The sequence below is a fragment of the Mycolicibacterium novocastrense genome, from assembly GCF_001499835.1.
Lineage (GTDB): Bacteria > Actinomycetota > Actinomycetes > Mycobacteriales > Mycobacteriaceae > Mycobacterium > Mycobacterium novocastrense.
This window is the reverse complement of record NZ_LQIH01000011.1, coordinates 1-57,671: the sequence shown is the minus strand read 5'-3', so window position 1 is coordinate 57,671 and position 57,671 is coordinate 1. Positions and strand designations below refer to the sequence as shown.

Sequence of the window (57,671 nt, the reverse complement as noted above, 5' to 3'; positions counted from 1 at the left end):
GGATCTCGGCGGGGTAATTCGGTTGCGTGGCAAGGTCGTTGCCGAACAAGGCGGCTTCGGAGGTGAACCGGTCACCGGTGAGCTGCATACCGTCGCCGGAGTCACCGGCGAAGCGAATGACGACCTTCTCGAGCTTCTGTCGAGGACTCGCACTCCCCGGACTGACCGCGTTGTCGTTCGCTGCCACGAGGCCTGCCTTCCACGCTGCGTGGGGATGTCCTCCGAGTCACAGTCGAGTCGACGCGCCGTCGGTGGACGTCCACCAAGATTTTTGATGTCACTACCAGTACCGATTATTGCACTTTTCTTAGGCGGCCCTTCACCGGACTCGCCTGCGGCGTGCCGCATCCGAAGGGTCGAACGCACAGCTCAGCCAATGTGCGAGTGCCTGCCGTGAGACATAACTGTGTTGTTCGTCACGTCTACGAGACAAAAATTCTAAGGAAATGGTTACCGTCCAGTAGCCGGTAGCAAGCACCGTCGTCGGTGCTGGTCGTCCCGTTGTCAGTGCCGGGTGGAGGCAGATTCGCCGCGCCGTTCGTGCCAGCGCAGGCGCAGTAACAGCAGGTGGCGGTGCGCGCGGAAGCCAGCCGACAGCGGATCACGCCAGACCGGCATGCGGCGGTTCGGTTCGAGTTCGTTGTGCACGCATCCATTGTGCCGTCCGCATGGTGATGACGCCGCCTCGCGCGCTGGCCCCGACATGAACAGCACCCAAACGTTATCGACGTCGATTCGCCCTAGGGTGGAGTCATGGGTCGGGTCACAGCCAGGCGGCGGGCACAGCATGTGACCATGGACTCCGCGGTGGCGCGGCCGGAGACCCTGGTCGTCGAGGAGCCGATGGAGATTCGCGTCAACGGCGCGCCCATCACGGTGACGATGCGCACTCCGGGCTCCGATGTCGAACTCGCGCAGGGTTTTCTACTGACCGAGGGCGTCATCGCCGGACGCGACGACGTGCTCACGGCGCGATACTGCAAGGGCACGGGCGTCGATGACGCGGGCTTCTCCCAGAACACCTACAACGTTCTCGACGTGACGCTGGCCCCGCACGTCGCGCCGCCCGATGTCGATGTCACGCGCAACTTCTACACGACATCGTCGTGCGGGGTCTGCGGTAAGGCATCGCTGGAGGCCGTGCAGTTGAGCAGCCGCCACGGCCCCGGGGACGATCCGACCGCCATCACCGCCCAGACCCTCTCGCAGTTGCCGGCGCGGCTGCGCAAAGCCCAGAAGGTGTTCGCCAGCACCGGCGGCCTGCACGGGGCCGCGCTGTTCGACTCCGACGGCACGACGCTCGCCGTGCGCGAAGACGTCGGCAGACACAACGCCGTGGACAAGGTCATCGGCTGGGCGGTCGAGCAGGACCGCATTCCGCTGACGGGGGCCGTCCTGCTGGTCAGCGGACGCGCTTCGTTCGAGCTGGCGCAGAAGGCCGTGATGGCGGGGATCCCGGTGCTCGCGGCGGTGTCGGCGCCGTCGTCGCTGGCCGTCGACCTGGCCAGCCAGTCCGGGTTGACGCTGGTGGCCTTCCTACGCGGGCGGTCGATGAACGTCTACACCCGTCCCGATCGCGTCGTGCACTGACGCGGCGATCGCCGCTTGATCGTCGTCAGGCGGGAACTGATTGCCCGACTCCTCAACGCGGCTCGTACCTCGCCGCTTGATCGTCGTCAGGCAGACTTGTCGCGACGCTCGGGACGCGACGGCTTGCGCGGCACGATGGTCGGCAGCACGTTGTCCTGCACCGTCTCCTTGGTGACGACCACCTTGGCGACGTCGTCGCGGCTGGGGATGTCGTACATCACCGGCAGCAGCACTTCTTCCATGATGGCGCGCAGACCGCGGGCTCCGGTGCCGCGATGGATGGCCTGATCGGCGATCGCCTCCAGCGCCTCGTCGGTGAATTCGAGTTCGACGCCGTCCATTTCGAACAGGCGCGTGTACTGCTTCACCAACGCGTTCTTGGGCTTGGACAGAATCTGCACAAGAGAGTCCTTGTCCAGGTTCGTCACCGACGCCACGACCGGCAGCCGGCCGATGAACTCCGGAATCAGCCCGAACTTGATCAGATCCTCGGGCATGACCTCGGCGAAGTGATCGGCGGTGTCGATGTCGGCCTTCGAGTGCACCTCGGCGCCGAAGCCCAGGCCGCGCTTGCCGACGCGGTCGGAGACGATCTTCTCCAGACCCGCGAACGCACCCGCCACGATGAACAACACGTTGGTGGTGTCGATCTGGATGAACTCCTGGTGGGGATGCTTGCGGCCGCCCTGCGGAGGCACCGACGCCTGCGTTCCCTCCAGGATCTTCAGCAGCGCCTGCTGGACGCCTTCGCCGGAGACATCGCGGGTGATCGACGGGTTCTCGCTCTTGCGGGCGATCTTGTCGACCTCGTCGATGTAGATGATGCCGGTCTCGGCGCGCTTGACGTCGTAGTCGGCGGCCTGGATCAGCTTGAGCAGAATGTTCTCGACGTCCTCGCCCACGTATCCGGCTTCGGTCAGCGCGGTGGCGTCGGCGATCGCGAACGGCACGTTGAGCATCTTGGCCAACGTCTGCGCCAGGTAGGTCTTACCGCAGCCGGTCGGGCCGAGCATCAAGATGTTGGACTTGGCCAGTTCGACGGGCTCGGAACGCGAATCGCGGGTCTTCTCCCCCGCCTGGATGCGCTTGTAGTGGTTGTAGACGGCGACCGCGAGCGTGCGCTTGGCGGTGTCCTGTCCGATGACGTAACCCTCGAGGAAGTCGCGGATCTCCGCGGGCTTGGGCAACTCGTCGAGCTTCACGTCGTCGGCGTCGGCGAGCTCCTCTTCGATGATCTCGTTGCAGAGATCGATGCACTCGTCGCAGATATAGACGCCCGGACCCGCAATGAGCTTCTTAACCTGCTTTTGACTCTTGCCGCAGAACGAGCACTTCAGCAGGTCACCGCCGTCTCCAATGCGCGCCATGGTGGTGGGGTCCTACTTTCCTCGCAGCCGATGAAGCTTCTTTTCTGTGGTTGCCTCGGGTGGTGAACCCGACGCTACCCGTTTGTTCCCGCGCGAGGCGACCGATAAAGCCGAATCGCGCCAGTGGTATTCATCTGTGTTCGCGCCAACATATCGTCTGATCACCCCCGGACCCCAGCGAACGCGCCGCCGTGTCTTTGGCGTGTCGTCGCCGTGACCGGACCGAGAGAGCGTCGGCACCCAAACTACCCGTTAATCGCCGCGGTGCACCCCGCCGCCGATCCGTGTGACGCTATCGGCGCCCAGGGCCGGCGGGACCCGGTCCGACCGGACCCGGCCCTAACGGGCCGGGACCAACGGGGCCCACCACTCCTCCGACACCGACGGGGCCCGCGGGCCCGACGACCGGAGCGGGGTTGAGATAGACGTTCACGTCATTGGGGACGCACTGATCGGTGTACATGTCCCAATACGTCCCGGCAGGACAGACCGGTTCCTGAGCCTGGCTCACCGCCGGTGACGCGATCTGGGTCAGCCCGCACACCACGGCCGCCGCCAATGCGGTCATCGCGAAACCCGCTCGCTTCCCAACCGTCATCGCAATCCTCCCCTGGCCGTCCGGCGGTGCAGACGAACAGCGTGCCACGCGAACCGCCCACGAGAACCGGGTTTCGCGCAGTTGGGAAGCGGATCAGGCGGTCTGAGCAGACAGCTTGCGGTACTCCAGGACGGTGTCGATGACGCCGTATTCCTTGGCCTCTTCGGCGGTCAGAATCTTGTCGCGGTCGGTGTCCTTGCGGATCTGCTCGGGGGTCTTGCCGGTGTGGTTGGCCAGCGTCACCTCCATCAGCGTGCGCATCCGCTCGATCTCCTTGGCCTGGATCTCGAGATCGGAGAACTGGCCCTGGATGACCCCGGCCAGCGCGGGCTGGTGAATCAGCACGCGCGCGTTCGGCAGCGCCATCCGCTTACCGGGGGTGCCGGCGGCCAGCAACACCGCGGCGGCCGAGGCGGCCTGGCCCAGACACACCGTCTGAATGTCGGCGCGCACGTACTGCATGGTGTCGTAGATCGCCATCAGCGAGGTGAACGAGCCGCCCGGCGAATTGATGTACATCGTGATGTCGCGGTCCGGGTCGAGCGACTCCAGCACCAGCAACTGGGCCATGATGTCGTTCGCCGACGCGTCGTCGACCTGCACACCGAGGAAGATGATGCGTTCCTCGAACAGCTTGTTGTACGGATTGGACTCCTTGACGCCGAAGCTGGAGTGCTCGATGAACGACGGCAGGATGTAGCGGGCCTGAGGTTGCAGACGGGCGTCGGTGTGATCGGTCATTTGTCTAGTCCTGCTCCTGGTCCTGAGCCGTTGACGCTCGCGCTGGTGATGATGTGGTCGACGAAGCCGTACTCCAGGGCCTCCTGCGCGGTGAACCAGCGGTCGCGGTCGGAGTCCGCTTCGATCCGCTCGATCGGCTGGCCGGTGAACTCGGCGTTCAACCGGAACATTTCCTTCTTGATCACCGCGAACTGCTCGGCCTGGATGGCGATGTCGGCCGCGCCGCCGGTGATACCGCCGAGCGGCTGGTGCATCAGGATCCGGGCGTGGGGCAGGGCGTAGCGCTTACCCTTCGTGCCCGCCGCGAGCAGGAACTCGCCCATCGAGGCGGCCATACCCATGGCGTAGGTGGCGACGTCGCACGGCGCCAGCACCATGGTGTCGTAGACCGCCATGCCGGCGCTGATGGAGCCGCCGGGCGAGTTGATGTAGAGGTGGATGTCTTTGGTGGGATCCTCGGCGGACAGCAGCAGAATCTGCGCGCAGAGCTTGTTGGCGATGTCGTCATCGACCTGTGAGCCCAGGAAGATGATCCGCTCCGCCAGCAAGCGCTCGTAGACCGAGTCGACAAGGTTGAGGCCGTGCGAGGCGCCACGCATGTGGGTCACGACTGGATACCTGCTTTCTTCAAGAGCTTGATACTCACCGACACTAACCAACCCGCGCGAGCGTGCAGTCCCTAGACGGGCTGCGTTCGCTCACAGCGTCACTTCGTGTCGGCCGACTCCTCGTCCGCTTCGGGTTCGGCGCCTTCCGACGCCTCGTCGGCAGCTTCCTCGGTCTGCGCGTCGGAGCGGCCGAAGAACTCGGTGGTGTCGATCACGTTGCCGTCGGAGTCGGTCACGGTGGCGGCCTCGACGACCGCGGCCAACGCCAGGCCGCGACGCACGTCGGCGAACAGGGCCGGCAGCTGGTTGTTCTGCTGCAGCGACTGGATCAGCTGCTGGGGCTGCAGGCCGTACTGCTGAGACATCAGCATCAGGCGCTCGCTGATGTCGTTCTGGCCGACCTGGACGTCGAGCTTGTCGGCGATCGCATCCACGAGCAGCTGTGTCTTGACCGCCTTCTCCGCGTTCGTGCGGTTGTCGGCGTCGAACTGCTCGCGGCTGCTGCCCTGGGCTTCGAGCGCCTCGGCCAGACGTGCCTCGTCGTGGTCCAGCCCGTGGATGGCGTTGTGCAACGCGTCGTCGACCTGGGCCTGCACCACCTTCTCGGGCAATGGAACCTCGACCTGCTCGAGCAACGTCTCGAGAACCTTGTCGCGGATCTTCTCGGCCTGCTGCACCCGCTTGACCCGGCGCACCTGCTCGACGAGCGACTCCTTGAGCTCGTCGATGGTGTCGAATTCACTTGCCAGCTGGGCGAATTCGTCGTCAGGCTCAGGCAGCTCGCGCTCCTTGACCGACTTGACGGTGACGGTCACCTGCGCCTCCTTGCCGGCGTGCTCACCGGCGGCCAGCGTCGTGGTGAAGACGCGGGTCTCCCCCTCCTTGAGGCCGACGATCGCCTCGTCGAGACCGTCGATCAGCTGACCCGAACCGACCTCGTGCGACAGCCCCTCGGTGGCGGCCTCGGGCAGCTCCTGGCCATCCACGGTGGCCGACAGGTCGATGGAGACGAAGTCGCCGTTCTCGGCGGCACGCTCCACACCGGAGAGCGTGCCGAAGCGGGCGCGCAGCGACTGCAGCTCGGCGTCGACCTCTTCGTCGGTCACCTCGATCGCGTCGACGGTCAGCGTAAGCTCCGACAGCTCGGGAAGCTCGATCTCCGGGCGGATGTCGACCTCGGCCGTGAACGTGAGGTCCTGGCCGTACTCCTTGTTGGTGATCTCGATCTCGGGCTGGCCCAGCGGCTGCACCTCGGAGGTGGTGACCGCCTCGCTGTAGCGGTTGGGAAGAGCCTCGCTGACGACCTGGTCGAGCATCGCTTCGCGGCCGACGCGGGCCTCGAGAAGCTTGCGCGGCGCCTTGCCGGGACGGAAACCGGGGAGCCGGACCTGTTTGGCCAACTGCGCGAACGCGCGGTCGAAGTCGGGTTCGAGCTCGGTGAAGGGCACCTCCACGTTGATGCGCACCCGGGTGGGGCTCAACTTCTCGACGGTGCTCTTCACGATCTTGCTCCTCATTGTTTCTGGTGTCGTCGGTGTCGCAGTCGGGGTGACAGGATTTGAACCTGCGGCCTTCCGCTCCCAAAGCGGATGCGCTACCAAGCTGCGCTACACCCCGTGCTCTGCTCGTCGCGCCGACGCTTGAGCGCTGCGCCCGCGCGGGCCGTCCGCAAAACACGGAACGACCACGCGAGATACTACGGGCTGGACACGCGACGCCTTCAATTGGATTTGATTTGGCTGCCGCCGGTACGATCTGGTCTTGCTGTACATGCGGGCGTAGCTCAATGGTAGAGCCCTAGTCTTCCAAACTAGCTACGCGGGTTCGATTCCCGTCGCCCGCTCCGCAGGTCAGAGGGTTGTTTTTGAGCTCTAGACCGAACCCTAACCGAAGGGCCGTGACCCCCAGCGTGACCTTCGTGAACGGGAGATACGTGTGCGGTGACGCACACAGACGCGCGCTTAAGCTGTCGCTATGCGCGACCGCAAGACCATCGACGCCGAACTCCGTCTCCTCGCCGCCGTCCGGTGGTCGATCCGCGAACACGGCGGCCGGCCGGGAAGGCGGCGGGCGGACGAACTGCTCGACGAGTGAAAGAGGTTGAGAAGTCAGCCGCCTAGGCTGTCGAAACATCCCGCAGCAGACAACGAAGTCCCATTAGACAACGTTCTGTGGCCCTTGACTCAGGTTAGTCGAAATCCGAATTCCGCGAGCCAGCCGAAAGCCTGGCCACATGCAGCCTGTAACTACCTGCGGCACCATTTACGTGCAGAGTCCTCGCTGATGAGCTGTACTCGCGCCCCTTCTGGTATCAGAAGTTAGGCCGGCGGAGTGTTCGGACGCATTACCGATCTCGGACGAACCGTGCGAGCCCCGACGTCTATTGCGCGATTTCAGGCACCCCGACAGAGTCGTTAAGTGCCATTATTTCGTCCATAGCTTCGAGCAATTTACGGGGGTCTTCTTGAAGGCCGGGGTGTTTCTCTAAGACCGCCGCTTCCGCCGGTGATATGGGACGCATAATTTGAAGTTGATTGCCATCGGGCTTAGTGAATCTCACCGCGAGGAAGCCGTGAAACCAGAAAACGAAGTCGCGGTCACCAGCAGCATGCGCGGCCGCGGCCAACGCGTTTGCTATAGTAAGATCAGCTTCGGCAGTAGCTTTGTTGACGTAAGTCTTTCCGTATTGTTCGATATTTTGGGTGACTTCCAATAATTTCGCATTCACCGCATCTTTATGCCCTGGATCTTTGAACCAAGCAGTAATGCGAGCGAACAGGGAGCCGCGTTCCACTCGCGCTATTTCATGATCGACTCCCAGCGCGTTCAAGACGCGCTCAACCTGTTGGTAGAACCGTAGGACTTGAAGGGCGTCGTCCGAATCTATATACATAATAGTAGGTGTCGATAAATTCGGATCTCTGGCCGCCTCAACGCTATCCCTCGGCGCGCCCGCACGGAACACTTCTTCTACCCGTCGTGAAATATTTGCAGGATCATAATGGCGCTCTATTACTGGAGGCTCTATTGGCGGCCTGGAGGCGCCGGATTCTTTCTTCTTGGAAGCATATTTTCGGGGCCTCCGACCGACGGCTATTTTTTCGATTGACTCAGCGAACGATCCATTTTTACTTTCCCACGCTTCGATATTTCGCCTTCGGGTCTCGTCCGAGTCTGTTGTGGATAGACGCCCAGGTTCCCCATCGATGAACGCGACAACTTGGCCCGTCACACGGCCGGTAACCGGGTCGATTACGTCTCCCGACCTAGTGTCGAAATAGTGTTGGCTGTTTTCCGTAGTCATCATGTTGCCGAACCGAGTCAACCATAAATAGCCCAATTTTGTGCGAAGCCATCCGGGAGGAGCAGTGTTGACCTTTTTTGGCCTCTTCGGTTTTGTCGATCGATCGCGCAACTTGTTACTGAACGAATTCTTGTCCATTGAAACCCTCCCCCGGTTGACACTGCATCTAGTTCAGCCCCAGAACCGTTGCTTAAACTAGCATCGCATCGTTGGCTAAGAGCACGATTCAGGTCGACTGCTTAGAGGGTCTCGTAGATTGGGATTTCCGTCAGGGCCCGGACGTCAGCGCATCATGCGAACAATTTTGAATCGGCAGCGCACCGTATGCGTCTTAATCTGGGCGCCCATCGCCGTGCACGATCTTTAAGCCGCCGTCGCGCGTGACCTTGAAGCCATTGACGCCGGCCTGTACTGGTCGCCGCGCGCGGTGGTCATTACGCAAGTAGGGCGGGCAGCCTGGGCGTCGACAAGTGGATTGCGACTCGGACCGAGATGCGTAGCCCGGTACGTACCAGCCACCGCGGCAGGCGAACGAGGCCAACGACGAGCGGCGCGCATGAATTACACCCTTGTAGGGAAGCGTAGAATCACGCCCAGAGCACGGCGGTGAGGTGCATGATGGCAAGCAGGCGCAGCGGCAGGGTGCACAGGGGTGCAGGCACGGGGCAATTCGTAAGCGGTCGACCGCGCGTCGAAATCCGCGAAGGACGACGAGCGAGAGAGTGGGTCGTGGCACGTCGGACAAGCGGACGGTCTACCGCTCGGCGGGGACGGGCAAGTTCGTTACGAAGGCCACCGCCAAGCGAAACCCTGGTGGCATCATCGCGCAAACGGGTGTGACCCTGTAATGAGGCCGACTTCGCATAGCAACAGTTGAGGGACTCATCGAAGGAGTAAGCATGACCAGATACGACGGCCACGACGCCCCCTATTGTCGCTTCTGCCAGAACAGTCTCAGTCAGAGACAGTGCGATGAAAGCCTGTTTGCAATCAATACCTTCGAGAACGACGGCAGCCCGCGGTCAAACTGGGGCGTTCTGTACCGCCCTGGTCTATAGGGCCGCCCAATCCCCGCGGATTGATCCGCGACGACGCAACCTGGTGCAGGTTCCGCTGCGCGGTGCAGCACGCCTAACCGATTAATCCGCCAAGTTCCGTTGCGACACGAGGCTCTGGCGGTAAATTCCGTCTGGTGGGGAAATGGAAAAAGGCGGGTGCGATACTGCTGGCGGTTGGCGGGGGTTTTGCGATGGCAGTAGGCATTCTCGATGGGACGCCAAACGTTGTCGAGAGGGGTAAGAGGTGGTTGGAGTCGAGAGAGCCGATTACCATTACCAGCCCCGCCGGTGACGTACACCGTTGCGCGATATTTGAGGGTACTGCGCCCCAAAGAGACAGTCTAACACTTTGGTTCGCGCATCGAGACGCCTGGGACCCAGAACACTATTTCTTCGACAAGCCGAAGCTGTTGATGGAAAACGGGTGGAGAACGCGCCCGCTCCATCTGGGGCGTCCGGACGAAGTCGAATCTGATTTCTGGATATACGCCTTCTATGTGCCTAATGAAACGAGCCGATTCCTAGATGGAATGGACTTGCGTCCCAAGGACGGCTATTGGATGACCCGAGAGCTACCGCCTGGCTATACAGGCAAAGTTGAGCTAAAAGTCACCAGGATGGCAGATCCGCACGATTGCCCAAAGCCAAACTGAACTCCTCGGCCTGCCACCACGCCACAGCCGAGTAATCGACTTAGGGTCTGGGTGATCCAAGCTGTACGAGCTCGTCTACGTGGAGCTGGGTGTTTGCCCGAAAGAATTGGAATCGCTGGAAATCAATTATGCGTTCGCGAAGTAGTTCGGCGTCAACGCCGGCACGAAGCAGCAGTAGGCACCGCAACAACCACCGCGTGACCGCCGAGGCGACGATCCACCGAAGCACGCGCACCTGTAGCGGATCTCGATCCGGCTTAGGTAACAAGTGGTGCGCCAGTTCGTTGCGAACGTCATTCAAGAACCGCGGAAGGTCGGCCACCGACTCCGTGACTTCAGGGATAACGGCACACACCTCCGCAACGATGTTGGCAGCTCGCGTACGGAAGCTCACGTCGTGCAGAAACATCACAGCATCCATCGCGGAATGACGATCCAGGTTCTCGGCCTCTGCTTGTGAACCCGCGCTTTCCCGCGCAGCCTTACCGATTCTTCTAAGCGACTGCTTGGCCGCCTCGGGAAACCGCTGCTGCTGGTACGGGAGTCGGCGATGCAATCCCTCAATTAGCGATGACGCCACTAAGGCTTCAATCTGGAGTGGCTCTTCACTTTTGTGTGCGACCGCTGCTGCCAGGCCGTCCAGTCGGTCGTTGAGCGGTACCCATCTTGCAAAAAGCTCCACCGTCAACACCTCCGGGGGCAAGAGCGTTCGTGGATGGATGCGATGAGTAGCAGCGGCAAATGATTCGCCATGTAAGGAGTACCAGGCGTCGTCTCCGACGACTCGAAGTTGTACCTCGCTCGCTGCCACCTCCCGGTGCAACGCCAGTTCCACGAGTACGACGCAGCTATGAACCACCCTGATGTCCAACTGTCTCAGCGTGGCTGGCGTCGCTGACGCGTAGCTGAGCCAGGTGCCGTCCTCATCAGCAACGACACTCAAGGTCGATCCATCGTCGTCAACTGTCGCCGCCTGTCCATCACTCAGGTGGCTTAGCCAGTAGGGGTGCCCTATGCGGAATCGAACGGCACTAAAGAGTTGGTCTTCTCCCGCAACGTGGGTGCCGATTAGAGCGGCGTGTGCCTCGTAGCGTGGCGGTGCGAAGGGCCAGTGGCCTCCGTGGTTGCGCGCGTCGAGAAGCGTGACCACCTGACCGTCGTCGAGTTGTCCGTGAATCACCACCGGCAGAAATGCCTTCACGGAGTCCTCGACGGAGGACGATAAGGCGGCGCCACCGTCGAACAACTTGACTCGAGGATCTTCAACCAATCCAGCGTCTAGAGCGACTTCTGCATCCTTCCCCGCTTCGGCCACGAATCTCCCACGGACCACCTTCGCGGGATTCTCCGGCACCCAGAAACCGCCGGATATGCCAACCGTTTGGTTCACAGAACGTCACCTGTTCGACCGTCGGAAGATAGTTCCTTTAGAGTCATTGTGGTCTACGAAGGCCGCGGAACGCTGTCATTTGCGTTCACCCTTAGTTACATCGCCCCCCACAACCGCCGGTACCCCGCGATGCTGGCAAGCACGTCGGGGTCCAGCTCCTGGCCGGTAGCTGAAGCGTCCCAGCCGTATTCGACATCATCGACGCGCTGCTTGGCGAGCGTCCCGCCGACGTTGTGGCGGCGGTCGTAGAACCGTGCCGCTTGCACGAGGCAGGCGTAGTGGATGGCGCTGGGGACGTTCGTCCACCCCCACCGGGCTGACACCCGTACCCCGTGGTGCAGCCCGTTGGGTTTCACCTGAGACGACGGCAGCACCTCGATGCGAGTCCACGGCCGGCCGTTGGCGGCGGCATTGACGGGAGTCAGTCGGTAGTCGGTGATCTCGGCTTCGGGAGTGCCGTCCTGATCGTTGTCGACCTCCACCAGAAGAGAGGCGTTCGTCATCAGGTCATCGATGGGGATGATCCATCTGTCCCGAAACCATCCTGATGTGTACCAGCGGAATTCGGAACTCGACAGCAGACCGAACTGGCGACCCGTGGCCTGATCTATTGCGCGTGAGGCAGCCTCGGTGGCCAAGGCCAGCTCGGGATCTTCATCGACCCCGAGCCAGCCCGCCAGTTCAGCCGCCGAAGCATAGGACGGCTGCCACGGCATTAGGCGTCTTCCGCGTTCTTCAACACCGTATAGGCGTAGGCGTCGTTCACGGTGCCGTCAGCACGGGCATCCGTCCAATAAGCCACCTGTCCGGTGCCCATGTTGGTGTAGGGGTTCACCAGCACCTGCACGTCCTGAACGCGCCGGATGACGTAGCCAGAGCGCACATCGCCGAACACGCCCCACTTGTTGGTGGTGTCGTCGGCATAGGCGCTGAACGCCTGGTCGATGACCACTCTATGGCCGAAAAGCGTTCCACCGATGGCGGTTTCGAGACCGGACTGAGCCTGCGGCAGCCACAGGGGGCGTCCCTGAGAATCTTCCAACTTCCGAATCGCTTCCAGCGTCGAATCCGAAAAACCCACACAGCATTCACCGTATTCGGGGTCCACGTCGTGCATCGCGGCGATCAGGTCGTCCTTATCGATGGCGGCCGTCGTGAATGTCGTTGTGGTGGTGGTGTTGGTGGTGATGCCGTCAGGTTGGCCTGATCCGGTGCCGTTGACCCAATGCACAGCCTGTGCCCGCGCGATGCGGGTGGCCAGCTTGTCGATCACGAACGATTGAATATCGAAAGCTGAATCGGCAAGCAGCTCTTTTGAGATAAGTAGAGGATTGTTCGATGCCCCTGGCGCTACGTAGCGATACGCCCCGAGGCTTTTGGTGCCGAAAACGATATCGGCACCGCCTGAGCCGGAGGCCGTACCTTCGGCCGCGATTACCGCCGAGTTCTGAGTGTCGTCGACCGAGGGCCACTCCAACGGGGCGCCCGACTCTGTCGTGATGGTCTCCGCTTCTGCAGCGATCCCGCCAAATACCTTCATGCGTTCGGTGATCCGGTTCAGCATCGTCTGCGGCACCGAGTAGCCACCAGCGGAATCGGTGCCAACCGACTGTGCCCTCAGCTCGGCGATATCCTGATTCGGCACGCCGGAACGCAAGTAGGTCATAAGCCCGCGTGAGGGTGTCATCTTCGGCCTTGGGCGCGACGTTGACCGCGGCCTGCAGGCTGGCGTGGGGGGCCTCGTAGGCGCTCTGCCGGGAACGGATCTCAGCAGTCTTCTGAGCGGCTTTCAGTTCAGTCTCCAAGGTTTCGTACTGGCTGACCTCTTCGTCAGTCAGAGAGCGGCTTTCAGCCTCAGCGGCATCGATGATGGCGCGCTGTTCGACGAGGATCTCCTCGATGCTCTTCTTAATGATTGGTCCTTTCGGGAAGGGACACCCGAGCACGCGCCCGAGCGAGTTGGGATTGGCACGTCTCGGAGACGGCCGGGGGTTTACTGCGAAGGGCGACCTCGGTCGCCTTGTATGCCGGATGGGGCACCACCGACACGTCGGCGAGACGCGCAATGCTGGTGTGGACCCGAAGGTCTCGGCCCTCGTGGATGTCCCAGCGTTGTTCGTCGGCGATGAAAGCGAAGCTGCACCCGGTGATCAGTCCCGCCTCGATGTAGGCGCGCACGTCGCGGGACACCGCCGTGTCGATGAGTGACATCTCGAACTCGAGTCCGTGCGAATCGCTGGACAGTCGCAGACTGTCCGGTGTGCGCGACAGCAGCAGGTTGGGGTCATGGTTGAACAGACCACCACGTCCAAATCGGGTGAGGCGAGAGCCGAGCTAAAAGCCTTGGGTTCGAGCATTTCCCAGTACGGGCCGATGTCGCTGGGGGTGTTGTAGACCGCGGCGTATCCGCTCAGTCGGTTCTTGGTGAGGTTGGTTTCGACTCCGGTGAACCGGCGTTCGATGTTGGTCATGCAGCGGGCTCCTGTTCAGGCGTATCGCCCTTCTGCTGTGCATCTTTCGGATGTGGCGGCAGATTTATCAGTCGTCGACCCTCGTCCACGGTCAAGAGACCACCGGCAATTTCGGCGAGGATGAGCGTTATTTCTGTTTCCGGGTCTGGCGATACCAGCGACCGGAAATCAAACTCAGCTCGCTTACCTGGCGGAAGCAGGCGGGTCAACCGGACTTCAATACGGCGGGTCCACGGTTCCAGGGTGTACTTGGCGTAGCCGCGGTTCTGCTCACTGAGACCCGCGCCGAAGGATGTTTGTTTCTCGGTCTGCCCCAGAAGGTGGGGCGGGATACCGAACCACCGGGAGACCTCGTCAACAGCGAAGGCGCGGCTTTCGAGGAACTGGGCGGACTGGGGGTCGATGCTCCAAGGGGAAATTTTGAGTCGGCGATTGACAACACTGATTCTGACTTCTCCTTGCGTGGAGCCTTCGGCAGTTCCTCCCTCGCGAGCCGCCGCCATGAGTCGTACTTATCCCACGCGTGGGACACTTGACCATCTGTCTTGAACTTGTCGGCGAGCTGCATTCGGCGATGAATCTCGCTACGACTGATGCCGTCCTTCTCGGTGTCGGCCGACAACAAACTCACGACCGGCTCTGTTCTGCGCCGGTGGCTGGACCCGGCAACAGAGCAAAACGAGTGGGGCCATATGTGTTACGGCTTGTGGAACGGCGACGGCATGACGCCGCCGCCTTATCTGGGGACGAAATTCGATGGGACACACAAGCATTACCTGATCACCGGTTCAACAGTTCTCGATGCACTCGATGTCGAGAACATGATCAAGCACGTCACCGAGCACGGCTACGGATTGCTGGCCAGCTCGCAGCTCGTGTTGATCGTCAACCCCATCGATTTTTGAAGCATCGAGCATTGCGGCGTGGAAGGCAGGCGTGGATTACGGCGGCGCAACGGTGCCCAAGTACGACTTCATCCCGAGTGCCCTTATGCCCGCGTGGATCTCAATCGAAGATATCTACGGCCCAATCCCCAACGCCGAGTACAACGGTCTCCAGGTGTGGGGCTCCTACAACAACGCCCTCGTCATCAAGTCCAACTACATGCCTCGCTACTACGCCGCGTTGGTCGCTACGGGCGGCCCGAATAGCGACAGCAACCCGGTCGGCTTCCGCGAACACATCAACCCGGCTTACCAGGGCCTGCGGCATATACCGGGGCGCGGACCGTACCCGATCCAGGAGAGCTTCTTTGCGTGCGGGTTCGGTACCGGCACCCGGCACCGAGGCGCAGCGGTCGTCGTGCAGATCACGACCAATGTCGACTACGCGCCGCCGACGATTAAGACATAACCGTGGGCCGTTACGTACGCAACCCAGAGCCCTATCGTGATCCGCCGCCGCACGAGCCAAAGCGGTACGGGGCGCAGAACCCGCTTCGGCTGCACTGCGAACAAGCCGGTGACCAAAGCACCGAGTTCTCCTGGGGGTCAGGACCAGTCGCGCCACACCTCAACAGCCGGCCACCGTCCGAAGGCGGCAAGTATTTCGCTCGCAGCCCCAGAGTTGATCCGTCCCGCAACGAATACGGCGTAGGCCAACCACGCCAACACCGCAGGCCACGCGACGAAGCCAAGGGCTACCCCGGTGAACAGGTTGCCCCGTGAGACGTGGCCAGGGAGGGGGTTACCAGCACCCGGCTCCCCCGTCATGGCCGCCCGGCACACCGCCAGCACCGCCAGGCGTCCGCGCGGCGGGCACACGGCTACGGATGCGCTAGACCGCGCTACGTCAGTCGCTAGCGCGGTCGCCGGGGCGGGTTGAGCGGTTTGTCGGCCAGCTCCCCGCCTCGGCTTCCTCACCGAGTTGAGAGGGCAACACCAAGGTTGGCCGCCGTGTGAGGAGCACTAGTGCGCCCAAGGCCAAGAGAAACGCGGCTAGCGCTACCTGTGTTTAATTTGACGACGCCTTCTTAGCCGGGGCCTTCTTGGCCGGGGCCTTCTTCACGGGAGGATGCTCTGCAGCCACTTCCTCATTTTCCTTCTTTGCAACAACTTTCAACGCTGCGAGCTTCTCTACACCTATGGGCGTCAGACGTAGATACCTGTTGGTATCGCTGGGTACCCGTTTCTTGATGCCAGACTCGATAATGCCTAGCGACCGAAAGTGCACCAGTACAGTTTCAAAGTCGTCGTCATCGACACCAGCGGCTCTGTTGTTGATCGCGTTCACCGCAGCACGGTCGTCTTCGGACATTTTGCCGTAGTAAAGGCAAACCTCAAGCTTCTCCTCAACTTCGGCCTCAGTTGCCTCGTCGATCATCACGGGGCCTATCGCGGCCAGAATGTCATTCCAACTGACGGTGGCGTCGACCACGACGCTCGAATTGTCGTAGTAGTCCTTGGACCAGACACGAAGAGGCATGGAGATGTCGTCATCGCCCTGCGCGAGGGTAGAGCGGTCAATCGACTGAGTGTGTTCAAGAATCAGCGTTTGCGACTTCTCACGCGCCTCAGCCAATTCCGCTCTGAGCCTGAGAATTTCACGCTCAGTCTCCTCGGTCATTGCCTTGTCGCCACGAACCCAACCCACGCGTGGGTTGTCTTTGATTGCACGAATCAGCGCTGTGGTTACGTGGCCTCCGAGTTCAGCGGGGCTAGTGAACTGCTTCACCACTCGCGACATGACCTTTTCTCGGAACGTCGCGAGCTTCTTGCGCGCCGTTTCGGTCGGTTCCAGTTTCCCGCCTTCGATCTTGTCTGGGTCGCCGTGAACAAACCCGAGGATTGGTACACCAATCTCAACCGCGTAGTCGTACTCGCGCTCGGTGTAGCTGATGCCCTCGGCGCTAACGCTTCCGTACCGCCCAGCGACCACCACGACGTAATAATCGCTCTCATCAATCACTCGCTGAATAAGCGTCCACTGATCGTCGTTCGCGGCGGGGAACAACTCCATGCCAGCGGGAAAGTGATCCAGTCCCAAAATCGCCTGAATTACAGCAGCGCGCTCCTCGGCAAGGTCCTGGTACGTCGAACTCACGAAGACTTGGTACCGCTTGTCCACGCGACCGACCCTATGGGGCTCGTCCCACAGTTCTCGGCGTGTCGTCCGGCGTGTCTTGGCAACTCCTGGCCTGTACCTACTCCGTACCTACGGCTGCACCCGTACCGTGCCTGTCCGCAGTCGTACCGCAGTCGCCTCGCGGCGGCCGTACCGTAATCGCAGGTAGACCTGTAAATCTCGGCCATCGTAGCGGCCAACGACCAGCCATTACCGACTGCGCGGACGGTCGCAGAAATATCCTTCCAAACAAGCTCCGGAGATTCGATTCCCGTCGCCCGCTCCACTAGCCACCAGCAGCAGCCGGTAGCGCGTGTTCGACCCCTCCGGCGGTCCCTTGAATGCGACACCCGCGCAACTGGCCGCGGTACCGACATCATCATCGCTATGCTCTCGGCGATGCTCTCCGCGCCGGTATGCCACACCGCCGAACCGCAGGTCAGCGGAAGTAGGCGATGATGCGGGTGCTGGCGATGTTCCGCGTCCACAACGGCGAGGACGTGCTGCCGCGGGTGCTCGATGCCCTGGCCGGCTGGTGCGACGACGTCTACGCGGTCGACGACCGCAGCACCGACGCAACCGCACAGATCCTGCACGACCATCCCGCGGTCACCAACGTCGTGCACGCCCGCGCCGACCTTCCGCAGACCCCGTGGCTGATCCCCGAACCGCCGGGCCTCGAATTGCTCTACCGCATGGCCGACTTCTGCCGCCCCGACTGGATCTTCATGATCGACTCCGATCAGGTGGTCCAAACCGACATCGACATCCCGGCGATGCTCGCCGGCGTCCCCGACGATGTCGCGGCGCTGATGTGTCCGATGATCCCCAGCTGGGACGATCCCGACTACCCGGACATGATCCCGCTGATGGGCACGGCCGAATCGATGCGCGGACCGTTCTGGCGCTGGCGTCCGGGATTGCGCGCCGGAACGCGCGCGATCCACAACCCGCACTGGCCGGCCAACATCACCGAACACGGCGGCATCGGGGTCGCCAACGACGTACGCCTGCTGCACACCGGGTGGTCGACGCTGGCCGAGCGGATCGCCAAGGTCGAGCACTACCAAAAGCTCGATCCCCACTCCGAGTTGAACTACGGCGTGCCCTACGACCGCGCCCTCCTGTTCGGGTACGCCTACGACGAGCTCGACCTGCTGCGCTCCGATTACCGGCGGCGGGCACGAGGTGACTTCGACCCCGCCGAACCCGGCGCCCGCGTGCCCATCGATCGCGACCGGCTGGCAATCGCGTCGGGCTACGGCCGCCGCGCCACCGGCTTCCACCCCGGCGTCGACTTCGCGGCGGCACCGGGAACCCCGGTCCATGCCGCGACGTCGGGCATCGTCAGCCGCGTCGTGGACCTCGATGACGAAGGGCTGCAATCGGTGACGATCTCGGGAGCCGACAGTCAGGCCTGCTACGTCTTCCGGCCGGGTGACGATCGCCGGATCGAAGTGGGTTCCCGGGTCGACGCGGGTGCGCAAATAGGCGTCCTGCAGGCGCAGGCCGAATCTGCCGACGGTTTCCTGCATTTCGAGGTCCGCGTCGACGGCGAGCACGTCAACCCCGTGCGTCATCTGGGGAACATGGGGCTCAAGCCGTGGACGCCGTCGGGGCGTCCGCGTCCGGTGTCGGGCACGTTCCCGCCGTCGTCGCCCTGCAAGATCATCGTCTGAGTTGATCCTCCAGAGCCCGCGCCGACCGGATCGTCGAACGCACCTCCTGGAGCAGCTTGGCCGGATGCTGCTGGTCCATCGCGCTGAGCCGGTTGTACTCGTGCACGCCGAAACCGGCTGACTGCAAACGGATGTCGTATCGCAGTGCCAACGTCCGCAAGGCTTCGAAGTGCAGATAGGGCACCAACGGCTGACCCGTCACCATCAGGCACGACGAGCCGTGCATGCCGGCCGTCTGTGCGGCGAACGTGTACGTGTCAGCCGAATTCGCTCGACGGCGTTCGGGATCGGGCGACGGCGTCTCGAGCAGCATGACGGGAACCCCGAATTCGTTGCTGTCGGGCGGAAAGCGCCACACCGTCTCGTTGGACTGCACGCGGTCGACACGACGCTGGACGTGCGCGTAGACCTCGTCGACGTCGAGGCCGAACACGTTGCGTGCGGCGGCGACCATCAACTCGAACTCGGTCCGTGCGCCCGGCGCGCAGGCGGCGACGGCGTCGGCCTCGGAGTCCAACAGGCGTCGCGACGCCGCGGCGAGGACGACATTGCCGACGCGGCGGCTCGCAACCATCTCACCGGCGTAGCGGGTTCGAAGCAGGTTCGTGTACCGCCCACCGCCGATGACGACGACGTGATCGAACTCGGTTCCGCTGGGCTGTAACTCGGCGATGAGTCCCAGTTGATCCGCCAAGCTCTCGATCCGCTCGAGCTGATCACCAGGCAGGTCGAGACGAGGGATCAGCCACCGGACCGCCCCGCCGGCATCCTGGTTGTGGAACCGGGCCGCGCTCTGCTGGCGCGCTTTGGCCCGGTAGTCCCACACCCCGCTGAACTCGTCGAGGAACGCGAGCCGTGCGCTCAGCGTGAGGCCCGGTGGGATGCACCCGCCGAACATGTCGACCAGTTCGCTCAGGGCAGGGTGGGTGCACCACGCCTCGATCTGTCCCCGGTGTTCCGCGGCGACGTCGCACATTCGATGCATCCTTTTCGCATACCGCCAGCGGCGCCGGGTGGTAATCATAATGCGGCATATGTCGTGAGACGGGAGCACTTTACGGTGAGGATCCTCGTTACCGGCGGCGCCGGCTTCCAAGGGAGTCACCTCAGCGAAGCCCTCCTCGCAGCCGGGCACCGCGTGACCGTTCTCAACACTTTTTCCGTGACCGGCAAGCAAAATCTGGGCGCGATCGCGAACAATGACCGAGCCGACATCGTGTTCGGCTCGGTCACCGACTGGGAGCTGGTCAGCAAGACGGCGCGCGATCACCAGGTGATCTTTCACCTGGCGGCCAACGTCAACGTCGACAAGTCGCTCAGCGATCCGAGGAGCTTCGTCGACACCAATGTGGCGGGGACGCAGAACGTTTTGGAGGCCGCCCGCCAATACGGGGCACGGCTCATACTCGCGTCGACGTGCGAGGTGTACGGCGACGGACATCGCCTGAGCCCGGGCAGCTTGCTGGACGAAACCGCCGAACTGAAGCCGAACAGCCCGTATGCGGCCTCGAAGGCCGCCGCCGATCGTCTCGCGTACTCCTACTACCGGTCCTACGGCATGGACATCACCATCGTCCGGCCGTTCAACATCTTCGGCGAACGCCAGAAGAGCGGCGCGTACGGGGCACTCATCCCCATCCTCGTGCGCAAGGCGTTGACGGGCGAAGACCTCGTGATCTTCGGAGACGGAAGTGCCACCAGGGATTATCTCCACGTCAGCGATGTGGTGAACGCATACCGGCTGGTGTTGAACACGCACGACTTGGCGGGCCGTGCCATCAATGTCGCGAGCGGTGTGAACACGCGTGTACGCGACATCGCCGACTACATCGCCGAAAGGTTCGGAACAAAGGTGGTCAACGGGCCCCCACGCCCCGGGGAGGTGACCCGCTTCCCGGCATCCATCGAATTCGCGCGGCGGATCGGTTTCGCTCCCGAGGTGAAGATCTGGGAAGGGATCGATCGCTACATCGAGTGGGCGAAACAGCAGCCTCTCCCGGCCCGCTGAATCGTCGGAGCCTACAACGGCTTTCGGGCCTCAACGAGCACCCGGGTGGGATGGGTGACGAACCGGCCGTGCGCCTCGATGTGTTCGTGCACCGCGCGCAGGCGCGTGAGGTACGGCTCCGCCGTGAAGTCCGGCACCGTCCAGACGAGCTTGCGCAGGAAGTAGACGACCGCGCCGATGTCGTAGTACTCGGCGGTGAGCTTTTCGAGGCGCATGTCGACGACCTGCAGACCGACCGCCTGCGCATGCGCGGCCTGCACGGAGGGCTCCATGTGCGCGCCCAACTCCGGCATCGGCCCCATCACGGCTTCGATGAGTTCGAGCGCGGTCGCCGGCCCCGGGTGCTGGGCCAGATAGGTTCCGCCGGGCCGCAGGACACGGGCGATCTCGCCCCACCAGACGGCGATGGGGTGGCGACTGCTCACCAGGTCGAACGCCTCGTCGGCGAACGGCAAGGGCGGTTCGCCACGGGTCTGCACCACCACGACGCCGCGGGGGTGCAGCATCCGGGTTGCCTTGGCCGCGTTGGGTGGCCACGATTCGGTGGCCGCCATCGTCGGCGGGAACTTCTCCACCCCGGCGAGCACCTCTCCCCCGCCGGTGTAGAGGTCCAGTGCCGCCGACACCTCACCCAGCCGTCGGCTGAGCAGGCGCTGAAAGCCCCACGACGGCCGCTCTTCGGTGGCGCGGCCGTCGAGCCAGGAGAAGTCCCAGCCGTCGATGGGCTCGGCGGCCGCCTCGGTGACGAGTTCTGTGAACGACCGCCCCATCGAGCTCACCCGGCCACCGCGGTGCGGTCCGGTGCGCGGCTCGCCAGAGCCAGGGCGATCGCACAGAGCAGCAAGACGACGAACACCGGCCAGATTGCGACGGTCTGAGCCAGCAGGCCAAAGGCCACGCCGAGGATCCCGGTAACCACAGCGGCGAGCGTAGCGGCGAAGCTGATCAGCACGGGGCGTTGTTCTTCGGGCGCGAACGCGCTGATCCACGACACCGTCGCCGCCGCGATCGCGGCGTTCGACAGGACGACGAGAAAGAAGACCACACCGTACGCCCACAGCTGCGGCTCGGCGAAGACCAGTTCGTTGGCAAGGCAGATCACCGTCGCTACGCAGCTGATGAACGCGCTCGACACGAGCATCCCGCGCACTCCGGACCTGCCGAACACGTTGCGCCACAAGAACGAACCGGCGACCAACCCTGCCGCCGAACCGATCACGATCATGTGCAGGCTGCCGGCCGTATCGACATGGGCCAGCGACGTACGCAGCGCAAAGAACGTCTCGTTCACCACGAGGGGGACGAACACGATCTGCGTCATCAGGAACACCCGGTACCAACCGGTGGTACGGAGCACGGCGAGCCCTTCGCGAAAATCGTCGACCATACGGCGGGGTGGAGCCACCGTCCCCGGCCTCGACGGCCCGACGATGATCGCGGCCACGACGGCGACCCCCATCGCCGCGGCGCCCAACCAGAGCACATCGAGATGTCCGTCAGCGGTATCGCGGTTGGGCAGAAGCGGAATGAGCAGCAGCGTGGCCGCGACGGTGAGGATCGCCCCGAGCGCCTGCTGGTTGAGCACCAGGTCGTTGCGCCGCGCCCCGGTGATCATGCGCGAAATGATCTCGGCGTACGCGTTGTTGGCCACTCCCATCGCGCCACCGATGAGCGCCGATGACGAGAGGAACGTGAAGACCACCAGGGTGTTGTGCAACGCGGCCGTGGCGACGAGCGCGGTCAGGACGGCGATGGCGCCCGCAGCGGCGGCGATCACGCCATTCGTCCGGTGCCCAGACCGTTTGAGCACCTGCGATGACATGGCATTCCCGAGCACGAAACCGATGCTGAAACTCGGCACGACGAAACCCGCCGCGACGTTCATGTCCTCGGACACCAGAAGGAACGGCAGGACGGCGAGAACGCTGCCCAATTGCGCGCCCATGAAATAGAAGGCGCCGAACCCCAGCAGTACCCGATAACGGCTCTGCGCCACGGCCACCGCGGACCCACCTCTCCTGCCGGCGCCTACCGGCTTGTCGATGGTGTCAGCCCGTTCAGGGTTGCGCTGAGGAAAGCGTTGGATCGGTCCTGATCTCGCGACTCGTCGGGAATCGCTCTCCTCGCCGAAGTATCCGCGCCGAACCCCACATCTTCGCTGATATTGACGCCTCGGGAACAAAAGCGGCACCGCCGGCTGGAGCGCACCGCGCTCTAGCACTCGTTTCCTCGGCAAGCAACCTATCTGGAGATGCTTGGTTCATCGGGCTTGGCAATTTGCTGTTTTTGCGAGTTAACGACACGTATCGACCCCCTAAAGGCAGCCCATTGACACCGGATGCCATATTTCAGCCATATCTCGGTAACACGGAAAACCATCCTTTTTTTGTCAATAACTTGACTCATGATCGGCAGTGTCATACCTATTAGGAAGGAACAATTAAAAGGGGTTTGAATGGGCCCGAACGAGATCTCGTGCGAGGCAGTAGCCGATCGTTGGCTGTGCCCCGACTCGGGCGGGAGTGCGCGTGGCGCAGGTCGACGCGCCACCGTCGCAGGTCAGGACCTTCAATCCGTTCCCCTTGGTGCCGTCCGCCAGCCCTTCGCAAGAGGGACCATAGAGGAACCTCCGCGAGTTTGTTTCAATAAATGGACTTATGGGTACGAGATAACTACTCTTACTTCTAGTATAAGCGTGCTTACGGGGGGGACAGGTTGCACGTATTGACGGGCTGCGAGCCTGCCCATGTCGGTTTGATCCCAGACGGTATGCGCCGATGGGCGAAAAGCCGTGGCATCTCCTTGGCTGAGGCGTATCTACAGGGCGCGGAAAAGGTAGCCGACGTTCTTCAGGTGCTACGCCGACACAACGTACGGACGGTGTCGGTGTACAACCTGAGCCGGGCCAATCTCGCCCGCAGTCAGGCCGAGCTCGAGCCCGTGTTCAACGCGTCGATCCACTTCCTGACCCACCTGATCCCCGCCCGCTTCGCGCCGGACGCCTGCAGTGTGCGGTTGTACGGTGACCGCACGCTGCTACCGGAGGATTACGTCGCGGCGGCCGAGCACGCCGAATCCGTCATGCGCGGAGAGGAATTCCGCATCAACATCCTCGCCGCCTACGACGCGAATCACGAGTTACGAGCAGCCGTTGCGCAAGCGCAGCAACAGGGCGGCGAAATCAACGGCGCATTCGACATCGAGGACGTCGACCTGGTCATCCGCACCTCCCCCGAGCCTCTTTTGAGCGGATTCCTTCCGCTGCAGACCCAGTACGCTCAACTGCGGTTCTTGACGACGCCGCTCAACGAACTCGAAGAGCGGCACATCGACGAGTTCATCGACGACTACCGGCGCACACCGCAGCTTCGGGGACGGTAGGCACCGATGCACTCCGACCGGCGTCCCGTGATCATCGGCGCAGGCCCTGCCGGCCTCACCGCCGCACTCGAACTGGCGAAGAACGGCGTCGCGGCCCAGGTGTTCGAGGCATCGTCGAACGTTGGCGGTCTGGCGCGCACTCCGGGCGAATACGGTTTCCGGGTCGACCCGGGCGGTCATCGCTTCTTCACCAAGAACGAGCACATCCTTCAACTCTGGAAATCCCTCCTGCCGGCCGGTGAGTGGCACGCGGTGTCGAGGCGCTCCGCCATGCTCGTCGACGGCCACTACGTGCCTTATCCGCTGCTCGGTCGAAACCTGCTGACGCAGTTGGGTTATGGGCGCGGAGCGCGTGGCCTGGGCAGTCTCCTGTGGTCCAGGATGCGCCGTGGGATGCGCTCACTCGACGACTCTGCGACTTTCCTCGAGTGGGGCCGGTACCAGTTCGGCGACTACTGGTATCGCATGTTCTTCGATGGGTACGTCCGCAAGACGTGGCTCGCCGAGCCCGCTCAACTCACCAGCGACTGGGCCGAGCAGCGCATCAAGCCGATCGTGTGGGGCGGTCGAGATGCCATGGCCGCCGACGCCTTTCTCTATCCCCGCCGCGGGCCCGGTCAACTCTGGGACGCCGCGGCATCGGAGCTGGCGCGGTTCGGTGTCGAACCGTCGCTGGACTCACCGGTGGTCAAGCTCAGCTTCGACGGCAGAAGGTGGACGATCGAACTGCGCAACGGGGACAGCGTCATGGGAGATGCCGTCTTCTCCAGCATGCCCCTGCAGATGTTGGTCAATGCCCTGGAACCCGCCCCGCCACAGCAGGTTTGGGAGGCCGCCGCCCAGCTCAAGCACCGAGGGCTGATCACGGTCGCGGTCGCCCTCGGCGAGCGCCGAGAGCTGCCCTTCAACTGGGTGTACACACCGGGCATGGACCTGCGGGTGGGCCGTATCCAGAACTACCGCCAGTGGTCGGATGACCTCACACCACCGGGCTGGGATGGGACGTACCTGGGGTTCGAGTACTTCATCGGTGCAGGTTCAGCGCTGTGGACCGCCGACGACGCTCACATGCGACGGATGGTCGAAAGCGACCTCCGCACATTGGGTTTCGATCCGTCCACTATCGAGCGCGTCATGGTGGTCCGCTCGCAATTCGCCTACCCGATCTGCAATCCGGCGATGGAGTCAAGCGTCGCCCAGATTCGGGATTACCTCCGCAGGCAGTACCCGTCTCTGCATCCGATCGGACGCAACGGCATGCACCGCTACGACAACCAGGACCACGCGATGCTCAGTGCCATGCACAGCGTCAAGCGGTATTTCGGTGAAAGCGTCGACCCTTGGCAGGTCAACAAGGAGCGCCGCTACCACGAGTCCGGGCTGCTGAAGGTCTAGTACTTCGCCCGCCGGCGTTTGCGGCCTCGCCGGCTGGAGTTGTCCCTACTCTGCGGGTTTCAGCACCGCAAGGACTGTCAGCACCATGATCTTGAAGTCGAGGAGAAGCGACCAGTTCTCGATGTAGTAGTTGTCGAACTCCGCCCGGTCGGCGATCGAGGTCTGACCCCGAAGCCCGTGCACCTGTGCCCAACCGGTGATGCCCGCCTTCACCCGGTGGCGGTCGCCGTAGCGGCGGACCTGCATCTCGAAGAGCTCGACGAACTCCGGTCGCTCAGGCCGCGGCCCGACCAGTGTCATGTCCCCGCGCAGCACGTTGACCAGTTGCGGTAGTTCATCGAGCGATGCCTTGCGCATGAACTTGCCGATGGGAGTGCGTCGGTCGTCGCCTTCCACACCGCCGGGGGCCGAACCTTCCTTCAGCGCGAACGCATTCGTGGCCGGGCCAACGGGGCGCATGCTGCGGAACTTCAGGCAGTCGAAAACCTTGCCGTCGCGCCCGACGCGTTCCTGACGGAAATAGACGGGGCCCGGGGAGCTCAGCTTCACCAGGATCGCGAGCGTGAGATACAGGGGCGAGATGAGGACCAGCAGGATCGCCGCGATCGTGCGGCCCATGGCGTGCTTGACGGCGAACTGCCAGCCCTTCGGATTGGTATGGCTGAGCACCAGCAGCGGGATGCCACCGAGGTGGTCGACGTACGTTCCGCCGCCGATGACGTCCATCAAGCGGGGCACTACCCGCACGCGCAGTCCGAGGTGGTGTGCCAGCTGAGCCGCGAGGGCCAGCTCATCGTCGGGAGTGGACGACGGCGCCACGATGAGCTCCTTGGCGCCGGTGGCCGCAGCGACGACCTCCAGATTGGCCGTGGATCCGAAGTACGGTACGTCGTCCAACTCCGCGGCCGCAGGACGAACGTCGTCAAGCACCCCGACGGGGTGTAGTCCGTAGTCGGGGAGCTGACGCATCCGGGTGATGAGCTGACGGGCGAACGGACCGGAACCGACAATCAGCGCCGAGGATCCGAAGCCGTGCCGCCGCCTCAGGTAGCGCTGAATCAACGATCGGATGAGGCGGTTCGCTGGCAGCAGGATGGCGGCACAGACCCAGATCCGGATGACCACCTCGCTTGGGCGAACGTAGTCCCCCACCACCGAACCGGTCGGCAATTCAGGCACGAACACTATGAAGGCGGTGAGCGTCGCCAGCGCCGACACCGCCACAGACGTTTCGACGGGTTCGAAGTCGTCGAGGAAGGTGTGACCGAGCCTGCGCTTGTACAACGACCGCGTGTGCATGATCACCACGACGATGGGGACGAAGAGCCACGAGAGTGCTGCGATATTTCGCTCCGCGACGGGACCCGGCGTCAACCACAGCGCTATTGCGACTGCCCACGCCGCGGACCAGATGTCCAAACCGACGGTGAGCGCCACGTAGCCGGACTCGGCGCGAAAGGTCTCGACCCAGCCGGACTTCCCACCGCGAGAAGTGGCCGGCGGCATGGCCATGAGCTGCGGCACCGTGGACCTGAGCCGAGGCTGCGAATCACGGGTGGACGCATCCGCATCAGCCTGCATGTTCCCCCCGATGGAACCCAGCCCTCTAGAAGTACCTGCGATCGAAAACGTTGCCAGTCTAGGCTATGCCGCCGAAAATCCCGGCGATTCGGGTGCCGGCAGCAGCTTGCCTCATTGCTACGAGCCAGTGCGCCCGTGAAACATGCGTTCTGCGGCGAGCGCGGCGAGATCACTGAGGACCTGAAGATGACCCGTACTCCACAGGCGTGGCTTCGTGTCGTACACACACAGTGTCCCAACGGCATTGCCGGCCTCGTCCATCAGCGGTATGCCGAGATACGCCACTACCGTCCCGTCCCGTACCGCTGGATGCCGCTTGAACGTCGGATCGGCCCGCGCGTCTTCCAGGATCAACGGCGCGCCATTGGCCACCGCGTACTGGCAGACCGAACGCTCGAGCGGTGTCTGCCGATCCTCGGGGGACGCGGTCTCTTGACCGACCGAGCTCTTGAAGAACTGTCGGTCGACGTCGACGAGGGACACCAGGGCAAAGGGGGCGTCGAGCGCTTCGGCCGCGGCCCGGGTGATCCGGTCGTAGATCGCCTCCGGCGGAGAGTCGAGTAAGCCGGTCCGATGGAGGGCGGCAAGTCGGTCCGGGTCGGTGATGACCTCCGACACGTCCGGCATCGCGGTCTCGTCGAACACGCCTGACGCCACCAGATGAGTTTGCAGATCGTCGATGGCCGGATCGTCGGCGCGCCTCAAATCGATCGCCATCTGTCTCGCGACCGCACGGGCGACGTAGGTGTCGACGCTCTCCCCCGCCTCGCGCGCATGCTCTTCGAGCAGGCGGTTGAGGAAGCCGTCGAATCTGCGTACCCACTCCCTCACTCTGTTCACGGTACGCAAATTGACGCGCGAACAGAAATCGGGCGGCCATCGATCGGGTTTGCCCGAGCCTTCCCTGAACCCGCCCACAGCACGGCGCACCGTTCGACGCCCACCCAGCCGTTCGTCATCGGGTCCGGGCCGTGGACCTAGGTACGCTGGTCCGCATGAACGGTGTTCTGCTCGTTCTCGTCGTCCTGGTCATCGTCGCACTCGGCGTCGTTGCCTACGCCGCGACGAGGGCCTCCGACCGGCGCAAGGTCGCCTCCCTGGACGACGCCAAGGCCGACGCGCGCCGCGTCATCGAACGTCTCGGCGGACAAGTGATCAGCCTGACCGGAACCGACGAGGCGTCGAAGCAGGCGCTGGCCGACGCATCCGAGCGCTACACCGCGGCCGGGTCGCAGATCGACCAGGCCAACACCGCCAAGCAGGCATTGCTGGCCAAGGAGAGCGCGCTCGAAGGCCTCTACTACGTGCGCGCCGCTCGCGTGGCGATGGGCATGGATCCCGGCCCCGAACTCGAAACGCTCGCCGGCCAGCGGTCGGCAGGCACGGTGACCGAGGATCGCAAGGTCGACTTCGAGGGCCGCCAGATCGAGGCCTCGCCGACGCCGTCGGAGCGTACCCCGAACTATTACCCCGGCGGCCGGGTCGCGGGCCGGCCGGTGCCCGCGGGTTGGTATTCCGAACCATGGTGGAAACCCGCGCTCGTCGCCGGGGCCTGGGGCCTGGGCTCGGTGCTGCTGTTCGACGCGTTGTTCTCCGGCATGCACGGCAGCGGCTACGAGCAGGGCTTCGCCCAGGGCTACGACCAAGGGTTCGACCAGGGTCAGGATCCCGGCGGCGACTGGGGTGGTGACAGTGGCGGTGATTGGGGCGGCGGCGACTGGGGTGGTGGCGGCGACATCGGCGGCGGTTTCGGCGATTTCGGCGGCTTCTGACGCGGCGCGGTCCTTACAGCCGGCTCTCCAGACGCGCCGACACCCCGGCCTCCTGTAGGTCGAGCCGCTCGAGCATCGCGCGGACCGCCTCGTCTTCGATGCGGCCCTCGTCGCGTTCGGCGATCAGAGCCGCCCGCTGGTGCGCGAGCACGTCGCGGTACAGCGCGGCGAACACCTCCGAACGCTTCGTGTGCGCGTCCGGGTCGGGCATCTCGTCGGCGTCCTGCGAGTGCCGGGCGATGGTCGCCTCGATCTCGGCGGCCACGCGGGGACTCAGGCCCGCAGGCGGATTGGCCCGGAAGTCGGCCAGCACCCGATCCGCGGCGTCGTGCACGACGCGTTCGGCTTTGAGTTCTTCCTCGCGGTCGACCGCGTGATCATCCGAGAACCGCGAGATGTGCAGCCGCCGGATCAGGATCGGCAGCGTCGACCCTTGAAGCAACAGCGTGCCGACGCTGACCACGAAGGCGATGGCCTGGATGGTGGCCCGCTCGGGGAACGGCTCGCCGGTGACCGTCGTCGCCGGAATGGCCGCAGCCGCAGCCAAAGTCACCACCCCGCGCATACCGGTCCACGACACGACCACGTTCTCCCGCCAGGACAGTGACCGCCGGTCGATGCGTGAACGCCACCTACCCGGCGGGTTGCTGCGCCGCCGGGTTCCCAGCGCGCCGCGGCCTCCGCTCGCGGGCACGGGAACACTCAACCGCGTCTCGACGTGCTGGGACAGTTTGTTGCGCCCGAAGATGGCGAACACCGACAGCGGTCGGATCACCAAGACGATGACCAGGACGACCAGCGACGCCACGGCGACCTCGGCGAGCGACTCGTGTGCCTCCTGCAGGTCCTCGAGCACGAAGCGCAGGTGCAAGCCGATGTAGGCGAACACGAACGCCTCGAGCAACACGTCGACCGAGTTCCACACATAGCGTTCCTGCAGCCGGGTCTGGTAGCCGGCCGATAGCGTGCCGTTGGCCACCACGAAGCCGGCGACGACGACCGCCAACACCCCCGAAGCGTGCAGCTCCTCGGCGACGATGAACGCCGCGAACGGCACCACGAGGCCCTGCACCGTCTCCAGCCCCGGATTGGCCAGCCGCCTGCGGATCCACAACGTCACGAAACCGAGCAGCGCGCCGACGATCGGTCCGACGACCGCGCTGTAACCGAACAGCAGGAACGGGTTGTGGATGAAGATGTGTCCGCCGGTGACCTGAACCACCGCAATCGAGAACAGCGTCAGCGCTGCGGCGTCGTTGATCAGACTCTCCCCCGTCAAGATCGCCATCACCCGTTTCGGCAGGCCCAGCTTGCGTCCCACCGCGACCGCCGTCACCGCGTCCGGCGGTGCGACGATTGCGCCCAGCACGAGCGCGGTGGCGAATGTCAGGGGCACGACCACCAGCCACGCCGAGGCCGCCACCGCGAATGCGGTCACGACGACCAGCCCGACGCCGAGGCCCAGAATGGGCCGTATGTTGCGCAGGAACGTCGGGAACGAGAAGTTCAGCGCCGCCGAGTACAGCAGCGGCGGCAGCACCACGGTCAGCAGGATGTGCGAATCGAGTTCGGGCGGCTCGAAATCGGGCAGGAACGACACCGCGGCGCCGAGGACGACGATGACCAGGGCCGGTTCCAGGCCGCGCCGGTGTGCGACAGCGGTGACGACGATGGCTCCGACGACGACGAGAATCAACTCCACGCGCCGATTGTCGCTGAGGTGCGGTCGTCACGGTGACTCAGCCGCGGTGGCTACGTCTGGTCGGTCGGACACCAGAACAGGTTGCGGCCCTCCATCACCTCGGTGCGGATCTCGGTGCCACACAGCCGACACGGCTCGCCGGCCCGCCGATAGACGTAGGTGCGGGGGCGACCGGGCCCATACGACGGCAGCCCGTGGTCGTCTTCCGGGCGGATGGTGTGGATCTTGCCGCGCCGCAACCCGATCCGCATCAGCTCGACGAGGTCGGTCCACATCGCGTCGAACTCGTCCTCGTCGATGCGTATGCCCGGCCGGTGCGGGTCGATGCCGTGCCGGAAGAGCAACTCGTTGCGGTACACGTTGCCCACGCCGGCGATCACCGTCTGGTCCATCAGCAGAGCCCCGATCGGCCTGCGCGACTTACGGATTCGGGCCCAGGCCAGGGATCCGTCGGCGTCGCGGCGCAGCGGGTCGGGGCCGAGGCGGTCGATGACGTCGGCGATCTCCGGCTCCGCGAGCACCTCGCACACCGTCGGGCCCCGCAGGTCGGTGCCGTACTCGGAGCCGATCATCCGCATCCGGACCTGTCCGACCGGCAGCGGCGGTATCGTCCCCGCGGGCAGCGGCCACTCGGTGAACGTGCCGTACAACCCGAGATGCACATGCACCACCCGGCCGCCCTCGTAATGGTGGAAGAGATGCTTGCCGTATGCGGTGGCCTTCTTGAGCACCCGCCCGTCGACCGCAGCGGCGCCGTCGGCGAACCTGCCCTGCGGGCTGGACACCATCACCGGTGCGCGAGCGAAGCGCCGCTGATGCAACCGTGCGAGCCGGTGCAGCGTGTGGCCTTCGGGCATCCCTAGGCGCCGGGCACCGGAGGCGCGACGTGGGTGCGTTCGTACTCGGTGAGGATGTCGATACGACGTTGGTGCCGTTCGGCTTCCGACCAGGGGGTGCTCACGAACGCGTCGACGATCGCGAGCGCCTCCTCGAGGCTATGCATGCGCCCGCCGATACCGATCAGCTGAGCGTTGTTGTGCTCGCGTGCCAGTTGGGCGGTCTGAACGCTCCACGCCAACGCGCACCGTGCGCCGGGAACCTTATTGGCCGCGATCTGCTCGCCGTTGCCCGAGCCGCCGAGCACGATGCCCAGGCTGCCCGGGTCGGCGACCGTCTTCTGCGCGGCGGCGATGCAGAACGCCGGATAGTCGTCGTCGGGGTCGTTGACGAAGGCTCCGCAGTCGATCGGCTCGTGCCCGGAAACGCGCAGGTGCTCGATGATGGCCTGCTTGAGGTCGAAGCCGGCGTGATCGGCTCCCAAGTAGACGCGCATGGCGGTCACCCTACTTCGGTGCTCGCGAAATCGACATGAGGGTCGTGATCTCGGCGAGCGAACGACCCAGGTGTACGTCTCGCGGCACCCAGGCCGCCGACTGGTTCGGGCGATCAGTCGAGTTCCGGCGACTCCGTGCGGGTGCGCTTGAGTTCCCAGAAGTGGGGATAGGACGCGAAGGTCACCGAGGCGTCCCACAGCTTGCCGGCCTCCTCACCGCGCGGAATCCGTGACAGCACGGGCCCGAAGAAAGCGACGCCGTTGACATGGATGGTCGGGGTGCCCACGTCCTCGCCGACCGGGTCCATGCCCTCGTGGTGGCTCTTGCGCAGCGTCTCGTCGTACTTGTCGGTGGAGGCGGCGTCGGCCAGTTCGGCGGGTAGGCCGACTTCGGCGAGCGACTCCTCGATCACCCGGCTGAAATCGGGGTCGGTCTCGCGGTAGCCCTGGTTGTGGATGCGGGTTCCCATCGCGGTGTACAGCGCGCCGAGGACCTCTCGCCCCTTGGCCTGTTCGGCGGCGATGGCGACGCGCACCGGCCCCCACGCCTTCTTCATCGCCTCCTGGTACTCCTCGGGCAGGTCACGGCCCTCGTTGAGCAACGCAAGGCTCATCACCCGGAAGCTCACCTCGACGTCGCGGACCTTCTCGACCTCGAGGATCCACCGCGAGGTGATCCAGCACCACGGGCACAGCGGGTCGAACCAGAGTTCTGCGACGGACTTCTCGGACATGGGCGATTCCTTCCGGGAGCGGGGGTGAGCAGGATGCTTGTTGGGTCCAGTCCTGACAACCGCGGTCATGCACGCAGTGTTCCCCGCGGCGGCGCCTATAGCCGCCCACTTCGCGCGCCGCGATATGAGAAACGCCTAAGAGTGCAAACGGTGATCGAACCGTGTTCCTGATGTGACCAATGTGAAGAATCGTTACCGAAGTGAATAGATGTGTTGATCTTCCACTACGCGCTCTGGCGTTGGGGGTCGGCCTGGCGGCGGTCACGACGACGCTCGCCGCACCGGCCCAAGCCGACACGACCGACGACGCCTTCCTGGCCGCACTTCGCGGCGCAGGCATGTCCGTCGACAACCCCGTGAACATGGTCGCGCTCGGGGAATCCGTATGCCCGATGCTCGTCGAACCGGGCAAGAACCTCGCGAAGGTCTACACGCAGGTGTCCGACAACGGCATCCCACCCGACATCGCGGCGTTCTTCACCGGCATCGCGATCTCGATGTACTGCCCGCAGATGCTGGCATCGGTGGGTAACGGCACCGTGATGGACTGGCTGCCCGCCGCGCGGGCGATACCGGGTTTCTGACGCCGGACGTGCGACGCGCCGTGGGGCGGCGCGGGCTATAGGTTGGTCGCGTGGCACTTCCCAACCTGACCCGTGACCAAGCCGTCGAACGCGCCGCCCTGGTCACCGTCGACAGCTACCGCATCCAACTCGATCTGACCGACGGCACCGGCAAGCCCGGCGAGCGCACCTTCCGGTCCACGACGACCGTTGAATTCGACGCCCTCGCCGGCGCCGACACCTACATCGACATCGCGGCCGACACCATCCACCGCGCCACCCTCAACGGCCGCGACATCGACGTGTCGGGCTATGACGAATCGACCGGTATTCCGCTGACGGGGCTGGCCGCGCACAACGTCGTCGTCGTCGATGCCGATTGCCGCTACTCCAACACCGGAGAGGGCCTGCACCGGTTCGTCGACCCCGTCGACGACGAGGTGTACCTGTACTCGCAATTCGAAACCGCTGACGCCAAGCGGATGTTCGCGTGCTTCGACCAACCGGATCTCAAAGCGGCCTTCGACGTCACCGTGACAGCACCCTCACATTGGGAGGTCGTGTCCAACGGCGCCACCGTCGACGTCGAGGACGCCGGCGCAGCCAAGCGGCACACCTTCGCAGCGACACCACGGATGAGCACGTATCTGGTCGCGCTCGTCGCGGGCCCGTACGCGCGCTGGGACGACGTGTACAGCGACGACCACGGCGACATTCCCCTGGGGTTGTTCTGCCGCAACTCGCTGGCCGAGTTCATGGACGCAGAACGGCTGTTCACTGAGACCAAGCAGGGATTCGGCTTCTACCACAACAACTTCGGCATCCCGTACGCGTTCGGCAAGTACGACCAGTTGTTCGTGCCCGAGTTCAACGCCGGCGCGATGGAGAACGCGGGCGCGGTGACGTTCCTCGAGGACTACGTCTTCCGCAGCAAAGTGACACGCGCCTCCTACGAACGGCGCGCCGAGACCGTCCTGCACGAGATGGCCCACATGTGGTTCGGCGACCTGGTCACCATGCAGTGGTGGGATGACCTGTGGCTCAACGAATCCTTCGCGACGTTCGCCTCGGTGCTGTGCCAGGCCGAGGCCACCGAGTACACCGAGGCGTGGACGACGTTCGCCAACGTCGAGAAGTCGTGGGCCTACCGGCAGGACCAACTGCCCTCCACGCATCCCGTCGCCGCCGACATCCCCGATCTGGCGGCCGTCGAGGTGAACTTCGACGGGATCACCTACGCCAAAGGGGCCAGCGTCCTCAAACAACTGGTCGCCTACGTCGGCGAGGAGGAGTTCCTCTCCGGTCTGCGCGATTACTTCCGCGACCACGCCTTCGGTAACGCCACATTCGGTGACCTGCTAGGCGCGCTGGAAAAGGCGTCGGGGCGCGACCTGTCGGGATGGGGCCGGCAGTGGCTCAAGACGACGGGCCTCAACACCCTGCGACCCGACTTCGACCTGGACGCCGACGGCCGGTTCACCCGGTTCGCCATCGACCAGAGCGGGGCCGCACCCGGCGCCGGTGAGACCCGGGTGCATCGCCTCGCGGTCGGGATCTACGACGACGACGGCTCCGGCAAGCTGGTGCGGGTGCATCGCGAGGAACTCGACGTCGAAGGTTCGAGTACGGATGTTCCCGCGCTGCAAGGGGTTCCACGCGGGAAGTTGATCCTCGTCAACGACGACGACCTGACGTACTGCTCGCTGCGGCTGGACCAGGACTCGCTGCAGACGGTGTTGACGCGCATCGCCGACATCGCCGAGCCGCTGCCGCGCACCCTGGCGTGGTCGGCGGCGTGGGAGATGACGCGCGAGGCCGAGCTCAAGGCCCGCGACTTCGTGTCGCTGGTATGCGGGGGCGTGCATGCCGAGACCGAAGTCGGTGTGCTGCAACGGCTTCTGCTGCAGGCCCAGACGGCGCTGAACTCCTACGCCGACCCGCAGTGGGCGCGCTCGTCCGGCTGGCCCGAGTTCGCCGACCGGCTGCTCGACTTGGCCCGCGGCGCCGAAGGCGGCTCCGACCACCAACTGGCTTACGTCAACGCGCTGTGCGGATCGGTGTTGAGCCCGCGGCACGTCGAGGTGCTCTCGGCGCTACTGGACGATGACCCCGCGCTCAAGGGCCTGCCCGGTCTCGTCGTCGACACCGATTTGCGGTGGCGCATCGTGACCGCGCTGGCCGCCGCGGGTGCCGTCGACTCCGAGGGCATGGACACCCCGTTCATCGACGCCGAGGCGCAGCGCGATCCGACCGCGGCGGGACGTCGGCACGCCGCGGCCGCGGCGGCTGCCCGCCCCGAGCTGGCGGTCAAGGAAGCGGCGTGGGAGCAGGTGATCGAGGACGACACGCTGGCCAACATCACCGCGCGCGCGATCATCGGCGGCTTCGTGCAGCCCGGTCAGCAGGAGTTGCTACAGCCGTTCCGCGCCAAGTATTTCGGCGCGATCGCAGGCGTGTGGCAGCGGCGATCCAGCGAGGTGGCCCAGACCGTGGTCATCGGGTTGTACCCGTCGTGGGACATCAGCGAGGACGGGTTGGCCGCCGCCGACGCGTTTCTCGCCGACCCCGATGTGCCGCCCCCGCTGCGCCGTCTGGTGATCGAGGGCCGCGCCGGCGTCGAGCGGTCGCTGCGCGCCCGCGCCTTCGACGTCGGCTAGCGCACTCCTTCGCGCGAGCGACCGTGTCTGCGCCGCGACACGCCGCCTCCGGGCGTACAACAGCGGTCGCTCGCGGTGCATGCTGAGCGCGTGGCGGTCAGCAGAACTCGCCGGGCCAGGGCGGCCCGCAGGCGCAAGCGTCGAATCGCTGCCGTCGACAACGACCTCACGCCCGCCCAGTGGCAAGCGCTCAAGGACGCGTGGCAGGGCTGCGCCTATTGCGGCGCGACAAATCGAGCGCTGCAGCGCGACTGCGTCATGGCGATCTCGCGCGGCGGGCGGTACACGATCGACAACGTCGTACCGGCATGCGCCTCGTGCAACACCAGCAAGTGCAACGACGAGGTCACCGCGTGGCTGCGGCGCAAGCGTCTCGATGAGCGACGCTTCCTCGAGCGTTACGTCGAAATTCGTGCTGCGCTCGCACTCGATGCACCGTGAAGCGCCCACGAGCGTGCGCATAACGCTGCTTTACCGCGGCGTGTCGTGTGCTGGGCCCACCGCTTGCGAGGGGAACACGCACCGTCGCGCAACAGAACGGTGAGTCAGGCCGGGGTGACGCCGGCGCTCATCACCCGCACCGCGCTGATCAACCCGTCCATCAGGTTTCCCTCTTTGAACGACGCGGCCGCCGCGGAGACGCCCAGCGGGGCGGCCTCCTCGATGCCGCGTCCCTTCACGTCGGCGCCGTAGACCACCTCGATCGCGTGCTGATCGGGCGAGACCGCGAGCAGCACGGCGTTGTTCGGGGTGGGCACCTGAGCCAGGATCTCGCGCGCGGTGGCCGCGGTGTCGTCACCGAGGTCGCCGATGTACACGGCGAAACGGGCCTTGGCAGCCCGCGACCCGTACTTGAGCGCGTCGTCGAGGAACACCAGGTCCTTGGTCGGGAAGGGATAGTCCAGCGACAGCTCGCCCGGCTGTGTGACACCGGAGATCCGGCCGCTGGAGGTGACCACCCAGCCCATCGGAAGGTCCGTGCGCTCGACCGCGGCCCGATGGCCGGTCACTGCAACGTCACCACTTGCCACTGGCGCCGCCTCCAATCGTCACCGCGTTGGACTGGTGTTCTCCCACGTTTCCGCCATGGGCCGCGGAGTCGGCCGCCACACTGCGTCCGGTCGCGTGCCCGTGATCCGCGGGCTCGTCGGACGCCCACAGGATCGGGGCGTGCTTCCAGGGGTCGGACAGCTTGTAGCTCGCCGGGTGCGGGCCCTTCTTGCGCCAGATCAACAGGGCAAGTACAGCCGTCAGCCCGAGCGGCACCAAGGTCAGTAGCGCGATTGTCGTTGTGGTGCTCACGTCGCAAACCGTATACCAGCCGCGTTTACGCCGCGCCCTCGCCCAGATATCGGACCCATGACGGGTCGAGTTCCTTGACGCTCGACAGCAGCCGCCAGTGCTGCCCCTTCGGCGGAACGGGCACCGTGCGCAGCGACCACCCCAGCTCGGTGAGCAGCCGGTCGGCTTTGCGGTGATTGCACGGCGAACAGGCCGCCACGCAGTTCTCCCACGAGTGCACTCCCCCGCGGCTGCGCGGAACTACGTGGTCGACGGTGTCGGCCTTGCTGCCGCAGTAGGCGCAGCGAAACCGGTCGCGGTGCATCAGCGCCGCGCGCGTCATCGGGATGCGCGCCCGGTACGGCACCCGCACGTAGGAGCGCAACCGGATCACCGAGGGCACCACGATCGACCGGGTCGCGGAGTGGATCACCGGCCCGCCGGGATCGTCGTGCACGACGTCGGCCTTACCGCACATCAACATGATGACCGCCCGCCGCATGGGCAGAGCGGTCAACGGTTCGTAGGTGGAGTTCAGCAGCAGGACGCGGCGACGGCCCCAGATCGAGCCCTCGGCGGTACTTGGTGGATGGATGTCGACGCTGTGGAGGACGCGTGTCTGCGCGCCCGATACCACCGACCCGGATAGGGCGGTCGCGGCACCGTGACTCCGCTGTCCGGCCCTTTTGGACGGGCCTTTCTTGCGATGCGCCATACGTCCTCCGTCCGACAGTTCACCACGGATTCCTGTGAATCGCACGACAATTCTCGACGTGTTCGCAGGTCAGTCCGGTGAACTTCGGGTGCCGCGCCCGCCTGACCTGGCCAATCCAGCAACAAGGAACAATGGTGGCGTGACACAGCCACAGAGGTCGTTCTACGACGAAGTCGGTGGCCACGAGACGTTCCGCGCGATCGTGGCGCGGTTCTACGAGTTGGTCCGCGAGGATGAGATCCTGCGCCCGCTGTACCCCGAGGAGGACCTCGGACCGGCCGAGGTGCGGCTGCGGATGTTCCTCGAGCAGTACTGGGGCGGCCCCCGCACCTACTCCGACCAGCGTGGGCATCCGCGGTTGAGGATGCGCCACGTTCCGTTCCGGATCGGCTACATCGAACGCGACGCCTGGCTTCGGTGCATGCACACCGCGGTCGCGGAGATCGACTCGGACACGCTCGACGACGAGCACCGCAAAGACTTGCTGGCCTACCTGGAGATGGCCGCACATTCGATGGTGAACGCGCCATTCTGATGACGGGTCCATGGTGGTCTGACGCGCTGTTCTACCAGGTCTATCCGCGCTCGTTCCGCGACAGCGACGGCGACGGCGTCGGCGACCTCGACGGCGTGACCGCCGGGCTGGACTATCTCAAGGCGCTCGGTGTCGACGCTATCTGGCTCAACCCGGTGATGGTCTCGCCGATGGCCGACAACGGCTACGACGTGGCCGACCCGCGCGACGTCGACCCGCTGTTCGGCGGCATGGCGGCATTGGACCGGCTCACCGCGGCCGCACATGACCTGGGCATGAAGGTGACGATGGACCTGGTGCCCAACCACACCAGCTCCGCGCATCCGTGGTTTCAGGCGGCCCTGACGGCGGGCCCGGGCAGCCAGGAACGCGAGCGCTACATCTTCCGCGACGGGACCGGGCCCGAGGGGTCGCAGCCTCCCAACAACTGGGTGTCGATCTTCGGTGGCCCGGCATGGACTCGGGTGACCGAAGCCGACGGCAGCCCCGGCCAGTGGTACCTGCACCTGTTCGACGCCGAGCAGCCCGACCTCAACTGGGAGAACGCCGAGGTGTTCGACGACCTCGAACAGACGCTGCGGTTCTGGCTCGAGCGCGGCGTCGACGGCTTCCGCATCGACGTCGCGCACGGTATGGCCAAGCCGCCCGGGCTACCCGACATGAAGGTCGTGAGACGGGAGATGCTGCTGGCCGAGATGGACGACGATCCCCGGTTCAACAACGACGGCGTGCACGAGATCCACCGCCGGATCCGGCGGGTGTTCGACGACTATCCGGAATCCGTTGCGATCGGCGAGGTCTGGGTCTACGACAACGAACAGTTCGCCCGCTACGTGCGCCCCGACGAACTGCATCTGGGCTTCAACTTCCGGCTTCTGCGCGCGACGTTCGACGCCGCCAACATCCGTCATGCGATCGAGAACTCGATGGCCGCAGCGGAATTGGTAGGCGCCGTCCCGACCTGGACGCTGGCCAACCACGACGTCGACCGCGTGCCGACCCGCTACGGTGGCGGTGCCGTGGGCTTGGCCCGCGCCAAGGCGATGGCTCTGGTCATGCTGGCGCTACCGGGACCGGTGTTCATCTACAACGGGGAGGAACTCGGCCTGCCGAACGTCGAACTGCCCGACGAGGCGTTGCGCGACCCGGTGTGGGAGCGGTCCGGGCACACCCGCCGCGGGCGCGACGGCAGCCGGATTCCGATGCCGTGGGGCGGCGACGCACCTCCGTTCGGTTTCTCGAGCAATCCGGACACCTGGCTGCCGATCCCCCCGCAGTGGGCGGTGCTGACGGTCGAGAAGCAGTTGGCCGATCCGTCCTCGACGCTCGCGTTCTTCCGTCGGGCGTTCGAATTGCGTTCGCAGCGCGCCGAGTTCGACGGGCCGACGGTCGAGTGGCTGGACTCTCCTGCCGACAGCCTGGTGTTTCACCGCACCGGCGGGTTGGTGTGCGTGCTGAACGCGGGCCCGCGGCCGATACCGCTGCCGGAGGGTCAGGTCCTGCTGGCGAGCGCAGAGGTGTCCGACGGCGCCCTGCCGCCCGACAGCGCCGCCTGGCTCGTGTAGCCCTGTAGCCCTGCCAGCCCTGCCGCGAGCGAGGCTGGTGTAGCCCTGCCAGCCCTGGCCGCGAGCGACCGCATTTGTACGATATTCTGCGGCGTGTTGCGCACAGACACGGTCACTCGCGCAGCTTCGCGTGGGCCCACGCGGCAAAAAAGTCAGCGCAGGACGACGGCCGGGTCGCCGCGGCGGCGGTACACCGAACCGAACCGCGCGTCGATGCGCAGCCACGCCGCCGTGACCCGCACCCGCACGATCTCGTCGGCGCCCACCGCCGATCCCGATTGAGGCAGAAAACCCATTGCCGTCAAGGCGAATACACATCTCATCGGGATGCCGACGCTGTCGTCGCGGGAGCTGACCGCGACAACCTCTTGATCCAGCAGCGACACCGGTGGACCGTGACTGCTGGAATGCTCTTTGGCCAGCGCCCCGCCGCGCTGGGCCAGGTCGAGCACGACGCGGGCGGGCACATCGTCGAGGTGGACGAAGCCGGAGTCCGGCGGAAGCGCTCCGCGCCAGGCGGAATCCAGCGCGAAGCCGGGCTCGACGAAGCCGGTACCGTCCACACTCCGCAAACCCGCGGCCAGCGTGTCGGCGCCCGCGCACAGATCCGGCGGGTTCACCCGGCCCTCGACCACCCGGCTGGCCAACACATCGAATCCCGTTGCGACCCAGGCGACCAGCACATCCTCGTATCGTTGACGCAACCGGATGACCGCGGCTTCGTCGAGACGCAACGCCCGCTCTGCGAACGTCGCGAGGTCTTCGCGCTGCGATAGGTCGGTCAGCCAGAGGCCCCGCTCGGATCGCGTCATCGTGTCCAGCGCTGCAGGTACTCTTTTTGCTGCGGCGAAAGACGGTGCAGGCGCTGCTCTTTGATGTCCACGGCGGCCAACTGGGTGTCGGCGATCACCGCCGGCTTGGAGTCGGGCGGTGCTCCCACCGACCGCACCTCGTAGCCGACTGTGAAATCGACCGAGCGCACACGCTTGGACCACATGGTCACCTGAAGCGGCGAATCGATCAGCCGCAGTTGAGCCTTGTACGTGATGTTGACCTCGGCGATGAGCAAGCCGATAGTCTCGATCTCCGGGCCGAACGGATCACGCAGGAACGGGATTCGAGCTTCCTCGAGGATCGTCACCATGGTGGCGTGGTTGATGTGCTGATACATGTCGATGTCCGACCACCGCACATGGACCGGCGCGACAAACCCTGCTCCACCAGTGTTGCGCGCGGCGTCAGCGCCTGTCATCGAGAAGTCCCCGTTCCACTGTTCCGTGTCATGCTGCGGATCTGACGCGCCGCCACCGACAGCGTCGCGAGGTCGTGTTGGCCGCTTTCATGGATCTCGTCGAGCGTGCGGCGGGCGCGGTCCACCCGGGATCCGTTCGTGGTCTCCCATTCGGCGATCTTCTCCTCACCCGTCTCGTCGGGCTCGCCCACCGCCAGCACGTCCAGACACAGTGACCGCAGCGATCCGTAGATGTCATCGCGAATCGCCAGGCGCGCCAACGAATGCCAGCGGTCATCGCGTTCGAGCCGCGACACCGCGGTGAGCAAGGTGTCGGTGTTGAGGTAGTTCATCAGCGCGAAGTAGGTGTCGGCCACCTCGTCGGGTTCGCGCTCCACGATGTCCCCGATGTCGATGATGTCGAGAAGGCTGAACTGGTAAAGCCCCGTGGCGAGCTCGTAGGCCAATTCCTTGGGGACTCCGCGCGAAGCGAGGTCGTCGGCCTCCTTGGTCACAATGGCCTCGTCGTCGCCGCGCAGCCACTCCGACATCCGCGGTGTCAGCGCCGCCACTTTGGCGGCGAACCGGTTGGTCTCGGCGCCCACGGCCAGTGGCTGAGGACGGTAGTTGAGCAACCAGCGCCCGGCCCGGTCGACCAGCCGCCGCAGATCCAGCGTCATCCGGTCGGTCACCGCAACCGAGACGCCGTTGTCCCCCGCCGCCCGGATCTGCCGCCAGAGGTCGTTGATCCGGAAGATCGCGTTGGCCGCGGCGTAGCTGCGCACGGCGTCGACCGGGCCGACCCCGGCGTCCTCGCTGATGCGGTAGGCGTAGGTGATTCCGCTGGTGTCGACGAGATCGTTGACCAGCATGGTGGTGACGATCTCGCGGCGCAGTTCGTGCGAGCGGATCTCCGCGGCAAACGGCTCACGCAGCTTCTCGGGGAAGTACCACGGCAGCCGGGAGGCGAACGCCTCCTGGTCGGGCAGCTCGCTGGCCAGCACGTCGGATTTCAGCGCGAGTTTGACGTGAGCCATCAGCGTCGCCAGTTCTGGTGAGGTCAAACCGATTCCGGCGTCGGCGCGGCGGTGGATCTCCTTCTCCGACGGCAGGGCCTCGAGTTCGCGGTTCAGGCCACGGTCGGCGACGAAGGCCTTGATCATGCGCGAGTGCACCGGCAGCAGGCTCGCCGCGTTGGCGCGGCTGGTGCCCATCAGATCGTTCTGGTCTTCGTTGTCCCGCAGCACCAACCGGCCGACCTCGTCGGTCATCGACAGCAGCAGTTCGGTGCGGTCTTCGGGGCTGACCTTGCCCGCGGTGACCAGCGAATCGATCAGGATCTTGATGTTGACCTCATGGTCGGAGCAGTCGACACCGGCCGAGTTGTCCAGCGCGTCGGTGTTGATGCGGCCGCCGGCGAGGTCGAACTCGATGCGCCCAAGCGCGGTCACACCGAGGTTGCCGCCCTCAGCGACCACCTTGACACGCAACTGGTTTCCGTTCACCCGCACCGGGTCGTTGGCGCGGTCGCCGACGTCGGCGTCGGATTCGGTTTCGGCCTTGATGTAGGTGCCGATGCCGCCGTTGAACAACAGGTCGGCGGGCGCCTTCAGGATCGCCTTGATCAGGTTGGGCGGCGTCAACTCGTCGACGCCGTCGTCGATGCCCAGCGCCGCACGGGCCTGCGGGCTGATCTGAATCGACTTGTGCTCCCTGCTGTAGACGCCGCCGCCCTCGCTGATCAACGAGGCGTCATAGTCCTCCCAGCTCGACCGCGGCAGGTCGAACAGGCGCTTGCGCTCGTCCCATGAACGCGCGGCGTCGGGATCGGGATCGATGAAGATGTGCCGGTGGTCGAAGGCGGCCAACAGCCGAATGTGCTTGGACAGCAACATGCCGTTGCCGAACACGTCACCGCTCATGTCGCCGACCCCGACGACGGTGAAGTCCTCGGACTGGGTGTCGACACCCATCTCGCGGAAGTGCCGCTTGACCGATTCCCACGCACCCCTGGCGGTGATGCCCATGGCCTTGTGGTCGTAGCCCACCGAACCGCCCGAGGCGAACGCGTCACCGAGCCAGAAGCCATAGGACTTGGCGACCTCGTTGGCGATGTCGGAGAACGTCGCGGTGCCCTTGTCGGCGGCGACGACGAGATAGGCGTCGTCGCCGTCGCGCCGCACCACATCCGGCGGCGGAACCACCTGCCCGGACCCCTTGTCGACGTTGTCGGTCACATCGAGCAGGCCGGCGATGAACAGCTTGTAGCATGACACACCCTCGGCGCGTTGAGCCTCGCGGTCGTCGGTGGCGTCTCCGGTCGGTGTCGGCGGCTGCTTGACGACGAAACCGCCCTTGGCGCCCACGGGTACGATCACCGCGTTCTTGACGGCCTGCGCCTTGACCAGCCCGAGGATCTCGGTGCGGAAGTCCTCGCGGCGGTCCGACCAGCGCAGGCCTCCGCGCGCCACATAGCCGAACCGCAGGTGCACACCCTCGACCCGCGGCGAGTACACGAAGATCTCGAATTTCGGTCGCGGCAGCGGCAATTCGTCGATCAGGCCGGGATCGAGCTTGAACGACAACACATCCTGCTGCCTTGCAGACTCCTGTCGCCCGACGAAGTAGTTGGTGCGCAGCGTGGCTTGGATCATCGACGCGAACGCCCGCAACACCCGGTCGGTGTCCAGGCTGACCAGCGCGTCGATGTCAGCACTCACCGCCGCTGCGGCCGCCTGGGCGTCACGCCGCTTCGGTGCGTCGTCCTGCTCGCCCTCGAACGGACAGAACAGCGCCTCGAACAACTCGACCAGTGAGCGCGCGGTCTTGGCGTGGTCGTTGACCACGGCCTCGATGTGCGACTGGCTGTACGGAAAGCCCGCCTGCCGCAGATACTTCGCATAGCTGCGCAGGACCGAAACCTGCTGCCAGTTCAGCCCGGCCCGCATCACCAACTCGTTGAACCGGTCGGTCTCGGCGCGGCCCTGCCAGATCGCGGTCAACGCGTCGGCGAACCGCGTGGCGGTCTCGGCTCGTTCGGATTCGGACTCGATGTGCGGGATCGACTTGTGCGGTGAGATTTTGAACTGATAGATCCACACCGCGAGCCCGTCGGGCCGTTCGAGGCTGAACGGTCTCTCTTCGAGAACCACGACGCCCATCGACTGCAGCATCGGTAGCAGATCGCTCAGCGACGCGGAGTGCCCGCCCAGATACAAGGTGAGCTGCGCGGTGCCCTCCTCGAGGTCGGCGAGCACCGGTCGGATCGAACCGGCTTGCAGCTCTTCGATGACCGCGATGTCGGCGATCGCGTCGAGCGGTTCGACCGCCTGCTTGTAGGCCTCGGAAAAGGCGGCGGAATAGTGCTGCGCCGTACGCTGACTGATCGAACCCGTCTTCACCGCGCCGATCAACCGGTCTCCCCAGGTGCGCGCCGCTTCGGTGAGCAGATCCTGGATGCGCGACTCGTTGGCCGGGGACGTGTCGATGTCACGGCCGCGGGTGCCCTCGGGCATGCGCACCGCGAAATGAACTACCGCCCAGGGTGATTCGCTCACTCGCGCGGTGTATTCGATGCTGACCCCGCCAAGTTCGCGCACGAGGATGTCCTGCATCTCCAACCGCACGGCGGTGGTGTAGCGGTCGCGCGGAAGGTACACCAGGCAGGAGACGAACTGCGCGAGTGAATCGGCGCGCATGAACAGCAACGTGCGCCTGCGGGAGCCGAGGTCGACGACGGCCTTCACCATGTCCAGCACGTTCTGCGCCGACAGGGCGAACAATTCCGGGCGCGGGATGGTCTGAATGATGTCCAGCAGCAGTTGGCCCGGGTGGCTGGGGTCGTTACGGGACAGCGACAACGCCTCGTGAACCCTGCGCGAAACCAACGGGATCTCAAGCACATTGGCGTTCATGGCCGCGACCGTGAACAGGCCGACGAAACGGTGTTCGATCGCGGTCGCACCGTGTTGTTCGCGCACGACCGCGATGTGCGGATACGCGCCGTAACGCAGGTAGCTCGGGATCGTGGCCTGCGCCAGCACGAGTAGGTCGTTGTCGTCGGTCAGCGGCGGCAGCACATCATGGCGCAGCCGAAGCGCCCCCAACCGGCTGGACGGGTCGACCGAGGATCGGCCGTCCCGTATCGAACAGCGCTGGTAGCCCAGCAGCACGAAATGCCCATCGGCCAGCCATCGCAACAGCGCGGCGACGTCCTCGCGGTCGGGCCCGCGGAACCTGGCGCGGGTGTCGGTGGCCAGGTCGTGCGCCAACCGGCGCATCGTCGAGGAGAGCTCCTCGGCGTCGAGGGCGACGTGACGCGCATCGGCGAGAACGCTCGGCAGCATCTGCGCCACCTGTGCCAGCGCCTTGGGATCGACGGTCGCCGCGAGCTGGACGTGAATCCAGGCCTCGAACACGCCGTCGTGCCCGCCGGCCTGCGCGGCCGGGGCGACGTCGAGCAGTTCACCCGCCCGCGCACGGTGCACCCGCAGGACCGGGTTCATGATCGCGGTGTAGGCGACACCGAAACGGTGCAGCAGTACCGTGACCGAGTCCATCACCATCGCGGAGTGGTCGGTGACGATCTGCAGGGCCGGGCCGAACCCGGCCGGGTCGTCGGCGCGGTACACCTCGACACGGGTGTCGCCGTAAGGGCGGAACCGGCCGAGCCGGTGATGCGCGGTGATGAGGTTCGGCGTGACGACCTGCTGCGCCGTCGCCGTCACGGGCATCGTGACCGTGGAATCAGCGGCGGGCGCGTCGGCGTGCGGGCCGCGGTAGGTCTCCAGATAGGCGCGGGCGAGTCGGGCCACGGTCTGGTCGTCGAGTCCAGGAGAGTCGTTGGCCCCGGTGACGCCGACCCCGGCGCCCGCTGATCTCCCGACGTCTCCCGGATTCCCCGACATGCGACGCTCCTGAACTGTAGGCGCGGACCTCCGCCATTGGATGTCACCGCCAGCCCCGATGAGCGAAGCGGCTCCGCGGTCCGCAGAAGACGACCCTAGTAGCCCGCGGGCGGGCGTTGCGGCTACCCCGCCGGATCAGTCATCCGGCTACCCCGCCGGATCAGTCGCGCGTGAGCTTGCGATGCGTCACGCGGTGCGGGCGGGCCGCCTCCGCGCCGAGCCGTTCGACCTTGTTCTCCTCGTAGGCACCGAAGTTGCCCTCGAACCAGAACCACTTGGCCTCGTTGTCCTCGTCGCCCTCCCACGCCAGGATGTGGGTACAGGTGCGATCGAGGAACCACCGGTCGTGGGAGATCACCACGGCGCAGCCGGGGAAGCTCTCCAGCGCGTTCTCCAGCGACGAGAGCGTTTCGACGTCCAGGTCGTTGGTCGGCTCGTCGAGCAGGATCAGGTTGCCGCCCTCCTTGAGCGTCAACGCCAGGTTGAGCCGGTTGCGTTCACCGCCGGACAACACACCGGCCGGCTTCTGCTGATCCGGGCCCTTGAAGCCGAACGCGGAGACGTAGGCCCGCGACGGGATCTCGTTCTGGCCGACCTCGATGTAGTCCAGCCCGTCGGAGACGACCTCCCACACCGTCTTTTTCGGGTCGATGCCCGCGCGGCTCTGGTCGACGTAGCTCAACTTGACCGTCTCGCCGACCTTCACCGTGCCGCTGTCGGGCTGCTCGAGGCCCACGATGGTCTTGAACAGCGTCGTCTTGCCGACACCGTTGGGACCGATGACCCCGACAATGCCGTTGCGCGGCAACGTGAACGACAGGTCCTTGATCAAGGTGCGCCCGCCGAAGCCCTTGTCGAGGTGCTCGACCTCGACGACGACGTTGCCCAGCCGGGGCGGCGTCGGGATCTGGATCTCCTCGAAGTCGAGCTTGCGGGTCTTCTCCGCCTCTGCGGCCATCTCCTCGTAGCGCTGCAGGCGGGCCTTGCTCTTGGCTTGCCGCGCCTTGGCGCCCGAGCGGACCCAGGCGAGCTCGTCCTGCAGACGCTTCTGCAGTTTGGCGTCCTTGCGTCCCTGCACGGCGACTCGCTCGGCCTTCTTCTCCAGATACGTCGAGTAGTTGCCCTCGTACGGATAAGCCCGTCCGCGGTCGAGTTCGAGGATCCACTCGGCCACGTTGTCCAGGAAGTACCGGTCGTGGGTGACCGCGAGGATCGCGCCCTTGTACTCGGCGAGGTGCTGTTCGAGCCACTGCACGCTCTCGGCGTCCAGGTGGTTGGTGGGCTCGTCGAGGAGCAGCAGGTCGGGCTTGGACAGCAGCAGCTTGCACAACGCGACCCGTCGGCGCTCGCCTCCGGACAGATGGGTGACCGGCTCGTCGGGCGGCGGGCAGCGCAGCGCGTCCATCGCCTGCTCGAGCTGGGAGTCGATGTCCCAGGCGTCGGCGGCGTCGAGCTCCTCCTGCAGCCGGCCCATCTCCTCCATCAGCTCATCGGAGTAGTCGGTGGCCATCAGCTCGGCGACCTCGTTGTAGCGGTTCAGCTTCTCCTTGATCGCCACGCCCTCTTCGACGTTCTCGCGGACGGTCTTGTCCTCGTTGAGCGGCGGTTCCTGCTGCAGGATGCCCACAGTCGCTCCGGGCTGCAGGAACGCGTCGCCGTTGTTCGGCTGGTCCAGCCCGGCCATGATCCGCAAGACGCTCGACTTGCCGGCCCCGTTGGGACCGACGACGCCGATCTTCGCGCCCGGAAGGAAGTTCAGGCTGACGTCGTCGAGGATGACCTTGTCGCCGTGCGCCTTGCGGACCTTCCGCATCGAATAGATGAATTCGGCCATGCCGTGGGGTGCCTTTCAAAGTTGCGAGTCTCTCGGGTGATGCTCGCGGACCATCGTAGGCGTGGCCTCGCCGGCGCAGCCGAGTGAGCTACTCGAGGACCTGCGCCGGCGGCGTCCCCGCGCTACGCGGTCAGGGGCAGCGCCGTCTCGGGCTGCTCCGTGTCGACGTCATCACCGGTGTCTTCGGATTGGTTTTCCGGGTCGGTGAACCGCTGCTCGGTCTGCTGCCGCCCCCGGTCGATGCGTGCCGAGCACCGGGCCAGGTCAGGCCCGACCGACGTGGCGCGCACTTCCACCGACGAGCGTCGGTTGCCGTCACGGTCGTCGTACTCGCTGGTGTAGACGTGTCCGACGACGATGACGGGATCGCCCTTGACCAGCGTCGCGCTGGCCCCGGCAACCACCCGCCCCCAGCAGTTCACCGTGACGAACAACGAATTCCCGGGTTCCCATGTTCCCTCGGCCGTGCGGCGGCGCGAGTTGCTGGCGACCCGGAAGCGGACCATCTCCTGATCCCCGACCCGTCGATGGATCGGGTCGGTGACGATGTTGCCGACGATGGTGAACGGTGTCTCGAACATGATGATCTCCTCTTGATTCCTTGCGTTTCCCTGCCGACGGCCCGGTGGCGCGTCGGTGACACCGCCATTGAGCGCCGCGGCGCCGACACCGGAACGCGGCGCGCTCAGTCGCCGAGCGGCCCTGGGGAGGAACGCGGCATTGGGGATAGCGCCTTCATCACTCGCCGAGCCCGACGTTTTGGCTGGTCTGCCGGCCTGCGATCGACCATTGCGTCGGTTTCGAGCGAGGCGTCCGCGGAACCTACGGGCGCCAGGCCCGCGACAGCAGAGCGTCTCGCGCCTGCTCGACGATGTCGGCCCCGCAGTCTTCTTTGATGACGTGAATGACGTGCCAGCCGAGCCGCTGCAGCACGCGGTTGACGCGAACGTCGAGGACATACTGCCGCCGGCTGGTGAGGTGTTGTTCGCCGTCGTATTCGGCGCCGACTTTGAAGTCCTCCCAACACATGTCGATGCGTCGGACGTAGCGGCCCCACTCGTCTTTCACGACGATTTGTGTGGTCGGGCGAGGTAGCCCGGAATCGATGAACAGCAGCCGCAGCCATGTCTCCCTCGGCGACTCGGCACCGCCGTCGACCAGCGGCAGCGCCGCCCGCAACTGCCGCAGACCACGGACACCGCGATGCCGCTTCGCTAATAGCGCGACGTCCTCGAACGCGAACGGGCGCGCGTTCATCAGCGCGTCCAGGCGCGCGACCGCCCGGTCGCGCGGGTGATGCCGACCCAGGTCGAACGCGGTCCGGGCCGGGGTGGTCACCCGGATGCCGGCGACCGCGGTGACCTCGTCCTCGTCCAAGGTCTCGTCGCGGACGATCAGACCGCGCTGGCGCCGGACCGCCGCGATCATTTCGATCGGAACGTCGTCGCCGACCCATTTCGCCCCGTGCATCGCGGAAGCGGCCACCCCGGCGATCACCGCCGAAGGCGAACCGAGAGATACGCCGACGATCCTCTCGCGCAGCGACGCCTGGTGGCCGCGCGGGACGTAGACGCCGCGGTACAGCGGTCGATAGTGACTGCGCAGGTGGGCTCGGGTGAGGTGGCCCGCGGCCACGGCGTCACTGCCGATGAACGGAATCTCCACACAGGTTGGACGCCCGCGACCGCTGGTCTCGCTCCACAGTCCTCGAAACCGACGCAATGGTCGTGCCGCCGGCCGGAAACCAGCCAAAGCGTCGGCCTTGGCGGACGTCGTGCGGCGCGCGAGGCCTTACTCGGCGCGGGCGTCGCGGCGGGCGAGCTCGGCGAGCATCGCGTTGTAGGCGGCGAGCTCGGCATCGTCGTCGCGGTCGGCGGCCCGGTCGATCCGTTTGGCCGTGCGCTGATCGCTGCGCGTCCATTGGATCAGCAGCGCGAGCATCACCACGACGAGCGGGACCTCACCCGCCGCCCAGGCGATGCCGCCACCGGTGCGCTGATCGGCGAGCAGATCGGTGTGCCAACTGAGCTGCAGCGACCGGTAGAACGGCTCGCCCAGCACGGATTTGGTGCCCATCAGCACCACACCGAAGAACGCGTGCAGGGGCAGCGACGCGAACACCATCGCGACCTTGCCCAGGTGAGGAATCTGGCGCGGCGCCGGGTCGATACCGATCGTCACCCAGTAGAAGAGGTATCCGCTCAGCAGGAAGTGCAGGTTCATCAACACGTGGGCGCCGTGCTTGTCAACGGCAGCGTCGAACAGCCCGCCGAAGTACAAACCGTAGAAACCGGCGACGAAGATGACCGTCGCGATGATCGGCTGGGTCAGGAACCGCGACACCCGCGAGTGCAACGCGGCCAGCAGCCACTCCCTCGGTCCCGGCGGCTCGCCGCGGCCCGCGGTCGGCAGCGCCCGCAGAGCCAGCGTCATCGGGGCGCCGAGCACCAGCAGGATCGGAACCAGCATCGACAGCATCATGTGCGCGAGCATGTGCATCGAGAACATCGCCGGCATGTAGCGGCCCAGCCCCGACGACGTCGCGATCAGCAGGGCCGCGCAGCCGCACAGCCACCCCAGCGTCCGGCCCACCGGCCACGCGTCGCCGCGACGGCGAAGTCGCCGCACACCGAGTAGGTAGACCACCGCGAAGACGATCGCGGCGGTGCCGAAGATCAGGTCGAACCGCCAGTCGAGCAGGATCCGCTCGACGGTGGGCGGGCCGGCGAGGTCGTATCCGATCGCCACCTCGACGGGGCTGGGCTGTTCGGCCAGCGGAGGCGGAGGGGTGCGCCCGAGCCCGACCGCGATGCCGAACGTCGCCCCGAACAGCAACGCCTCGAGCAGCGCCAGACGCACCAGCGGACCCCGGGCGTCCGGGTCTTCCTGCAGCGCGGCCACCGCGGAGCGGCGTTGCCACCAGCCGATCACCGCGAGCAGGGCCAATGCGCAGGCCTTGGCGACGACCAACCAGCCGTACTCGGTGCGTACCAGGTCGGCCGGTTCGACGCGCACGAGCGCGTTGATCACCCCGCTGACGGCCATGATGACGAAGCACCACAGCGCGAGCGCCGAGAACCGCCGCGCGGCCAGATCGGCGTGCTTGCCGCGCCGCAACGCGTGCACCAGCAGGGCGAGGAGCCCGCCCGCCCACAGCGCTCCGGCGACGAGGTGGAACAGCAGGCTGTTGGTGGCCATGTCGTGGGCGCCGCCGGTCGACGAATGCCCCGCCAGCCCGAGCGGGATGAGCGTCGTCAGGGCCCCGGCGAGCAGGATCGGCGTCCAGCACCAGCGCAGCACCGGAAGGCTGGCCACCGTGACGGCCGCGGCGAGAAACGCAGTCCACCGCCACGCGCTGGCCATGTCGACGAGGTCGGCCGCCGACCAGACGGTCACCGGGTCCAGGGTCTGGCTCAACGGCTGACCGGAGACGTCGGACACCGTCAGCGGAACCATCAGCGCGGCGCACACCGTCCACGCCGCCGAGGCGCCGGTGCCCAGGCGCAGCGCACGGTATCCACCGGCGTCGAGCACGCCGTTGGTTTGCGGCGGCGTGAGGAATGCGGCGAACAGGAAGGACCCGACGGCGATGACGGCAGCGATCTCGCCGGCGGCCCGCACGAACGGCACGCCGTAGGTGGTGAGTGGGCCGGGATCGGGCAGACCGGTCGCGCTCAACGCGTCGGCCAGCGACAGAGCTCCGATACCCGCGGCGACCGTCCCCGCCAGCACCGCCACCCCGACGAGCACCGGCCACACCGAGCTGGTGCGCACCCCCGATGCCGTCGTCGTCATCCCACCAGCGTATGGCGTGCTCGCACCACGCCAACAAAACGCTCCGCGCGCTCTGCCCGACGAACGTGAGTCAGGCCGACTCCCGCCGCGCCGCACGGCGAGCGATCTCGCGCGCGATGAACCGTTCGCGGGCGATCTGCTCGACCTTGTCCATATCGCGCAGGATGGCCCGCAACTCGTCGCGGAACGCGGTACGCCGCTCGACCAGATCGGGCGTCGGCGCGAGCAGATCCTGGTCGGCCGCGACCTGGCGCGCGGTCGCGAACAGCAGCGCCGACACCGCCTCATTGCTGCGCACCCGACTCTGCGCGACGTACTGGTTGCCCAGCCCGAGCGCCTTCTTCGTCAGGTCCTTCTCGTCGATCTCGGCGGGGGCGTCGAGCAGCACATCGGCGACGATCTCGTACGCCTCGAAGAACGGGCGCAGCATGGCGCCCGCCAACAGTGGCGACTTGGTCCGCAGCAGTTCCTCGACCCGCCGCTCACCGGCCGTCACCTGCTCCTCCCACCCGCTCTGCCAGGACAGTTCCTCGGCGACATGGTCACGGAACGCCGCCGAATCGGCGAAGTAGAAGTCGAACTTCAGCAGGTCGCGCAGTCGCATCACCTGCGACCAGAACGCCTCCAGCCGATCGGACTCCGCGCGGCCGGCGTGTACCAACGCCAACTCGACCAACGAGGTCTCCAGGAATGCGTCGATGAGCGTGTTGCGGTAGAAGGCTGCTTCGTGTTCGTCCTCGGGAGCGATGCGCCAAACGGGCTCGCGCCCACCCTCGACGCAGGTGACGGGGTGCCGGTTGGACAATGCGTCGAGAGCGGCCCGCACACCGTCCGGGGTGCGTAACCTCAACGCGCTGTTGGTCATCGGGGTCTGCTTGCGCTCGAGGTAGTCCAGCGACGGCTGCAGGGTGTGATGAATCTGGCTCAGCGTCAACGCGATTCCTCGTGTGGTGAGCAACAGCGCCGACACCAGCGCCGTGGCGTTGACGGGTGTGGCCCGCAGGATCCGCCACGACACTTCGAACGCCATCTTCTGCAGGGCCAGCCGTTTGGCGTTCTCATCGGTGGTCATCGGCCCGTGCGGCGCACCGAGATACTCGCGCATGCTGACGGCCTCGGGAAAGCGGACATAGATCTTGCCGTAGTTGCGCTCGCCTTGGGCCTTGATGAAGTTGTACATCCACGACAGGCTTTCGGGTGTCTTCTCACCGCCGCGGGCGTAGGCGGCGTATTCGGATGTCTCGTGCAGCTGGTCGAAGCTGATCGACACGGGCTGCAACAGGATGTCCTCGCTGCGGCCGTCGAGGTAGGCGTCGGCGACGTAGGCCAGCAGACCGAGCTTGGGCGGCAACATCTTTCCGGTCCGCGACCGGGTGCCCTCGATCGACCAGCTCAGGTTGAACCGCTTCTCCACGATGTAGCCGACGAATTGCCGCAGCACGTACTTGTAGAGCGGATCGTCGAGCTTGCGGCGGAGGAAGATCACGCCCGAATGGCGCATCAACGGCCCCATGAAGCCGAACGAGAGGTTGATGCCCGCGAAGGTGTGCACCGGCGGTAAACGGTTCTCCTGCATCGCGACCGGCACGATCACCCCGTCGAGATAGGACCGGTGCGAGAACAACAGGACCGCCGGATGGTTCTCCAGGTTGCGGCGCATCAACTCGACCTCGTCGCGGTCGTAGTCGATGTTCGGATCGAAGCCGCGGCTGAAGATCGCACGACCCAACGACGGAATCAGGTCCACCGAGAACCGGCTCCACCCGGTGGAGAGTTCGTCGAGCATCTCCCCCGCGGTCTCCAGGTCCGCGCCCGGAATCTTTTCCAGCCCCTCGCGGAAACGCGCCGACGCCATCAACTCCGGTTTGATCAACCGCGGCGACTTGTACTCCGGGCCGAGCAGGCGCAACTCGACCCGTTCGATCGCCAGGATCGCGCGGCGGATCACGAAACGCGCGAATTCCCGGGGGTTTTCGGCGACGGTGGTATCGGCCCACTGCTGGCGCAGTTCGGAGACCTTCGCGGGTTCACCGGCGACGACACGGGCCCGCGAAGGGTCGCGGCGCAGGATGCGGCGCTGCAGGATCTCAGGGGGACGGTAGGTGTCGCGACCGGAGATCAGGGCCACTACCTTGGACCGGGTGGGCAGCCCGCCGGGCACCCAGAACACCCGCACCGGCACGACGGACCGGTCTTCTCCCGCTTCGAGCTCCGACACGAGCGAAGCCAGGACGCCGGCGGGCGGGTCGTCGTACGGCAACAGCAGGACGTCGATCTTGGCCTCGGGGTGCTCGCGCCGTTGCCGTTCGAGCCAGTCGTCGAGCAGATCACGTTCGGCCGCAGAGGAAGCCGACGCCAGCACCAGCGCGTCGCCGGTGGGTGTGAACGGGGTGTACTGGTCGACGGACGGCTTCACGAACGACCCTTCCCCGAGGATTTGGGCGCCGACGTCTTGGTGGCGGGCGCCTTACGCACCGACTTGGTCGCGGACTTCGTGGCGGATTTGGCTGCGGATTTGGTCGCTTTCTTGGTCGCCTTCTTCGCCGCCGATTTCTTCGCGGGCTTGCCCGTCGAACGCACGTTACGGTCGTAGAGCTCGGACAGAGACGACTCGTCGTGCGGCCAGTCCGCCAAGGTGTCGAGGTAGAGCTGGCGCACCTCGGCGATGCGCTCCCCGAGATTGTCGTGTGTCCAGTCGTCGACCGGAATCGGTGGATAGACCACGACGTCGACCGTGCCCGGATTGAAGGTGCTCGAATCGCGGGCAGCGATCACCTCCGCGTTTCGAATCACGATGGGCACCACCGGAATACCGGCCGACATCGCGATCCGGAACGGTCCCTTCTTGAAGGGTCCCACCTCGGTCGTGTCCAACCGGGTGCCCTCCGGCGCGATCAGGATCGACAGCCCCTTGCGCGCGAGTTCCTCGACCTTCTTCAAACCCTCGACCGCCTTCTGCGGGTCCTCGCGGTCGATGAACGCGGCGTCCATGATCTTGCCCAGGGTGCCGACGATCGGATCCTTCTCCAACTCCTTCTTGCCCACCGACGTGAAGTTGGTGTCCACCAAATGGCCGGCGATCAACGGGTCGGCCTGGTTGCGGTGATTGAACAGGAACACCGCGGGGCGCTTCTTGGTCAGGTTCTCCCTGCCCAACACGTTGATGTTGATGCCGAGGGTGCTCATCAACGCCCGGCCGAAGGCCGCGGTGAAGAAGTTGACGCCGTTGCGCTTGCTCCGCGTCAACAGCCCCAGACCGAGTGCCCCGGCGGCGATGGGACCCATGGTCGCGATACCCGCCGCGGTGCGCAGTTGCGAAGCCGGGCTCGCTCCACTGCGACTGGAAAAGCGCAGCACCGGCCACCCCCGCTTCGCGGCGACCGCGGCGAGCTTGCCTCCCGGATTCGTCGGGCGGGGATTGCCCACCAGATACATCAGCGCGACGTCCTCGTCGCCGTCGGCGTAGAAGTAGCTCTTCGACAGGTCGACCCCGTGTTCTGCGGAGAACTTCTGCACAGCCCTGGCCTTGCCCGGTCCCCAGATGATCGGGCGCTTCACCTCCCCGGTGAGCAATCCGTGCTCGTCGATCTCGAACTTGTTGCTCAACACGTTCGAGATGCCGAGGAACCGCGCGACGGGTTCGACCTGCACCGTCAGCGCCGACGAACTGAGCACGACGGTGTGGCCGCGCGCCATGTGCGCGCGCACCAGTTCGCGCATCTCGGGATAGATCCGGCCGACGATCTTCTGGACGAACAACCGCTCGGCGAGTTCGTCGACGTCTTCGAGCGAATTGCCGCGCAGCATGCGCGCACCCTTGCCGATCAGATCCTCGAACTCCGACCGACCCAGTTGGTGGTTGAGGCCGGCCTGGACCATGCCGATGAACTCACCCATTGACATCTGACGACGACGGAATCGGTCCTGTGTCATCACGACACCGGTGAAGCCGGCGACCAGGGTGCCGTCGAGATCGAAGAACGCACCGACTTCGGGCCCCTCCGGGCTGGCCAGAATTTCGGCGACCGAACCTGGCAGGCGCATAGTGCGCCGCGAGGTCTGCCCGTCAGGCGAAGTCATTGCGCTGCACTCCCATTCGATGACGAGACAGTGGATGGGGCGGGGTCGACGGTGAACGAGGCGGGTTCGGCCCGGCCGTCGCCGCCGAGGGCGAGGACCTCGTCGAAACCCGACAGCAGGCAGCGGGCCCACAACTCCTGGTCGGTGATCGCCGCGCGGTCGTAGCGGGTGGTGATCGTGCAGTACCCCGAGCGCGAGATCAGCACCACCATCATCGCCACACCTGGAAGTGGGCCAAGTCCGTACTGGCGCAGGACTTTTGCTCCCGCGATGTAGGTGTCGCCCGCGTACACCGGGACATTGCTGGCCTGGACGTCGGAGTTCACGATCGAGCCGGCCATCGACTCGAGGGCCGTGTCGGGGAGCAGCCCGACCAGCGGAGCGATGGCACTGACCATGTCGATCGCGCGTTCCTCACGCTTGGTGGTCATCTGCGATCGGATGTTGCGGATGCGAATCTCGGGGTCTGTCAGGCCGATCGGCGCGGCGAGATTGATGCCCGCGAATCGGTTTCCGCCCGCCGGGTCGGCATCGGAGCGGAGGTTGACCGGAACCGCCATCGGCAACGTCTCGACCGGCACGCCCTTGGCTTCGTGGTAGAGCCGCAGCGCACCGCACAGGCCGGCCAGATACGCGTCGTTGATGGACCCGCCGGCCGCCTTGGCGGCCCGGTGCAGGGTGCCGAACTCGATGTCGATGGCTTCGCTGCGCGACGACAGGCTGCGGCGCCGCAGCACCGGCGACGGATCGGCGACGGGGCCGATCACCCGCGCACCCGACATGGCGTACCCGACAGCACCGCTGAGCCGAGAGATCGGGTCGCGGATCACCTCAGTTGCGACGTGCGCGGCGCCGAACAGCGCTCCGCGCACGCGGCCCGCGATGGTGCCGGGCAGCCGGATGAGCCCCTGCCGCATCAGGTCGTTGGGCGACAGGTCCTGCGGGATGGGAAGGGGCGGGAGGGGTTGTGGCGACGGGTCGCGCTCGAGGTCATAGAGATTGGCGAACATCTCGACCCCCCCGACACCGTCGGTGACCGCATGGCTGAGGTGAACGACCATCGCGGCGCGGTCCTCGGCCAGCCCCTCCACGAGCGTTGCCGTCCACAGCGGCCGGGAGATGTCGAGCGGTGACTGCGCGGCGACCTCGGCGAGGTCGAGCACCTGACGGAACGTGCCCGGTTGCGGGGCGCGCACCCGCCGCAGGTGGAAGTCAAGGTTGAAGTCGGGGTCCACCACCCACCGGGGCGCCACGGTCGGCAGCGTCGGCATCACCACCTTTTGCCGCAGCCGCAACACTTTGCGCGAGGCGGCGTCGAACTTGGCGCGGAACGTATCCCAATCCGGTGCGCAGTCCAGGAGTTCGACGGTCATGATGCCCGAGCGGGTACGCGGATTCGCCTCGCCCCGGTGCAGGATCTGGTCGAGTGGGCTGAGTTCCTCAGGGAGTCCCGCCGCATCGAGTTCCGGCACGTCGCTCATGGGCCGTCGCGTCCTCCTGCTCGTGATCGTGTGGCCACCACGCTAGTCGGCGGTAGGAGGGCGCGAGGCGGCTTTAATCCGTGAGCTCGCACGCCCAGGCGATAGACTCTCGTGACGTTGCCTCCGTAGCTCAGTTGGATAGAGCAAGAGCCTTCTAATCTCTAGGTCGCAGGTTCGATTCCTGCCGGGGGCGCTGTGTGATGTCGCAAGACATCGGAATAGCCGCGGACCTACTTTAGGTCCGCGGTTTTTTCCGTTTGGGGCCTTTGGGGGCGCCGGTGGGTTGGTAGTCCCTGGTGGGGTCGAGGGTGAAGTTGCGTAGGACTTCTCCGGTGGCGGCGTTGATGACGGTGATGTGGTGGTCCTGGGCGAGGATCAGGACGCGGGTTCGGTAGTGGTGGCGGCCGATGCCGATGTGGTGGAGGCGTCCGTTGACGCGCAGGGTGATGGCTCCGGCTTGGTCGACGCGGTCGGTGCGGACGCGGTTGTGGGTGTCGATGCGGGTTGCTGTGTCGGCTTTGGGGCGGCTGAACGAGATCTCGTTCGGGAACTCGATCGGCTCGATGACGTCGATGACGGTGCGCTGCACGAGCCAATGG

Annotated in this window: 49 protein-coding genes, 3 tRNA genes and 2 pseudogenes (1 of these 54 running past the window's edge); 15 read left to right on the top strand and 39 right to left on the bottom strand. The window is 65.4% G+C overall.

All coding sequences use genetic code 11. The features are described 5' to 3' along the window. Window positions 1-187 carry the start of a 2-oxoacid:acceptor oxidoreductase subunit alpha gene (locus AU072_RS10005; protein ID WP_064413637.1) on the bottom strand. It extends 1,769 nt beyond the left edge of the window, so 187 of the gene's 1,956 nt are visible here — the first part of the coding sequence; its start codon is at window positions 185-187; its stop codon lies off the left edge, out of view. Between the two features lie 317 nt (window positions 188-504). Further along, window positions 505-648, bottom strand: a complete 144-nt coding sequence (locus AU072_RS28285; RefSeq protein ID WP_156431692.1) for a hypothetical protein — start codon at window positions 646-648, stop codon at window positions 505-507. Between the two features lie 105 nt (window positions 649-753). Between AU072_RS28285 and fdhD the strand changes: the two genes are divergently transcribed. Further along, window positions 754-1,590, top strand: coding sequence for a formate dehydrogenase accessory sulfurtransferase FdhD (fdhD, locus tag AU072_RS10000; RefSeq protein ID WP_064413636.1), 837 nt, complete (start codon window positions 754-756; stop codon window positions 1,588-1,590). An 86-nt stretch (window positions 1,591-1,676) separates the two neighbouring features. Here the strand turns inward: fdhD and clpX are convergent, their stop codons facing one another. The 6 genes from clpX to AU072_RS09975 all read right to left on the bottom strand — a co-directional run bounded on the left by clpX (window position 1,677) and on the right by AU072_RS09975 (window position 6,521). Then, a complete protein-coding gene (clpX, locus tag AU072_RS09995) occupies window positions 1,677-2,957 on the bottom strand; it encodes an ATP-dependent Clp protease ATP-binding subunit ClpX (RefSeq protein ID WP_064350393.1) in 1,281 nt (426 codons plus the stop codon). A gap of 292 nt (window positions 2,958-3,249) precedes the next feature. Continuing rightward, window positions 3,250-3,555, bottom strand: coding sequence for a hypothetical protein (locus tag AU072_RS28150; RefSeq protein WP_133147277.1), 306 nt, complete (start codon window positions 3,553-3,555; stop codon window positions 3,250-3,252). A 93-nt stretch (window positions 3,556-3,648) separates the two neighbouring features. Then, entirely contained in the window at window positions 3,649-4,296 is a 648-nt protein-coding gene (locus tag AU072_RS09990; RefSeq protein ID WP_064413635.1) for an ATP-dependent Clp protease proteolytic subunit, read from the bottom strand. After that, window positions 4,293-4,955 carry an ATP-dependent Clp protease proteolytic subunit gene (locus tag AU072_RS09985; RefSeq protein ID WP_263987725.1) on the bottom strand — a complete coding sequence of 221 codons (663 nt, stop codon included), beginning with the start codon at window positions 4,953-4,955 and terminating at the stop codon, window positions 4,293-4,295. Before AU072_RS09985 ends, AU072_RS09990 begins: the two co-directional genes overlap by 4 nt. Before the next feature lie 47 nt (window positions 4,956-5,002). Beyond that, window positions 5,003-6,406 carry a trigger factor gene (tig, locus tag AU072_RS09980; RefSeq protein ID WP_064413698.1) on the bottom strand — a complete coding sequence of 468 codons (1,404 nt, stop codon included), beginning with the start codon at window positions 6,404-6,406 and terminating at the stop codon, window positions 5,003-5,005. Between the two features lie 41 nt (window positions 6,407-6,447). Beyond that, window positions 6,448-6,521: transfer RNA gene (locus AU072_RS09975), tRNA-Pro, on the bottom strand. Window positions 6,522-6,676: 155 nt separating this feature from the next. Here AU072_RS09975 and AU072_RS09970 point away from each other — a divergent pair. Then, a tRNA-Gly gene (locus tag AU072_RS09970) sits at window positions 6,677-6,747 on the top strand. A gap of 537 nt (window positions 6,748-7,284) precedes the next feature. On the opposite strand, the gene AU072_RS28145 is transcribed toward AU072_RS09970, so the two are convergent. The 7 genes and pseudogenes from AU072_RS28145 to AU072_RS27570 form a co-directional block, all read right to left on the bottom strand. Then, window positions 7,285-8,346 carry a hypothetical protein gene (locus tag AU072_RS28145; protein WP_133147276.1) on the bottom strand — a complete coding sequence of 354 codons (1,062 nt, stop codon included), beginning with the start codon at window positions 8,344-8,346 and terminating at the stop codon, window positions 7,285-7,287. 1,613 nt (window positions 8,347-9,959) lie between these two features. Then, the gene (locus AU072_RS09960; protein WP_064413633.1) at window positions 9,960-11,309 is read right to left on the bottom strand and encodes an ApeA N-terminal domain 1-containing protein; all 1,350 of its coding nucleotides are present in this window, start codon (window positions 11,307-11,309) and stop codon (window positions 9,960-9,962) included. Between the two features lie 95 nt (window positions 11,310-11,404). Continuing rightward, complete coding sequence (locus AU072_RS09955; protein ID WP_064413632.1) at window positions 11,405-12,025, bottom strand: hypothetical protein; 621 nt, start codon at window positions 12,023-12,025, stop codon at window positions 11,405-11,407. Then, complete coding sequence (locus AU072_RS09950; RefSeq protein ID WP_235629840.1) at window positions 12,025-12,954, bottom strand: phage major capsid protein; 930 nt, start codon at window positions 12,952-12,954, stop codon at window positions 12,025-12,027. Before AU072_RS09950 ends, AU072_RS09955 begins: the two co-directional genes overlap by 1 nt. Window positions 12,955-13,217: 263 nt before the next feature. Next, the gene (locus tag AU072_RS28565) at window positions 13,218-13,607 is read right to left on the bottom strand and encodes an HK97 family phage prohead protease (protein WP_082680754.1); all 390 of its coding nucleotides are present in this window, start codon (window positions 13,605-13,607) and stop codon (window positions 13,218-13,220) included. Between the two features lie 26 nt (window positions 13,608-13,633). After that, window positions 13,634-13,780: pseudogene (locus AU072_RS28930) on the bottom strand (HK97 family phage prohead protease); the annotation flags it as partial. Further along, window positions 13,777-14,283 carry a phage portal protein gene (locus AU072_RS27570; protein ID WP_082680753.1) on the bottom strand — a complete coding sequence of 169 codons (507 nt, stop codon included), beginning with the start codon at window positions 14,281-14,283 and terminating at the stop codon, window positions 13,777-13,779. The gene AU072_RS27570 and the pseudogene AU072_RS28930, both read right to left, overlap by 4 nt. 105 nt (window positions 14,284-14,388) lie before the next feature. On the opposite strand from AU072_RS27570, the gene AU072_RS09935 reads away from it, so the two are divergent. Further along, entirely contained in the window at window positions 14,389-14,685 is a 297-nt protein-coding gene (locus tag AU072_RS09935; RefSeq protein WP_133147275.1) for a hypothetical protein, read from the top strand. A gap of 31 nt (window positions 14,686-14,716) precedes the next feature. Then, window positions 14,717-15,133: a hypothetical protein gene (locus tag AU072_RS09930; RefSeq protein ID WP_082680752.1), complete on the top strand. Its 417-nt coding sequence runs from the start codon at window positions 14,717-14,719 to the stop codon at window positions 15,131-15,133. A gap of 600 nt (window positions 15,134-15,733) precedes the next feature. Here AU072_RS09930 and AU072_RS09925 read toward each other — a convergent pair. After that, window positions 15,734-16,846, bottom strand: a complete 1,113-nt coding sequence (locus AU072_RS09925) for a DUF4062 domain-containing protein (RefSeq protein ID WP_064413628.1) — start codon at window positions 16,844-16,846, stop codon at window positions 15,734-15,736. A 455-nt stretch (window positions 16,847-17,301) separates the two neighbouring features. On the opposite strand from AU072_RS09925, the gene AU072_RS09920 reads away from it, so the two are divergent. After that, window positions 17,302-18,522 (top strand): peptidoglycan DD-metalloendopeptidase family protein, encoded by a 1,221-nt coding sequence (locus AU072_RS09920; protein WP_064413696.1) that lies wholly within the window; start codon window positions 17,302-17,304, stop codon window positions 18,520-18,522. On the opposite strand, the gene AU072_RS09915 is transcribed toward AU072_RS09920, so the two are convergent. Next, complete coding sequence (locus AU072_RS09915; RefSeq protein ID WP_235629839.1) at window positions 18,512-19,498, bottom strand: hypothetical protein; 987 nt, start codon at window positions 19,496-19,498, stop codon at window positions 18,512-18,514. The genes AU072_RS09920 and AU072_RS09915 overlap by 11 nt on opposite strands. An 84-nt stretch (window positions 19,499-19,582) precedes the next feature. Here AU072_RS09915 and AU072_RS09910 point away from each other — a divergent pair, with 84 nt between their 5' ends. Then, window positions 19,583-20,530: a dTDP-glucose 4,6-dehydratase gene (locus AU072_RS09910; RefSeq protein WP_064413626.1), complete on the top strand. Its 948-nt coding sequence runs from the start codon at window positions 19,583-19,585 to the stop codon at window positions 20,528-20,530. Window positions 20,531-20,541: 11 nt separating this feature from the next. Here the strand turns inward: AU072_RS09910 and AU072_RS09905 are convergent, their stop codons facing one another. Beyond that, window positions 20,542-21,300 (bottom strand): class I SAM-dependent methyltransferase, encoded by a 759-nt coding sequence (locus AU072_RS09905; RefSeq protein WP_064413695.1) that lies wholly within the window; start codon window positions 21,298-21,300, stop codon window positions 20,542-20,544. A 5-nt stretch (window positions 21,301-21,305) separates the two neighbouring features. Beyond that, window positions 21,306-22,532 carry a hypothetical protein gene (locus AU072_RS09900; protein WP_064413625.1) on the bottom strand — a complete coding sequence of 409 codons (1,227 nt, stop codon included), beginning with the start codon at window positions 22,530-22,532 and terminating at the stop codon, window positions 21,306-21,308. A 767-nt stretch (window positions 22,533-23,299) separates the two neighbouring features. Here AU072_RS09900 and AU072_RS09895 point away from each other — a divergent pair. Continuing rightward, the gene (locus AU072_RS09895; protein WP_064413624.1) at window positions 23,300-23,911 is read left to right on the top strand and encodes an undecaprenyl diphosphate synthase family protein; all 612 of its coding nucleotides are present in this window, start codon (window positions 23,300-23,302) and stop codon (window positions 23,909-23,911) included. Window positions 23,912-23,917: 6 nt separating this feature from the next. Continuing rightward, window positions 23,918-25,306, top strand: coding sequence for an FAD-dependent oxidoreductase (locus AU072_RS09890; RefSeq protein WP_064413623.1), 1,389 nt, complete (start codon window positions 23,918-23,920; stop codon window positions 25,304-25,306). Between the two features lie 45 nt (window positions 25,307-25,351). On the opposite strand, the gene AU072_RS09885 is transcribed toward AU072_RS09890, so the two are convergent. Further along, window positions 25,352-26,818 (bottom strand): sugar transferase, encoded by a 1,467-nt coding sequence (locus AU072_RS09885; protein ID WP_235629837.1) that lies wholly within the window; start codon window positions 26,816-26,818, stop codon window positions 25,352-25,354. 186 nt (window positions 26,819-27,004) lie between these two features. Further along, window positions 27,005-27,718: a GAF domain-containing protein gene (locus AU072_RS09880; RefSeq protein WP_064413694.1), complete on the bottom strand. Its 714-nt coding sequence runs from the start codon at window positions 27,716-27,718 to the stop codon at window positions 27,005-27,007. Window positions 27,719-27,882: 164 nt separating this feature from the next. On the opposite strand from AU072_RS09880, the gene AU072_RS09875 reads away from it, so the two are divergent. Beyond that, window positions 27,883-28,659, top strand: a complete 777-nt coding sequence (locus tag AU072_RS09875) for a hypothetical protein (RefSeq protein WP_064413693.1) — start codon at window positions 27,883-27,885, stop codon at window positions 28,657-28,659. A gap of 13 nt (window positions 28,660-28,672) precedes the next feature. Here AU072_RS09875 and AU072_RS09870 read toward each other — a convergent pair whose 3' ends face one another. The 4 genes from AU072_RS09870 to AU072_RS09855 form a co-directional block, all read right to left on the bottom strand. Continuing rightward, window positions 28,673-30,361, bottom strand: coding sequence for a cation:proton antiporter (locus AU072_RS09870; RefSeq protein WP_064413621.1), 1,689 nt, complete (start codon window positions 30,359-30,361; stop codon window positions 28,673-28,675). 50 nt (window positions 30,362-30,411) lie between these two features. Beyond that, window positions 30,412-31,218 carry an Fpg/Nei family DNA glycosylase gene (locus AU072_RS09865; protein WP_064413620.1) on the bottom strand — a complete coding sequence of 269 codons (807 nt, stop codon included), beginning with the start codon at window positions 31,216-31,218 and terminating at the stop codon, window positions 30,412-30,414. A 2-nt stretch (window positions 31,219-31,220) separates the two neighbouring features. Beyond that, complete coding sequence (locus tag AU072_RS09860; RefSeq protein ID WP_064413692.1) at window positions 31,221-31,694, bottom strand: ribose-5-phosphate isomerase; 474 nt, start codon at window positions 31,692-31,694, stop codon at window positions 31,221-31,223. 113 nt (window positions 31,695-31,807) lie between these two features. Then, window positions 31,808-32,428, bottom strand: coding sequence for a mycothiol-dependent nitroreductase Rv2466c family protein (locus AU072_RS09855; protein ID WP_064413619.1), 621 nt, complete (start codon window positions 32,426-32,428; stop codon window positions 31,808-31,810). A 200-nt stretch (window positions 32,429-32,628) separates the two neighbouring features. Here AU072_RS09855 and AU072_RS09850 point away from each other — a divergent pair, with 200 nt between their 5' ends. The 3 genes from AU072_RS09850 to AU072_RS09840 all read left to right on the top strand — a co-directional run bounded on the left by AU072_RS09850 (window position 32,629) and on the right by AU072_RS09840 (window position 36,089). Then, the gene (locus tag AU072_RS09850) at window positions 32,629-33,012 is read left to right on the top strand and encodes a DUF732 domain-containing protein (RefSeq protein ID WP_082680750.1); all 384 of its coding nucleotides are present in this window, start codon (window positions 32,629-32,631) and stop codon (window positions 33,010-33,012) included. A 50-nt stretch (window positions 33,013-33,062) separates the two neighbouring features. Beyond that, a complete protein-coding gene (gene pepN, locus AU072_RS09845) occupies window positions 33,063-35,648 on the top strand; it encodes an aminopeptidase N (protein WP_064413618.1) in 2,586 nt (861 codons plus the stop codon). Window positions 35,649-35,738: 90 nt separating this feature from the next. Further along, window positions 35,739-36,089 carry an HNH endonuclease gene (locus AU072_RS09840; RefSeq protein WP_110765718.1) on the top strand — a complete coding sequence of 117 codons (351 nt, stop codon included), beginning with the start codon at window positions 35,739-35,741 and terminating at the stop codon, window positions 36,087-36,089. A gap of 104 nt (window positions 36,090-36,193) precedes the next feature. Here AU072_RS09840 and AU072_RS09835 read toward each other — a convergent pair whose 3' ends face one another. The 3 genes from AU072_RS09835 to AU072_RS09825 are packed head-to-tail and all read right to left on the bottom strand — an operon-like array spanning window position 36,194 to window position 37,644. After that, window positions 36,194-36,679, bottom strand: a complete 486-nt coding sequence (locus AU072_RS09835) for a DUF5130 domain-containing protein (protein ID WP_064413616.1) — start codon at window positions 36,677-36,679, stop codon at window positions 36,194-36,196. Then, complete coding sequence (gene ctaJ, locus AU072_RS09830; RefSeq protein ID WP_174523728.1) at window positions 36,666-36,950, bottom strand: aa3-type cytochrome oxidase subunit CtaJ; 285 nt, start codon at window positions 36,948-36,950, stop codon at window positions 36,666-36,668. Before ctaJ ends, AU072_RS09835 begins: the two co-directional genes overlap by 14 nt. A 25-nt stretch (window positions 36,951-36,975) precedes the next feature. Next, entirely contained in the window at window positions 36,976-37,644 is a 669-nt protein-coding gene (locus tag AU072_RS09825; protein ID WP_064413615.1) for an HNH endonuclease, read from the bottom strand. Window positions 37,645-37,783: 139 nt separating this feature from the next. On the opposite strand from AU072_RS09825, the gene AU072_RS09820 reads away from it, so the two are divergent. Together AU072_RS09820 and AU072_RS09815 are read left to right on the top strand one after the other, a co-directional pair. Then, entirely contained in the window at window positions 37,784-38,179 is a 396-nt protein-coding gene (locus tag AU072_RS09820) for a globin (RefSeq protein WP_064413614.1), read from the top strand. Beyond that, entirely contained in the window at window positions 38,179-39,744 is a 1,566-nt protein-coding gene (locus AU072_RS09815) for a glycoside hydrolase family 13 protein (protein ID WP_064413613.1), read from the top strand. Before AU072_RS09820 ends, AU072_RS09815 begins: the two co-directional genes overlap by 1 nt. A 152-nt stretch (window positions 39,745-39,896) precedes the next feature. Here AU072_RS09815 and AU072_RS09810 read toward each other — a convergent pair whose 3' ends face one another. The 10 genes from AU072_RS09810 to AU072_RS09765 all read right to left on the bottom strand — a co-directional run bounded on the left by AU072_RS09810 (window position 39,897) and on the right by AU072_RS09765 (window position 57,072). Next, window positions 39,897-40,556 (bottom strand): DUF8185 domain-containing protein, encoded by a 660-nt coding sequence (locus tag AU072_RS09810; protein ID WP_064413612.1) that lies wholly within the window; start codon window positions 40,554-40,556, stop codon window positions 39,897-39,899. Then, window positions 40,553-40,996, bottom strand: coding sequence for an acyl-CoA thioesterase (locus tag AU072_RS09805; RefSeq protein ID WP_064413611.1), 444 nt, complete (start codon window positions 40,994-40,996; stop codon window positions 40,553-40,555). The genes AU072_RS09810 and AU072_RS09805 overlap by 4 nt, the downstream gene beginning before the upstream one ends. Further along, a complete protein-coding gene (locus AU072_RS09800; protein ID WP_064413610.1) occupies window positions 40,993-45,882 on the bottom strand; it encodes an NAD-glutamate dehydrogenase in 4,890 nt (1,629 codons plus the stop codon). Before AU072_RS09800 ends, AU072_RS09805 begins: the two co-directional genes overlap by 4 nt. A 160-nt stretch (window positions 45,883-46,042) precedes the next feature. Beyond that, window positions 46,043-47,716 (bottom strand): energy-dependent translational throttle protein EttA, encoded by a 1,674-nt coding sequence (gene ettA / locus AU072_RS09795; RefSeq protein WP_064413609.1) that lies wholly within the window; start codon window positions 47,714-47,716, stop codon window positions 46,043-46,045. A 122-nt stretch (window positions 47,717-47,838) separates the two neighbouring features. Next, window positions 47,839-48,297: a single-stranded DNA-binding protein gene (ssb, locus tag AU072_RS09790; RefSeq protein ID WP_064413608.1), complete on the bottom strand. Its 459-nt coding sequence runs from the start codon at window positions 48,295-48,297 to the stop codon at window positions 47,839-47,841. 241 nt (window positions 48,298-48,538) lie between these two features. Further along, window positions 48,539-49,381 (bottom strand): type IV toxin-antitoxin system AbiEi family antitoxin, encoded by an 843-nt coding sequence (locus tag AU072_RS09785; RefSeq protein ID WP_064413607.1) that lies wholly within the window; start codon window positions 49,379-49,381, stop codon window positions 48,539-48,541. Window positions 49,382-49,507: 126 nt separating this feature from the next. Next, complete coding sequence (locus AU072_RS09780) at window positions 49,508-51,511, bottom strand: bifunctional copper resistance protein CopD/cytochrome c oxidase assembly protein (protein ID WP_064413606.1); 2,004 nt, start codon at window positions 51,509-51,511, stop codon at window positions 49,508-49,510. A 70-nt stretch (window positions 51,512-51,581) separates the two neighbouring features. Then, window positions 51,582-53,927 (bottom strand): glycerol-3-phosphate 1-O-acyltransferase, encoded by a 2,346-nt coding sequence (locus tag AU072_RS09775; protein WP_064413605.1) that lies wholly within the window; start codon window positions 53,925-53,927, stop codon window positions 51,582-51,584. Further along, a complete protein-coding gene (locus tag AU072_RS09770) occupies window positions 53,924-55,591 on the bottom strand; it encodes an HAD-IB family hydrolase/lysophospholipid acyltransferase family protein (protein WP_064413604.1) in 1,668 nt (555 codons plus the stop codon). The genes AU072_RS09775 and AU072_RS09770 overlap by 4 nt, the downstream gene beginning before the upstream one ends. Then, window positions 55,588-57,072 carry a wax ester/triacylglycerol synthase family O-acyltransferase gene (locus AU072_RS09765; protein ID WP_064413603.1) on the bottom strand — a complete coding sequence of 495 codons (1,485 nt, stop codon included), beginning with the start codon at window positions 57,070-57,072 and terminating at the stop codon, window positions 55,588-55,590. Before AU072_RS09765 ends, AU072_RS09770 begins: the two co-directional genes overlap by 4 nt. Window positions 57,073-57,191: 119 nt before the next feature. Between AU072_RS09765 and AU072_RS09760 the strand changes: the two genes are divergently transcribed. Beyond that, window positions 57,192-57,265, top strand: a tRNA-Arg gene (locus AU072_RS09760). Between the two features lie 42 nt (window positions 57,266-57,307). Here AU072_RS09760 and AU072_RS09755 read toward each other — a convergent pair. Further along, window positions 57,308-57,671, bottom strand: a pseudogene (locus tag AU072_RS09755) (hypothetical protein); the annotation flags it as partial.

What these genes read in the sequence shown, in the direction of transcription:
- fdhD (WP_064413636.1), top strand. Translation starts at nt 754, where the DNA reads ATGGGTCGGGTCACAGCCAGGCGGCGGGCACAGCATGTGACCATGGAC.
- clpX (WP_064350393.1), bottom strand. Translation starts at nt 2,957, where the DNA reads ATGGCGCGCATTGGAGACGGCGGTGACCTGCTGAAGTGCTCGTTCTGC.
- AU072_RS28150 (WP_133147277.1), bottom strand. Translation starts at nt 3,555, where the DNA reads ATGACGGTTGGGAAGCGAGCGGGTTTCGCGATGACCGCATTGGCGGCG.
- AU072_RS09990 (WP_064413635.1), bottom strand. Translation starts at nt 4,296, where the DNA reads ATGACCGATCACACCGACGCCCGTCTGCAACCTCAGGCCCGCTACATC.
- AU072_RS28145 (WP_133147276.1), bottom strand. Translation starts at nt 8,346, where the DNA reads ATGGACAAGAATTCGTTCAGTAACAAGTTGCGCGATCGATCGACAAAA.
- AU072_RS09955 (WP_064413632.1), bottom strand. Translation starts at nt 12,025, where the DNA reads ATGCCGTGGCAGCCGTCCTATGCTTCGGCGGCTGAACTGGCGGGCTGG.
- AU072_RS27570 (WP_082680753.1), bottom strand. Translation starts at nt 14,283, where the DNA reads ATGGCGGCGGCTCGCGAGGGAGGAACTGCCGAAGGCTCCACGCAAGGA.
- AU072_RS09920 (WP_064413696.1), top strand. Translation starts at nt 17,302, where the DNA reads ATGCGGGTGCTGGCGATGTTCCGCGTCCACAACGGCGAGGACGTGCTG.
- AU072_RS09915 (WP_235629839.1), bottom strand. Translation starts at nt 19,498, where the DNA reads ATGTGCGACGTCGCCGCGGAACACCGGGGACAGATCGAGGCGTGGTGC.
- AU072_RS09905 (WP_064413695.1), bottom strand. Translation starts at nt 21,300, where the DNA reads ATGGGGCGGTCGTTCACAGAACTCGTCACCGAGGCGGCCGCCGAGCCC.
- AU072_RS09895 (WP_064413624.1), top strand. Translation starts at nt 23,300, where the DNA reads ATGCGCCGATGGGCGAAAAGCCGTGGCATCTCCTTGGCTGAGGCGTAT.
- AU072_RS09890 (WP_064413623.1), top strand. Translation starts at nt 23,918, where the DNA reads ATGCACTCCGACCGGCGTCCCGTGATCATCGGCGCAGGCCCTGCCGGC.
- AU072_RS09885 (WP_235629837.1), bottom strand. Translation starts at nt 26,818, where the DNA reads ATGGCCATGCCGCCGGCCACTTCTCGCGGTGGGAAGTCCGGCTGGGTC.
- AU072_RS09875 (WP_064413693.1), top strand. Translation starts at nt 27,883, where the DNA reads ATGAACGGTGTTCTGCTCGTTCTCGTCGTCCTGGTCATCGTCGCACTC.
- AU072_RS09865 (WP_064413620.1), bottom strand. Translation starts at nt 31,218, where the DNA reads ATGCCCGAAGGCCACACGCTGCACCGGCTCGCACGGTTGCATCAGCGG.
- AU072_RS09860 (WP_064413692.1), bottom strand. Translation starts at nt 31,694, where the DNA reads ATGCGCGTCTACTTGGGAGCCGATCACGCCGGCTTCGACCTCAAGCAG.
- AU072_RS09855 (WP_064413619.1), bottom strand. Translation starts at nt 32,428, where the DNA reads ATGTCCGAGAAGTCCGTCGCAGAACTCTGGTTCGACCCGCTGTGCCCG.
- AU072_RS09825 (WP_064413615.1), bottom strand. Translation starts at nt 37,644, where the DNA reads ATGGCGCATCGCAAGAAAGGCCCGTCCAAAAGGGCCGGACAGCGGAGT.
- AU072_RS09815 (WP_064413613.1), top strand. Translation starts at nt 38,179, where the DNA reads ATGACGGGTCCATGGTGGTCTGACGCGCTGTTCTACCAGGTCTATCCG.
- AU072_RS09810 (WP_064413612.1), bottom strand. Translation starts at nt 40,556, where the DNA reads ATGACGCGATCCGAGCGGGGCCTCTGGCTGACCGACCTATCGCAGCGC.
- AU072_RS09805 (WP_064413611.1), bottom strand. Translation starts at nt 40,996, where the DNA reads ATGACAGGCGCTGACGCCGCGCGCAACACTGGTGGAGCAGGGTTTGTC.
- AU072_RS09800 (WP_064413610.1), bottom strand. Translation starts at nt 45,882, where the DNA reads ATGTCGGGGAATCCGGGAGACGTCGGGAGATCAGCGGGCGCCGGGGTC.
- ettA (WP_064413609.1), bottom strand. Translation starts at nt 47,716, where the DNA reads ATGGCCGAATTCATCTATTCGATGCGGAAGGTCCGCAAGGCGCACGGC.
- ssb (WP_064413608.1), bottom strand. Translation starts at nt 48,297, where the DNA reads ATGTTCGAGACACCGTTCACCATCGTCGGCAACATCGTCACCGACCCG.
- AU072_RS09780 (WP_064413606.1), bottom strand. Translation starts at nt 51,511, where the DNA reads ATGACGACGACGGCATCGGGGGTGCGCACCAGCTCGGTGTGGCCGGTG.
- AU072_RS09770 (WP_064413604.1), bottom strand. Translation starts at nt 55,591, where the DNA reads ATGACTTCGCCTGACGGGCAGACCTCGCGGCGCACTATGCGCCTGCCA.
- AU072_RS09765 (WP_064413603.1), bottom strand. Translation starts at nt 57,072, where the DNA reads ATGAGCGACGTGCCGGAACTCGATGCGGCGGGACTCCCTGAGGAACTC.